The 57,671-nt window shown below is 31.0% G+C and carries 44 protein-coding genes, 1 other RNA gene, 2 pseudogenes and 1 other annotated feature (1 of these 48 running past the window's edge); of the genes and pseudogenes, 38 read left to right on the top strand and 9 right to left on the bottom strand.

What is annotated here, in order from left to right:
• The 7 genes from N4A55_RS01535 to N4A55_RS01505 form a co-directional block, all read left to right on the top strand.
• Nucleotides 1-1,132: the 3' portion of an ABC transporter permease gene (locus N4A55_RS01535; RefSeq protein ID WP_293753644.1), read on the top strand. 797 nt of this gene lie to the left of the window's left edge; 1,132 of the gene's 1,929 nt are visible here — the last part of the coding sequence; its start codon lies off the left edge, out of view; its stop codon occupies nt 1,130-1,132.
• A 234-nt stretch (nt 1,133-1,366) separates the two neighbouring features.
• Nucleotides 1,367-2,917, top strand: a complete 1,551-nt coding sequence (locus tag N4A55_RS01530) for an ABC-F family ATP-binding cassette domain-containing protein (protein ID WP_293753642.1) — start codon at nt 1,367-1,369, stop codon at nt 2,915-2,917.
• A gap of 333 nt (nt 2,918-3,250) precedes the next feature.
• Nucleotides 3,251-3,943, top strand: coding sequence for an iron-sulfur cluster assembly scaffold protein (locus N4A55_RS01525; protein WP_113676141.1), 693 nt, complete (start codon nt 3,251-3,253; stop codon nt 3,941-3,943).
• Between the two features lie 12 nt (nt 3,944-3,955).
• The gene (locus tag N4A55_RS01520; protein ID WP_293753641.1) at nt 3,956-4,957 is read left to right on the top strand and encodes a GGGtGRT protein; all 1,002 of its coding nucleotides are present in this window, start codon (nt 3,956-3,958) and stop codon (nt 4,955-4,957) included.
• 654 nt (nt 4,958-5,611) lie between these two features.
• Nucleotides 5,612-6,733: a KamA family radical SAM protein gene (locus N4A55_RS01515; protein WP_293753640.1), complete on the top strand. Its 1,122-nt coding sequence runs from the start codon at nt 5,612-5,614 to the stop codon at nt 6,731-6,733.
• A 177-nt stretch (nt 6,734-6,910) separates the two neighbouring features.
• Nucleotides 6,911-7,585 (top strand): response regulator transcription factor, encoded by a 675-nt coding sequence (locus N4A55_RS01510; RefSeq protein ID WP_293753639.1) that lies wholly within the window; start codon nt 6,911-6,913, stop codon nt 7,583-7,585.
• A complete protein-coding gene (locus N4A55_RS01505; RefSeq protein ID WP_293753638.1) occupies nt 7,582-8,607 on the top strand; it encodes a sensor histidine kinase in 1,026 nt (341 codons plus the stop codon). The genes N4A55_RS01510 and N4A55_RS01505 overlap by 4 nt, the downstream gene beginning before the upstream one ends.
• 166 nt (nt 8,608-8,773) lie before the next feature.
• Here N4A55_RS01505 and N4A55_RS01500 read toward each other — a convergent pair whose 3' ends face one another.
• On the bottom strand, nt 8,774-9,199 hold the full coding sequence (locus N4A55_RS01500; protein ID WP_293753637.1) for a hypothetical protein: 426 nt from the start codon (nt 9,197-9,199) through the stop codon (nt 8,774-8,776).
• Between the two features lie 221 nt (nt 9,200-9,420).
• Nucleotides 9,421-9,837, bottom strand: coding sequence for an NUDIX hydrolase (locus tag N4A55_RS01495; RefSeq protein ID WP_293753636.1), 417 nt, complete (start codon nt 9,835-9,837; stop codon nt 9,421-9,423).
• A 557-nt stretch (nt 9,838-10,394) separates the two neighbouring features.
• On the opposite strand from N4A55_RS01495, the pseudogene N4A55_RS01490 reads away from it, so the two are divergent.
• From N4A55_RS01490 to queA, 8 genes and pseudogenes are all read left to right on the top strand, one after another.
• A pseudogene (locus tag N4A55_RS01490) lies at nt 10,395-10,739 on the top strand (ISAs1 family transposase); the annotation flags it as partial.
• Nucleotides 10,740-11,040: 301 nt separating this feature from the next.
• Nucleotides 11,041-11,297 (top strand) — a binding site (T-box leader).
• A 72-nt stretch (nt 11,298-11,369) separates the two neighbouring features.
• A complete protein-coding gene (pheS, locus tag N4A55_RS01485) occupies nt 11,370-12,389 on the top strand; it encodes a phenylalanine--tRNA ligase subunit alpha (protein WP_293753634.1) in 1,020 nt (339 codons plus the stop codon).
• 127 nt (nt 12,390-12,516) lie between these two features.
• Complete coding sequence (gene pheT, locus N4A55_RS01480; RefSeq protein WP_293753633.1) at nt 12,517-14,910, top strand: phenylalanine--tRNA ligase subunit beta; 2,394 nt, start codon at nt 12,517-12,519, stop codon at nt 14,908-14,910.
• 239 nt (nt 14,911-15,149) lie between these two features.
• Nucleotides 15,150-16,001 carry a basic amino acid ABC transporter substrate-binding protein gene (locus tag N4A55_RS01475; RefSeq protein WP_293753632.1) on the top strand — a complete coding sequence of 284 codons (852 nt, stop codon included), beginning with the start codon at nt 15,150-15,152 and terminating at the stop codon, nt 15,999-16,001.
• Nucleotides 16,002-16,328: 327 nt separating this feature from the next.
• Nucleotides 16,329-17,057 carry an amino acid ABC transporter permease gene (locus N4A55_RS01470; RefSeq protein WP_242986565.1) on the top strand — a complete coding sequence of 243 codons (729 nt, stop codon included), beginning with the start codon at nt 16,329-16,331 and terminating at the stop codon, nt 17,055-17,057.
• Nucleotides 17,044-17,766 carry an amino acid ABC transporter ATP-binding protein gene (locus tag N4A55_RS01465; RefSeq protein WP_113676132.1) on the top strand — a complete coding sequence of 241 codons (723 nt, stop codon included), beginning with the start codon at nt 17,044-17,046 and terminating at the stop codon, nt 17,764-17,766. The genes N4A55_RS01470 and N4A55_RS01465 overlap by 14 nt, the downstream gene beginning before the upstream one ends.
• Before the next feature lie 300 nt (nt 17,767-18,066).
• Entirely contained in the window at nt 18,067-19,659 is a 1,593-nt protein-coding gene (locus tag N4A55_RS01460; protein WP_293753631.1) for a SpoIID/LytB domain-containing protein, read from the top strand.
• An 81-nt stretch (nt 19,660-19,740) separates the two neighbouring features.
• Nucleotides 19,741-20,766 (top strand): tRNA preQ1(34) S-adenosylmethionine ribosyltransferase-isomerase QueA, encoded by a 1,026-nt coding sequence (gene queA, locus N4A55_RS01455; RefSeq protein ID WP_293753629.1) that lies wholly within the window; start codon nt 19,741-19,743, stop codon nt 20,764-20,766.
• A 97-nt stretch (nt 20,767-20,863) separates the two neighbouring features.
• Here queA and N4A55_RS01450 read toward each other — a convergent pair whose 3' ends face one another.
• Nucleotides 20,864-22,591 carry a sensor histidine kinase gene (locus N4A55_RS01450; RefSeq protein WP_293753628.1) on the bottom strand — a complete coding sequence of 576 codons (1,728 nt, stop codon included), beginning with the start codon at nt 22,589-22,591 and terminating at the stop codon, nt 20,864-20,866.
• A gap of 243 nt (nt 22,592-22,834) precedes the next feature.
• On the opposite strand from N4A55_RS01450, the gene N4A55_RS01445 reads away from it, so the two are divergent.
• The 9 genes from N4A55_RS01445 to mnmA all read left to right on the top strand — a co-directional run bounded on the left by N4A55_RS01445 (nt 22,835) and on the right by mnmA (nt 37,866).
• Nucleotides 22,835-24,160 (top strand): ABC transporter substrate-binding protein, encoded by a 1,326-nt coding sequence (locus tag N4A55_RS01445; protein ID WP_293753627.1) that lies wholly within the window; start codon nt 22,835-22,837, stop codon nt 24,158-24,160.
• A gap of 121 nt (nt 24,161-24,281) precedes the next feature.
• Complete coding sequence (locus N4A55_RS01440) at nt 24,282-25,187, top strand: carbohydrate ABC transporter permease (RefSeq protein WP_293753626.1); 906 nt, start codon at nt 24,282-24,284, stop codon at nt 25,185-25,187.
• A gap of 27 nt (nt 25,188-25,214) precedes the next feature.
• Entirely contained in the window at nt 25,215-26,033 is an 819-nt protein-coding gene (locus tag N4A55_RS01435) for a carbohydrate ABC transporter permease (protein WP_443083803.1), read from the top strand.
• Between the two features lie 203 nt (nt 26,034-26,236).
• The gene (locus N4A55_RS01430; RefSeq protein ID WP_293753624.1) at nt 26,237-31,645 is read left to right on the top strand and encodes a heparinase II/III domain-containing protein; all 5,409 of its coding nucleotides are present in this window, start codon (nt 26,237-26,239) and stop codon (nt 31,643-31,645) included.
• 402 nt (nt 31,646-32,047) lie between these two features.
• The gene (locus N4A55_RS01425) at nt 32,048-34,411 is read left to right on the top strand and encodes an ATP-dependent Clp protease ATP-binding subunit (RefSeq protein WP_330666276.1); all 2,364 of its coding nucleotides are present in this window, start codon (nt 32,048-32,050) and stop codon (nt 34,409-34,411) included.
• A gap of 143 nt (nt 34,412-34,554) precedes the next feature.
• Nucleotides 34,555-34,974 carry an RrF2 family transcriptional regulator gene (locus tag N4A55_RS01420; protein WP_293753623.1) on the top strand — a complete coding sequence of 140 codons (420 nt, stop codon included), beginning with the start codon at nt 34,555-34,557 and terminating at the stop codon, nt 34,972-34,974.
• A gap of 52 nt (nt 34,975-35,026) precedes the next feature.
• Nucleotides 35,027-36,208, top strand: coding sequence for a cysteine desulfurase NifS (gene nifS / locus N4A55_RS01415; RefSeq protein ID WP_293753621.1), 1,182 nt, complete (start codon nt 35,027-35,029; stop codon nt 36,206-36,208).
• Between the two features lie 49 nt (nt 36,209-36,257).
• Nucleotides 36,258-36,698, top strand: a complete 441-nt coding sequence (nifU, locus tag N4A55_RS01410; RefSeq protein ID WP_293753620.1) for a Fe-S cluster assembly scaffold protein NifU — start codon at nt 36,258-36,260, stop codon at nt 36,696-36,698.
• Between the two features lie 85 nt (nt 36,699-36,783).
• Nucleotides 36,784-37,866: a tRNA 2-thiouridine(34) synthase MnmA gene (gene mnmA, locus N4A55_RS01405; RefSeq protein ID WP_293753619.1), complete on the top strand. Its 1,083-nt coding sequence runs from the start codon at nt 36,784-36,786 to the stop codon at nt 37,864-37,866.
• Nucleotides 37,867-38,136: 270 nt separating this feature from the next.
• Here the strand turns inward: mnmA and N4A55_RS01400 are convergent, their stop codons facing one another.
• Together N4A55_RS01400 and N4A55_RS01395 are read right to left on the bottom strand one after the other, a co-directional pair.
• The gene (locus tag N4A55_RS01400; RefSeq protein ID WP_293753618.1) at nt 38,137-39,138 is read right to left on the bottom strand and encodes a patatin-like phospholipase family protein; all 1,002 of its coding nucleotides are present in this window, start codon (nt 39,136-39,138) and stop codon (nt 38,137-38,139) included.
• A gap of 145 nt (nt 39,139-39,283) precedes the next feature.
• Nucleotides 39,284-40,096, bottom strand: coding sequence for a histidinol-phosphatase HisJ family protein (locus tag N4A55_RS01395; RefSeq protein ID WP_293753617.1), 813 nt, complete (start codon nt 40,094-40,096; stop codon nt 39,284-39,286).
• Nucleotides 40,097-40,529: 433 nt separating this feature from the next.
• Here N4A55_RS01395 and N4A55_RS01390 point away from each other — a divergent pair, with 433 nt between their 5' ends.
• The 11 genes from N4A55_RS01390 to ssrA all read left to right on the top strand — a co-directional run bounded on the left by N4A55_RS01390 (nt 40,530) and on the right by ssrA (nt 53,616).
• Entirely contained in the window at nt 40,530-42,200 is a 1,671-nt protein-coding gene (locus N4A55_RS01390; protein ID WP_293753615.1) for a Na/Pi cotransporter family protein, read from the top strand.
• Nucleotides 42,201-42,386: 186 nt separating this feature from the next.
• Nucleotides 42,387-43,418: a sugar-binding transcriptional regulator gene (locus tag N4A55_RS01385; RefSeq protein WP_293753614.1), complete on the top strand. Its 1,032-nt coding sequence runs from the start codon at nt 42,387-42,389 to the stop codon at nt 43,416-43,418.
• A gap of 67 nt (nt 43,419-43,485) precedes the next feature.
• Nucleotides 43,486-44,475, top strand: a complete 990-nt coding sequence (gene gap / locus N4A55_RS01380) for a type I glyceraldehyde-3-phosphate dehydrogenase (protein WP_293753613.1) — start codon at nt 43,486-43,488, stop codon at nt 44,473-44,475.
• Between the two features lie 189 nt (nt 44,476-44,664).
• On the top strand, nt 44,665-45,858 hold the full coding sequence (locus tag N4A55_RS01375; RefSeq protein ID WP_293753612.1) for a phosphoglycerate kinase: 1,194 nt from the start codon (nt 44,665-44,667) through the stop codon (nt 45,856-45,858).
• Nucleotides 45,859-45,885: 27 nt separating this feature from the next.
• Nucleotides 45,886-46,635, top strand: coding sequence for a triose-phosphate isomerase (gene tpiA, locus N4A55_RS01370; RefSeq protein WP_293753654.1), 750 nt, complete (start codon nt 45,886-45,888; stop codon nt 46,633-46,635).
• Between the two features lie 78 nt (nt 46,636-46,713).
• The gene (gene gpmI / locus N4A55_RS01365; protein WP_293753611.1) at nt 46,714-48,255 is read left to right on the top strand and encodes a 2,3-bisphosphoglycerate-independent phosphoglycerate mutase; all 1,542 of its coding nucleotides are present in this window, start codon (nt 46,714-46,716) and stop codon (nt 48,253-48,255) included.
• Between the two features lie 288 nt (nt 48,256-48,543).
• On the top strand, nt 48,544-49,863 hold the full coding sequence (eno, locus tag N4A55_RS01360) for a phosphopyruvate hydratase (RefSeq protein ID WP_293753610.1): 1,320 nt from the start codon (nt 48,544-48,546) through the stop codon (nt 49,861-49,863).
• Nucleotides 49,864-50,048: 185 nt separating this feature from the next.
• Complete coding sequence (secG, locus tag N4A55_RS01355) at nt 50,049-50,297, top strand: preprotein translocase subunit SecG (RefSeq protein WP_293753609.1); 249 nt, start codon at nt 50,049-50,051, stop codon at nt 50,295-50,297.
• Nucleotides 50,298-50,506: 209 nt separating this feature from the next.
• Complete coding sequence (rnr, locus tag N4A55_RS01350; protein WP_293753608.1) at nt 50,507-52,633, top strand: ribonuclease R; 2,127 nt, start codon at nt 50,507-50,509, stop codon at nt 52,631-52,633.
• Between the two features lie 77 nt (nt 52,634-52,710).
• Nucleotides 52,711-53,172 carry an SsrA-binding protein SmpB gene (gene smpB / locus N4A55_RS01345; RefSeq protein ID WP_113676113.1) on the top strand — a complete coding sequence of 154 codons (462 nt, stop codon included), beginning with the start codon at nt 52,711-52,713 and terminating at the stop codon, nt 53,170-53,172.
• A gap of 84 nt (nt 53,173-53,256) precedes the next feature.
• Nucleotides 53,257-53,616: a transfer-messenger RNA gene (gene ssrA / locus N4A55_RS01340) on the top strand.
• A gap of 431 nt (nt 53,617-54,047) precedes the next feature.
• Here ssrA and N4A55_RS01335 read toward each other — a convergent pair.
• From N4A55_RS01335 to N4A55_RS01325, 3 genes and pseudogenes are all read right to left on the bottom strand, one after another.
• Nucleotides 54,048-55,073: pseudogene (locus tag N4A55_RS01335) on the bottom strand (recombinase family protein); the annotation flags it as partial.
• 11 nt (nt 55,074-55,084) lie between these two features.
• Nucleotides 55,085-55,405 carry a helix-turn-helix domain-containing protein gene (locus N4A55_RS01330; RefSeq protein ID WP_293753607.1) on the bottom strand — a complete coding sequence of 107 codons (321 nt, stop codon included), beginning with the start codon at nt 55,403-55,405 and terminating at the stop codon, nt 55,085-55,087.
• A gap of 9 nt (nt 55,406-55,414) precedes the next feature.
• Complete coding sequence (locus N4A55_RS01325) at nt 55,415-55,738, bottom strand: helix-turn-helix domain-containing protein (protein ID WP_293753606.1); 324 nt, start codon at nt 55,736-55,738, stop codon at nt 55,415-55,417.
• A gap of 243 nt (nt 55,739-55,981) precedes the next feature.
• Between N4A55_RS01325 and N4A55_RS01320 the strand changes: the two genes are divergently transcribed.
• Nucleotides 55,982-56,179 (top strand): helix-turn-helix domain-containing protein, encoded by a 198-nt coding sequence (locus N4A55_RS01320; RefSeq protein WP_293753604.1) that lies wholly within the window; start codon nt 55,982-55,984, stop codon nt 56,177-56,179.
• A gap of 158 nt (nt 56,180-56,337) precedes the next feature.
• On the top strand, nt 56,338-56,550 hold the full coding sequence (locus N4A55_RS01315; protein ID WP_293753603.1) for a hypothetical protein: 213 nt from the start codon (nt 56,338-56,340) through the stop codon (nt 56,548-56,550).
• 23 nt (nt 56,551-56,573) lie between these two features.
• Here the strand turns inward: N4A55_RS01315 and N4A55_RS01310 are convergent, their stop codons facing one another.
• Nucleotides 56,574-56,711 (bottom strand): hypothetical protein, encoded by a 138-nt coding sequence (locus N4A55_RS01310; RefSeq protein WP_293753602.1) that lies wholly within the window; start codon nt 56,709-56,711, stop codon nt 56,574-56,576.
• 81 nt (nt 56,712-56,792) lie between these two features.
• Here N4A55_RS01310 and N4A55_RS01305 point away from each other — a divergent pair, with 81 nt between their 5' ends.
• Nucleotides 56,793-57,512, top strand: a complete 720-nt coding sequence (locus N4A55_RS01305) for a Rha family transcriptional regulator (RefSeq protein WP_293753601.1) — start codon at nt 56,793-56,795, stop codon at nt 57,510-57,512.
• The last annotated feature ends 159 nt before the right edge of the window (nt 57,513-57,671 follow it).

Genomic DNA, 57,671 nt, shown 5'->3' with positions numbered 1-57,671 from the left:
TATATTAGCAATATCTAATATAGCCTATAGGATCAAGAGTCATACAGTGACTTTTGCTACCATTGCAGTTCTAAGTGCTTCAACAATTGCATCATTAGGTATGGTAGATAGTGTTTATTATGATTTTAAAACTAATGAAGCAGAGAATTATCCATATTCTTTTACTTATAATTATATTGATGAAGAGCTGAATAATAAAGTACTTGATATAGTTAATAGTAATAAAACTAATGATTTGATAGGGAGTATTAAAATAGATAGAGCTAAAGTTAGTGTAAAGCTCAATTATGATTTTGAGACACAGCTAGGTGAATGGAATCTAGGTGAAGTAAATACTTATTATATCATCTCTAATTCTACTTTTAATAAGATGATGGAAGTAAGAGGTATGGATAAAGGTGTAGAATTAAAAGATGAAGAGTGTGTAATTAATTATTCAAATATTATGCTGTTTGACATGACTAAGTTGAAAGATTATACAATGAATGTATTCACTGATAAGATACCTAAAAAAGTGTTGACTATAAAAGAAGTTTATAAACAAGCTATGGTCAGAAACGGTTATAACCCAGAATATTTAGTTGTAAGTGATAAAGTCTATAATGAATATATTAGTGGTGGAGCAGAAACTAACAGCTACTATGGTATAAATGTAACTAACCCTCTTCAAAGTAAGGAATTAGCAGATGAGATTGAAAAGGTAATTCCAGATAAAACAAAATTTGAGACATATTATAATCATTTTAGAGATGCTAATGAAACATATGTAGTTCTACTATTTGCAGCATTCTTCATTGGTATTGTATTCTTAATATCTACAGGAAGTATAATATATTTTAAATTAATTACCGAAGCTAATGATGAAAAAGATAGATATACTATTCTTAAGAAGATAGGTGTAAGTAAAAAGGATATTACAAGGTCTATAAAGAAACAAATATTAATGATGTTCTTGTTACCTCTAATAGTTGGACTTTTCCATTCAGGATTTGCTCTAAGCGCTTTTAATAAAGTATTGAACGCACATATTTTAACACCTGTAATAATTACTATGGTAGGTTATACAGTGATTTACTTCATATATTATTATCTTACAATTAATTATTATAAAAAGATGATATTAAAAAAATAATTATATAGTACAATTAAATATTACTATAGATTATTTCAGTATTAAAACCTGGTTGACAGTATTGTTACAGTGGTTTTAATACTGAACAAATTAACTTGAATTAGTTTTTAATTTGATTTTGTATCTATATCATGATATTCTATAAAATATTACAAGAGTCCATATATATAAGGTGAATTTAGCTTATTAGGATAATTGAGATGACATATGAAATTGAATGAGGTGTTTTTATAGATGTTAAGTGTAGAAAAAGTCAATCATGATTTTGGTGGAAGAATTATACTAAGTGATGTTTCTTTTAGATTGAAAAAAGGTGAACATGTGGCTCTAGTTGGACCAAATGGAGAAGGTAAAAGTACATTTCTCAAGATAATAACCAACAAACTTATGCCAGATGAAGGCGTGATTAAATGGTCTCCCAAAGCAAAAGTAGGTTACTTAGATCAACATGCAGAATTGCAAAAAGGATGTAGTATTAGAGAAGTTTTAAAAGATGCTTTTAAGGAAGTTTTCCAGTTAGAAGCTAAGATGATACAGATTTATGAAGAAATGGCTAATTTTACTGAAGAAGAAATGACTGCTAAATTAGAAGAGGCTGCAGATATACAGACAATACTTGATCATAGTGGATTCTATGTAATTGATTCAAAGATAGAAGAAGTAGCTAATGGTCTGGGACTTGGTGATATTGGTCTGGATAAAGATGTTAGCGAGCTAAGTGGTGGTCAACGTACGAAAGTACTATTAGTTAAGTTACTATTACAAAGACCAACTATCTTATTGTTGGACGAGCCAACTAACTTTCTTGATGAAAATCATATTGAATGGTTAAAAAGATATCTTGGGGAGTACGAAAACAGTTTTATTCTTATCTCACATGATATTCCTTTTGTAAATAGTGTAGCAACGGTAATATATCATATAGAGAATGGTGAATTCACAAGGTATACAGGGAATTATGATGATTTTATAAGGATGTATGAGATAAAGAAACGACAAGCGGAGCAAGCATTTGAAAAGCAACAAAAAGAAATTGATAAATTAGAAGATTTTATCGCAAGAAATAAGGCTAGAGTTGCTACAAGAGGTATGGCTAATAGTAGGCAGAAAAAGCTAGATAAAATGGAAAAAGTCGAAAGAATTAGAGAAAAACCTATACCCAAATTTAATTTTAGGTATGGGAGAGCAGCGGGTAAGACTATTTTTGAAACTAAGGATATGGTATTAGGTTATAATGAGCCATTAACAAGTCCTCTGAATATGATATTGGAAAGAGATCAACGAGTTGCAATAAAAGGGGTCAATGGACTTGGAAAATCAACGTTACTAAAAACGTTATTAGGGATTATTAAACCTTATTCAGGCAAAGTCATATTGGGTGACTATCTTGAAGTGGGTTATTTCGAACAAGAGTCTAATCCAGATAATGTAAATACTGCTATTGATGAAATATGGGAAGAATATCCTGTACTCACTAATTATGAAGTTAGACAAGCACTTGCAAAATGCGGACTTACTAATGAACATATAACCAGCCAAATGAAAGTATTAAGTGGAGGAGAGGCGGCCAAAGTTAGAATTTGTAAACTAATGTTACGTGATATTAATGTGCTTGTTTTAGATGAGCCAACTAATCACTTGGATGTTATAGCGAAAAAAGAATTGAAGAAAGCTATAAAAGAGTTTAAGGGTACTTTGATAATGGTATCCCATGAACCAGAGTTTTATAGTGACGTTATCAATGAAGTTTGGAACTTGGAAGACTGGACAACCAAAATTATATAAGGAAATATGATAAATAAACGTTACATTACCAGTTAAATTTAATACCTTTAGTGATAATAAAAATGAAGGTTATTTACAAAAATATGCTGAAACTAATTGTAAAAAGTATAGAAATTCGATATAATAGGTGGGGAAATTTCCTAAAATGGCTTCATTTGTCATTTTTAACAGCATATAGTTATTGACTCCTATTGTTAGTAATCTTCGTTAGTCAAATCTCCAGTACTAACTTGAAGAGTTGACAGTATGAGTTTGACATTCTATATAACATAATAATACGATGTGATAGGTATTATCATTATCGTTCATTCATTAAGGGAGGAAAAAGAGAATATGATGTACACTCATGAAGTGAAAAACATGTGTTGTGTTGCAAAAGGTCCTAATCATGGTCCAGCGCCTATCCCTCAAGAAGGAAAATGGGTTCAAGCAAAAGAAGTAAAAGACATTTCTGGTCTTACTCACGGTGTTGGTTGGTGTGCACCTCAACAAGGAGCATGTAAGCTTACATTAAACGTAAAAGATGGTATTATTCAGGAGGCTTTAGTAGAAACACTTGGATGTTCAGGAATGACTCATTCAGCAGCTATGGCTTCAGAAATTTTACCAGGAAAAACTATTTTAGAAGCATTAAATACAGATTTAGTATGTGATGCTATCAATACTGCAATGAGAGAACTATTTTTACAAATAGTTTATGGAAGAACTCAAACTGCTTTTTCAGAAGATGGACTTCCAGTTGGTGCAGGTCTTGAAGATTTAGGTAAAGGTCTTCGCTCACAAGTAGGTACTATGTATGGTACTCTTGATAAAGGTCCTCGTTACCTTGAAATGGCTGAAGGTTATGTTACTAAAATAGGTTTAGATGAAGATGATGAAATAATTGGTTATGAATTCATTCATTTCGGTAAAATGATGGATATGATTAAAACTGGTATGGATGCAGTAGAAGCAATGAAAAATGCAACAGGTACATATGGTAGATTTGCAGACGCTGTTAAAACAGTCGATCCAAGACACGAATAGGAGGTTAGTAATATGGCATTATTTGAAGGATACGATAGAAGAATTAAAGGCATAGAGAAAACTTTACAAGAAAATGGCATTAGTTCTATTGAAGAAGCTAAACAAATATGTGATGAAAAAGGTATTGACGTATATGAAATTACTAAATCTATTCAACCTATTTGTTTTGAAAATGCATGTTGGGCTTATATTCTAGGTGCAGCAATTGCTATAAAAAGAGGAATAAAAGTTGCAGCAGATGCAGCAGAAGTTCTCGGTGAAGGTTTACAAGCTTTCTGTATTCCAGGTTCTGTTGCAGATCAAAGAAAAGTTGGTATCGGTCATGGTGGTTTAGGAGCTATGCTTCTTAGAGAAGAAACAAAATGTTTTGCTTTCTTAGCAGGACACGAATCCTTTGCAGCTGCTGAAGGTGCTATTGGTATTGCACGTTCTGCAAACAAAGTTAGAAAACAACCTTTACAAGTAATCCTTAATGGACTTGGTAAAGATGCAGCTCATATTATTTCTAGAATTAATGGATTTACTTATGTTAAGACTGAATTTGACTATGCTACTAGTGAGTTAAAAGTAGTTAGTGAAAAAGCATATTCAAAAGGAGAAAGAGGAAAAGTTAGATGTTACGGTGCTGATGATGTACGTGAAGGTGTTGCAATCATGCACAAAGAAGGTGTAGACGTTTCTATTACTGGTAACTCAACTAACCCAACCCGTTTCCAACATCCAGTTGCTGGTACTTTCAAAAAAGAATGTGTTTTATCAGGTAAAAAATACTTCTCAGTAGCATCTGGTGGTGGAACAGGTAGAACTCTTCATCCAGATAATATGGCTGCTGGTCCAGCTTCATATGGTATGACAGATACTATGGGTAGAATGCACTCTGACGCTCAATTTGCTGGTTCTTCATCTGTACCAGCCCATGTAGAAATGATGGGTCTTATCGGTATGGGTAATAATCCAATGGTTGGTGCTACAGTTGCTGTTGCTGTTGCAATACAAGAAGCTATGAATAAATAATTAAATAATTAAATATATAAATCTCTAACTATTGTTAGGGATTTTTTTTGTTTATATACAATATTTACAAAGTAATATGCTATGATAATTCCTAAGAACTATTTAATAGAATAGTAAATAAGAGGAAAACTACAGTTGAATATAAATTTCCATAATAAAATATGGATTATTTTGTCGCTAAAAAAATTTTGATTTTCATTTGTTTTATGTTATACTATATATGAGTAGATTACCTACGTTTAGATAGTATAATGAAAATGATTTCTTAGTTTAAATCACTTTTTTCTATTATACATAGTTAATATATCTAATTCATATCTGAATAGAATAAGTTTATTTCTTATTTTCGTATTGGACTATTTTTTATAATTATAATGATGAACATTAATTAATTGATATTGAATATCAATTATAATTTAATTCAAAAATATGACTCGATTTCTAACATAATTAGTAAACTTTGGTTTATAGATTTATTTTTTAAACCTATAAATAAAAGTTTTATAAAATCAATGACTATATATCTGAATATTCTAAAAAATAATTTTAATTCTATATCTTTAATTTAACAATAATTTTACTTTGTGTTTATTTGCCTTTATTAATAGGCTTATACCATATATCCAATATTATATTTTTTAAGGAGGAAAGTGAATGGATTGGAAAAAAAGTTTAATTACAACTGGAGAGGAATTAAAAGAATATATTCCTATGACTAGAGAAGAACAGATGCTATTTGAAGATATCACAAGAAAACACCCTTTTTGTACTACTAAGTATTATTTGTCTTTGATTGATAGAGATGATTCTAATGATCCAATAAAGAAAATGCAGATACCTTCATTTGGCGAAAAAAGCGAAGAAGGAGTATTTGATACTAGTGGTGAATCTGAAAATACAAAAATGCAAGGACTGCAACATAAGTATAAGACAACAGCATTATTGTTAGCTACTAATTCATGTGCTATGTATTGTAGACATTGTTTTAGAAAAAGGTTAGTTGGACTTAGTAATCAAGAAGTTTTAAGTAATTTTGAGCATGCAGTATCATACATTAAACAACATAAAGAAATTAACAATATATTAATTACTGGTGGAGATGCTTTTTTCTTACCAACCAATATATTAAAAGTTTTTATGGAAACACTGTCAGAAGTTGAGCACATTGACTTTATAAGATTTGGTACACGTATTCCTGTAGTATTGCCTCATAGAATTATTCAGGATGAAGAACTTATAAATGCACTGGAGCATTACTCAAAAATAAAACAAATATATGTAGTTACTCAATTTAATCATCCAAGAGAGTTGACTGAAAAAGCAGTTGAAGGAATTAATAGATTAAAAAAAGCTGGAATTATTATTAATAATCAAACTGTATTATTAAAAGGGGTTAATGATAATCCTACGGTATTAGCCAAATTAATGAATGATTTAGTAAAATACGGTATTAACCCATATTATTTATTCCAGTGTAGACCTGTCAAAGGTGTAAAACACAGCTTCCAAGTTCCTCTTGCAAAAGGAATTAAGATTGTTGAAGATGCTAAAAAGAGACTAAGCGGTCATTCAAAGAGATTTAAATTTATTATGTCCCACAAAACTGGTAAGATAGAGATATTAGGTGAATTCAATAAGCAGATATTATTTAAATATCATCAATCTCCAATAGATTCAAGAATGGGAACAGTATTCAGTGTTAAAGTAGGAGAAAAGCAGGGTTGGTTAGATGATGATATATGTCTAGATGAAGGAAATTTGAAGAAAATAGGTTAAATGTGACTTGTTTGATTAGAAAAACATTAATTTGTTTCGTATGTATTGAAATAGACCTATAGTAAATGATATATTTAAAAAGATAATCTGTTATATTGGATTATCTTTTCTTGTGTAATAGAAAAGATATATAATATGGTTTTATCGACTTTTATATTAAAGAAGGGATATGTAATTATGTTTAAAGTTTTTATAGTTGAAGATGATATAACAATTGCAAATATCATATCTGACAATCTTAAGAAATGGGGATATGAGACACAAGTTGCAAAAGAATTCACAAATGTGTTTAAAGAATATGTTAGTTTTAAACCTGACCTAGTTTTATTAGATATTGTATTACCGTTATATGACGGTTATTATTGGTGTTCAAAGATAAGACAAGAATCAAAAGTACCTATTCTTTTCATTTCATCGAAAGATTCTAATATGGATGTATTGATGGCTATCAATATGGGTGCAGATGATTATGTTACGAAACCTTTTTCAATAGAGATCCTTCTTGCTAAGATAAGTGCACTTATTAGAAGAACATATTCTTATACTAATAAGGCGACTAATCTTATTGAACATAAGGGAGCAATATTTAATATTGATGATGGATCTTTAGTGTATAATGATGAGAAAATTGATTTGACAAAAAATGAATATAGGATATTGCATGTGTTAATGAGTAATAAGGACAGGATTGTTTCAAGAGACAAGATCATGAGAAATCTATGGGAGCATGAAAGTTTTGTAGATGATAATACTTTAACTGTCAACATTAATAGATTAAGAAAAAAATTGGATAATAAAGGTTTAGATAATTTTATTGCTACGAAAAAAGGACAGGGGTATATTATAGAATGAATATATTAAAATATTTGAGAGATAGAATTAGTCTTATATTATTTTACATGGTAAATTTATTTGTTATTAATTTGGTACTTAGATTGGATGAAAGTAAGGCTGTAAATATTAACAATATCATATATATGGATATTTTATCGTTATTTATTATGGGAGTTTATTTGGCTAGAGAATATAGAAAATATAATAGTCTATATATAGATGTAGAGTATAAAATTAATCATCATCATTTTGAAGAGTTTGAGATAAGTGGTAATATGCATTATATTAAAAGGATTTATTTTAAGTTATTTAATGAATTTTTTAGGACGGTTAATACTTCTAAGGAAATGTTGGATAAGGATAATGATGAGTATTATGACTTTATAACGTCTTGGGTTCATGCAGTTAAAATACCTATTGCTGCTAGTAGATTGCTTATTGAGAGTCATGAAGAGAACACTAAGGATACATTGGTTAGTATTGAGAATGAGATAGATAGGATAGAGAGATATGTTGAACAGACTTTGTATTATTCCAGAAGTATGAGTTTTTCTAAGGATTATCTGATTAGGGAATATAATCTGAATAAGTTGGTAAAACAGTCCATCAAAAAATTTGCTAAGACATTTATTGGTAAGAAGATTGCTTTGACAGTGGATATTGATGAGGATATTAGTATATATACTGATAAAAAATGGTTTGGGTTTATATTGGAGCAATTACTTTCTAATGCGTTGAAGTATACGGATAAGAGTGATGGTAGGATTGATATTAGTACTTATGAAGATGATAGGGAATATAGATTGCTTATAAGAGATAATGGAATAGGTATTAAGATGGAAGACATTAGGAGAGTTTTTGAGAGAGGTTTTACTGGGTTTAATGGGAGGTGTTTTGAGAAGTCTACGGGGATGGGGTTGTATTTGGCTAGGAAATTAGCTAGAAAGTTGGGACATAAGATTACTATTGAGTCTAAGTCTGATGTATATACTTTGGTTAGGATTCATGTTAGTAAGATAGGGGAATATTTTTTGAAGTAGCAGGATATAATTTAGTTAGTGAGTAAATCGTGTGAGATGATATGGCTAGGGCAAGGTGTATATAGGTGGTTTAACTTGCCTTACTCTGGGAAACGAACGGTCTGCGTTAAACCACCTATATACACCTTTGGTTAGTAGTAGTGCTTACCACATAGATAATGACATATTATATAAAATATGGATAGTATTTTATCAGACCGATTCCTAGTATTATAATACCATAGAGAATTAACTCTATATCACTTCTTTTAAGTAAATGTTTAAAGATAGTACTGGCAGAAATATCATTATCTATGAGAACAGTGTCTAGATCTTTTTCTGATTTCTCTATTTCAATATTTGCTCTCATATGAGATTCAAGATTCAACGAACTTTCTCTTTCACTTGTTGGTGATTTCATAATGGGTAAAGTACGTGCACCTGCTGAAAATTTATATATACCGCTAATGATAAAAATCAGTCCACAAATACATATACCATCATAGTAATCTAGGTTTAGAACTTTATTTAGTATTAAGGAAATGATTAATACTAGTAATGTGTTAATAAGACATTTTAGTATTACTTTAATATTTAATCCACATATTTTCATATGACCCTCGTCTCTTCCAAAATTCAGGGCTTATACCTCCACTTGACATACCACCATAAGCATACTTTTCTATATATATATTTTTTATTATCTATAGATTGATGATGTAACACTTATTCTCAAATTATCATCACCCCTATCAAATTCATACTAAAAACTAGTGAATAATGTCAATTCACTGTTAGCTGACGTCTTAACCAAGCCCCCATAGCCTTTTACCTTTAATTTTCCATTAAATATTCTATTACCTTTTGATATAAATCTGGTTGGATTTTTTCGTATGTAAGTTGTCTAGGTAAATCATTACATAAAGTAATTTCTACAATCTCATACTCTAAATTTCCTAACTCATTAACTTCACCAAAATATAATCTACCAAAGCTCTCCACACCTTTCTCTTCAACTGAATAATTACAAATAGGTATTAACTGAAAATCTAATGCTCCTGTCTCTTCTCTTAATTCTCTTATAGCTGCATTATCTACAGTTTCATTTTTTTCTATATGTCCACCTGCTATCTCCCAAGTGGTTCTATCTTTATGTCTAACAAATATCCATTGTCCTTGATATCTGGCTTGAATTACTACATATTTTAATTTATTAACATGACTATTTAAATCATAAAAATCAACTTTCATATTACACTCCTAACTTCATTATTAATTACATCAAATTATATATCGTATTACATCAGTTACCATTGCCCTATGCAAATGATCCTTTCCAACACTGCAACAAGAAAGGTTGTAATCATCTCCACAAAAGATGTATTATATTTTTCATATATACATTATTATAAGCTTTCCACTTCTATTTAAAATAATTCAAACACTATAAATAATCATAAAATGTTTTTTCTATATGAAATACCCAGATATGAATGAGCCAATGTCTTCATAACTATTTATTTCCGACTGTTGCTAATACCTCCAAATTAGATGTATTCCCGAATATCATAATACTTAGTATTTTTGTTATTATATTATTAATAAAATTCACTTATTTATAATTTGAATAAATTACAAAAAATAATACTAACTAAAGTATAAATATTAACCAATATTTTGTCAAGTTTGTAGCTATACGACAAAACCTCCGTAGATATATAGGTATCAATAATCTGTTCAAGTTAAAGCATCCTAAGAAAAACTAAGATCATTCCAGAATGGTTACTTAAAATATAAGAACTTCCTTCGGTCAAATCAAGACAGAAAGTAAAAGTAATGAAATAACAGCAATACCTAAGTTATTGGACATGTTATTTATAGAAGGCTGTATCATAACAATAGATGCAATTGGGACACAAAAAGAAATAGCAGACCAGATAATAGAACAAAAAGGAGACTATATATTATCACTAAAAGGTAATCAAAGTAACCTTCATGAAGAAGTCAGAACGTTATTTGAGGAGCAAAAAGAAGAAAACTATAGAGACATAGACCCAGATAAAATCCAACAGAAAACAACGATAGAAAAAGGACATGGAAGAATAGAAAAAAGAACTTATTGTAAGATACTTTATCACAAGTCTAAAAAGTGATGTAGAGCTATTTGCAAAAGGGGTAAGGAATCACTGGGGAGTAGAAAGTATGCATTGGATCTCTATGCATGCATGGATGAAAAGTTCTTAGAAGGTGTGATATTCAGTAAAAAAGGATAAAAGCAGAAAAAGTGACACATAAAATATCCAAGAACCAAGTAAATGTTATCTCTTTAATATTCTACGAGATTATCAAGGTAGAAAAATTTTCATGCGTATGCCGTGGGTTTTTTGTGGAAAGCTCTTGACACATATTACAAATATGATAAAATAGGAAGTAAATTATTAATATGAATATTAAATAAAGGCAATGATAGTGATAAGTAGGTAGGTATTTTACTTTTTAGAGAGAAAGTGTCGTTGGCTGAAAGCACTTTTGAGTTCTGATATCTGGTGAATTTCCCACTTGAGCTGTATTTCTGAACATGGATGATCTTTGATGGATATAAGTAGGAGATAACGTTGAGCGCGTTACGTTAGTTGAGTGTCTAATTAGGCTTAGTGTAGTTTGCCTATTGAAATTAGGGTGGTACCACCGAAGTTTGCTCGGTCCCTTGCAGGGATGGAGTTTTTTTATTATGTATTATAGTTTTACCTATTTTAATAAAAGGTTTGAAAGGAGTATATAGCATGAAAGAAAAGTTACAGGCTATAAAAGAAGAAGCTTTAAAAAGTATTAATGAAGCAGTAGACTTAAAAGTCCTTAATGACATTAGAGTTAACTTCTTAGGGAAAAAAGGAGAGTTAACAAGTGTTTTAAGAGGTATGAAAGATTTGACTAAGGAAGAAAGACCAGTTATTGGACAGTTGGCTAATGAGGTTAGAAATCTAATAGAGGAAAAATTAGAGGATGCTAAAGGTAGTCTAGCTAAGAAACAAAGAGAGAAACAATTAAAAGAAGAAGTTATTGATGTTACCATGCCAGCTAAGAAGATTGTTATGGGTCACAGACATCCAATGAATATAGTTCTTGATGATATAAAAGACATTTTTATGGGAATGGGTTATGAGATTGCTGAAGGTCCTGAGGTTGAGAAGGATTATTATAATTTTGAAGCTCTTAACATTCCTGAAAATCATCCAGCGAAAGATGAGCAGGATACTTTCTATATTAATAAAGAAGTAGTTCTTAGAACACAGACTTCACCAGTGCAGATTAGAGTTATGGAAAATAGTAAACCACCAATTCGTATAATAGCTCCTGGTAGAGTTTATCGATCAGATGAAGTTGATGCATCTCACTCACCAGTTTTCAATCAAATTGAAGGATTGGTAATTGATAAAAACATTACTATGGCAGACTTAAAAGGTGCTCTAGAAGTTTTTGTGAAAGAACTGTATGGAGAAAAGGTTAGAGTAAAATTCAGACCTCATCATTTCCCATTCACAGAGCCTAGTGCAGAGGTTGATGTATCTTGTGTAATGTGTGGAGGAGAAGGATGTCGTGTATGTAAAGGTTCAGGTTGGATAGAAATACTTGGTTGTGGTATGGTTCATCCAAAAGTACTTGAAATGGTTGGAATTGATCCAAAAGAATATAGTGGATTTGCTTTTGGTATGGGACTTGAACGTATTACCATGTTAAGATATGGTATAAAAGATATTCGATTATTCTATGAAAATGATATAAGATTTTTATCACAGTTCTAATTAAGGTGTAAAGAATCTTAGTACTGATAAATATTAACTAATAAAAATATGCGAGAAATGATTCAAAAATTAATTGAAAAAGATGTGACGGTAATATCCGTTTAGAATTTATAAGGAAGGTGTAAAAATGAACGTACCTATGCAGTGGTTGAATGACTACGTAGAAATTGATTGTGATATAGATACTTTTATGGACGGCATGACTATGTCAGGTTCCAAGGTAGAAGGTTATGAAGAATTAGGAAAAGAAATTAGTAAGGTAGTAGTTGGAAAAATATTAAAGATTGAAAAGCACCCAGATGCTGATAAGTTAGTTGTAACACAAGTTAATGTAGGTGAAGAAGAGCCTATACAGATTGTTACTGGAGCTAATAATATCAGTGAAGGAGACTATGTGCCAATAGCTCTTGTTGGTTCTACATTACCAGATGATATTAAGATTAAAAAAGGGAAACTAAGAGGAGTCCCATCAAATGGTATGATGTGTTCTGTTGAGGAACTTGGTTTAATGAGAGAGGATTTTCCTGAAGCACCAGAGCACGGTATCTATATATTTGATAAAGAATATGAATTAGGCATGGATGTTAAGGGTATATTTGGATTAGATGATATTGTAGTAGAGTATGAAATTACATCTAACCGTCCTGATTGCTTCAGCATTGTAGGTATTGGACGTGAAGCAGCAGCAACTTTCGGTAAAGATTTCAAGTATCCTGAAATTAAAGTTGATGAAGTTGAAGGTAATGCCAATGATTATATTAAAATAGAAATAGAAGATGAAGACCTATGTGCTAGATTTGCAGGTAGAGTAGTTAAGAACCTTAAGATAGAGCCATCACCATGGTGGTTAAAAAAGAGACTATTATCATGTGGTGTTAGACCAATAAACAATATCGTAGATATAACTAACTTTGTTATGATGGAATTTGGTCAGCCTATGCATGCATACGATTTAGATAAACTAGAAGGAAAGAAAGTTATTGCAAGAAGAGCTAAAGACAATGAGAAGATAATGACGTTAGATGGTGAAGAAAGAGAATTGGATTCATCAATGCTTGTAATAGCGGATGAAAACAAACCAGTATCATTAGCTGGTATCATGGGTGGAGAAGATACTAAAGTAACAGAAGAAACTAATACATTACTTTTTGAAGCTGCTAACTTTGAAGGAACTAATGTACGTTTTGCTTCTAAAAAGGTAGGACTTCGTTCTGATTCATCTGCTAAGTTTGAAAAATACTTAGACCCTAATAACATTGATGAAGCTATTAACAGAGCTTGTCAATTAATTAATATGTTAGGTGCTGGTGAAGTAGTTTCTGGAATGGTTGATGTATATAAAGCTAAAAGAGTAGAAAAAGAAGTAGCTTTTACAGCAGAAGGTATTAATAAGTTATTAGGAACTGATTTATCTGAAGATGAAATGATTAAGATATTTGAAAAAGTTGATTTGAAGGTAGATAAAGAAAAAGGTATAGTTATAGTACCTACATTCAGACCAGATGTTGAAAGAGAAGCTGACTTAGCTGAAGAAGTTGCACGTTTCTATGGATATGATAATATTCCTGTAACACTAGCAACAGGAACTCCGACAGTTGGTAAGAAAAGTTATAAACAAAAAATAGAAGATATAACTAGAGTTGTAATGGAGAACTGTGGTATAAGTGAAGCTATGACCTATTCATTTGAAAGTCCAAAAGTGTTTGATAAAATTAGACTTGACGAAGATGATTCATTAAGAAAAACTGTAACTATATCCAATCCTCTTGGCGAAGATTTCAGTGTTATGCGTACAACAACAGTAAATGGAATGCTTACTGCATTATCTACAAATTATAATAGAAGAAATGAAAGTACAAGCTTATATGAATTATCTTATATTTATCTTCCAAAAGATGAAGAAATAAAAGAACTTCCAGATGAAAGAATGCAGTTAACTATTGGAATGTACGGAGATATTGATTTCTACAACGTTAAAGGTGTAGTAGAAACATTACTAAATAGATTAGGAATCTACGAAGGTTATGAATACGACCCTAATGTATCCATTAATTACCTTCATCCGGGAAGACAGGCTAAAATAACAATCAATAAAAAAGAATTAGGAATCATTGGAGAAGTACATCCAGAGGTTGCTGACAATTATAATATTGATACAAGAGCATATTTAGCTGTTATCGATATGCCAGTATTAGTTAAAAAATCTAATCTAGAACGTGAATACGAACCATTAGCCAAATACCCAGCTGTAAACAGAGACTTAGGTCTATTAGCTAAGAACGAAGTTTTAGTAGGTCAGATAGAAGCTATAATAAAACAACGAGGCGGCAAAATATTAAAAGACATCAAGTTATTTGACGTATACACAGGTTCCCAAATAGAAGAAGGATATAAATCCCTAGCATTCGCTCTTACTTTTAGAGCTAATGACCATACCTTAAAAGAAAAAGAAATAAGCAAGACAATGAGTAAGATACTTAACGGTCTTGAAAATACATTAGATGTCAAACTAAGACAGTAATTATATAAAGTTGTCTCATCACATTTTAGATGTGAGAGGCAGCTTTTTCTATGTTATTCAATCCACCTATTTGTACAATATGCCTAGAATACTTATGAATTTATTTGTATATATATTTAATTTTACTCTTGTAATATTACGTAGAATCATGTATAATTATGCTAAGTTTTTAATAAATATACATTATTGCGTGTATATATTGAATATTAAATAAATTAAAGTGAAAGGGTGGACATAAAATGAAAAAGAAAATTATAAGCATTAGTTTATTATTAATATTAGCATTATCAATGACATTATTTGCAGGATGTGGTAAGAAAGATACAAAAACTACTTCAGATGATACATATAATAATGTTGATGCTGACAAAGGTGATAAAGAAGAGGGTAATACAGAGGATAAAGACACAAGTAAAGAAGATGACAAAAAAGTTATAGTTATGGGTACAAATGCAGAATTCCCTCCATTTGAATATATTGAAGCAAATGAAGTTGTTGGTTTTGATGTAGACATATCTAAAAAGATTGCTGAAAAATTAGGATTAGAACTTAAAGTTGAAAATATGCAATTTGCTTCATTAACAGCAGCATTGCAAACAGGAAAAGTTGATTTTGTTGCAGCTGGTATGACAAATACACCAGAAAGAGCTGAAGAAGTTAATTTCTCAGAAGATTATTTTACTGCTTCACAAGTAATAATCGTTAAAAAAGATAGTGACACAGTTAAATCAAAAGAAGATCTAGTTGGTAAAAAAATAGGTGTTCAATTAGGTACAACTGGTGAAATTGAATCTAAAGAAATCGAGGGTGCAACTGTTGAATCTTATGACGCAGGTTATTCAGCTGTTATGAGTCTAGTTAATGGTAAATTAGATGCCGTAGTTATTGACCAAAAACCTGCTGAAAAATTTGTTGAGCAAAATGATAAGATCGTCATACTTGATGAAGAATTAACTAAAGAAAATTATGCAATTGCTGTAAATAAAGAAAACGAAGAATTATTGAAAACAATTAATGAAGTAATCAAAGAGATACAGGAAAATGGCGAATATGACGCCTTATATGAAAAATATTTTGGTAAAGAAGAGTAAAAAATTATTTTGCAAGTTAGATAAAGAGAGTTAACCTTTCTTTATTATAACAATTATATCCTTTCAACTATACTTTCAAATATATTTGAGAGTATCAGTTTAGTAGTTATTACTACTTACCCAAATAGGAAAGTGGACTTCCCATCTGCTTTCCTAACTCCTTATATATGGCTTGAAGATGATAGGATGTTTTTCTTTTTTAGATAAGAATAAGTTAAGGGATTGCAAAATTATAACTAAATATACAATGAATTCTATAGATATACATTGACGTGGATAGTTTGATTTTGCAATTTCTTAAGAAAAAATTGGAATGTAGGTGATCAGGTGAATTTTTCATTAATTTATATGTCAGAGATAACCAACTACTTTGAACACTTTTTTAAAATAGTTTTCGGACCTGAAAAGGGAGCAGGAAGTTATCCAAGATATTTGTATTGGTTAAATGGTATAAAATTTTCATTAGAGGTTACTCTTTTAGCTGCACTTATTGGTATAGCCATAGGTATATGTATTGCTATGTGTAAGTTATCAAAATATAAGATTGTTAGAGCTCTTGCTTCTATTTATACAGATTTGATTAGAGGAACTCCTGTACTTATACAAATTTTATTTATTTACCTAGTTGTTTTTTCAGCTAGTGATTTGCCGAAGCTTGTTATAGGTGCAATAGCTTTTGGTATTAATAGTGGAGCCTATGTAGCAGAAATCATTAGAGCTGGTATACAAGGACTGGATAGAGGACAGATGGAAGCCGCTCGTTCATTAGGTATGCCATATGGAATGGCTATGAGACATATAATTATTCCCCAGGCAATAAGAAATATTTTGCCTACATTAGTAAATGAGTTTATTGTTCTTTTAAAAGAGACATCAGTTATAGGATACATTGCAGGAAATGATATATTAAAAGCTACGAATACTATTATAAGTCAAACTTACTCGCCTGTTGAACCGTTAATTACTTCAGCAGTCATTTATCTAATATTAACATCAATATTTACATTTATTATGAGAAAAATCGAAAGGAGGTTAAGAGCTGGTGATATACGTTAATGATTTACATAAAAAATTTGGTGAATTACATGTATTAAAAGGGATTAATACCCATATTAAAAAAGGTGAAGTGGTAGTAGTTATTGGACCTAGTGGTTCAGGTAAAAGTACTTTTTTAAGATGTCTTAACCTACTGGAAGTTCCTACTGAAGGTAGTATCATATTTGAGGATGTAGATATTACAAGCAAAAGAAATAATATAAATGTTCAAAGGCAGAAAATGGGAATGGTTTTTCAACAGTTCAATCTTTTCCCTCATATGACCGTTCTTGATAATATAACTCTTTCACCTATAAAGGTTAAAAAGATACCTAAAGGGGATGCAGAGAAAAAAGCTATGGCTTTATTGGCTCGTGTAGGATTAGAAGATAAAGCGGATGCTTATCCAAAACAATTATCTGGAGGTCAAAAGCAAAGGATTGCCATTGTTAGGGCATTGGCAATGGAACCTGATGTTATGCTGTTTGATGAACCTACATCAGCTCTTGATCCAGAGATGGTAGGAGAAGTATTGGATGTTATGAAGCAATTGGCTTCTGAAGGCATGACGATGGTTGTAGTTACTCATGAAATGGGATTTGCTAGAGAAGTGGGTACAAGATTGTTCTTTATGGACGAAGGGATTATTGCAGAAGAAGGTAATCCAAGAGAAATTTTTGATAATCCTAAAAATGAAAGGACTAAGGAATTTTTTAGTAAAGTTCTGTAGAGTGGTATTTCGTTATTAGTTATGAATCTGTGTTTGCTGTTATTAATATATAATAATAGAAATATAATAGATAATGGATAATTTTTACTAGATAAGTAATTTTATGTAGATTTTTGCTTGTTGGCACCTTATAATATAATAGGGTGCTTTTTTGTTATGTATTTTGCTTTTACGTTACCTTCAATTATAATTACAAACAACTTTTTCTTCTAATTTGGGATAACTATTGGCATGGATTAAAAATATGGAAAATAATTATAAAGTACTGGAAGTAACAATTCTAACTCAAAGGAGGATTATATGAAAAAAGCATTTGTGTGGTGTAATATCATAATTATAACAATAACGCTGCTATGTAGTTCAAGTAATATATATGCAGATGATAATAGTATACAAGAATTGAGAGTTGGATTAAGACAATTATATGAGAAGAAAGAGTTAATAACAGTTAATAATAAAGTTCTAAATATGGGGTATGTTGTACAGGATGAATATATATCGGAACAGGTATTCATGTCAAATAATGGTTTTGTATTCAGAGCTACTACTTCTGACTATTTGATATCTATAAATAATTTTGATACGTATGAGAAGGCTAATGAGAGGGTTAGGGCTTTAAAAGGTCAGGGTTATAAAGCTTATGTTGGAAATACTTCAAAAGGTATATGGAAGATATATATCCAGGCGAAAAATAATAATGAAGCTAGAATTTTATTATCCAAGTTGAATGGAAAAGACGGATTAACTTATGAAAAAGTGGCTGATAATGGATGTAGGACAATTATGGAGTTATCAGCAGGGGAATGTCTTGTTATAGAAAACACGAATCAATATCCTCAATTTTCGTCTATGAGCAATGATGAAGATACTAATTTTATTGATTTGGGAGAAAGACAGTACAGAGGAAGATTAGAGTTTGGTAGATATGATGAATCTGGTATTACAGCAATTAATATAGTTCCTATGAATTGCTATCTATATAGTGTGTTAGCATCAGAAATGTTACCATATTGGCCTATAGAAGCTTTAAAAGCCCAAGCTCTTGCAGCAAGGAATTATGCTGTTTACTATACGCAAAAAAATAGTAAGTATCCTAATAAGCCATATACATTATGTGATACAACTAGTTCTCAAGCATATAAAGGATGTTCTGTAGAACATGCTAATACGGTAACAGCTGTCAATAAGACTGCAAATAAATTGATATATTATCAAGGTGAAGTTATTCAAGCTACTTTTTTTTCCACAAGTGGTGGGCATACTGAGAATAGTGAAAATGTATGGAATGGTACAGTGCCATTTTTAAAAGGGGTACCGGATATCTATGAAGTACAACCAGCTAGGAAGCCGTGGATAACACAATTGACTTCTGACGAAATAAAGAAAAGATTAGCGAAGTATAATATTGACGTAGGAGATGTTACAGATGTTATTCCTATGGGATATACAGAAGGGAAACGTGTAATTAACCTTAAGATAGTTGGAACAAAAGGAGAATATATAATAAAGAAAGAGACTATCAGAAGTTGGTTAGGACTATACAGTAGAAAATTCACTATAGTAAAAGAAGGTTATTCCAATAAAAAAATGTTCAATGTTATGTCAGCTGGTTCATTTGTAAAAGTTAAAAATATCAACAACATGTATGTATCAACTGGTTCCAACAGTAGCAAAAAGCTATCAGTTAATGATGAACAGTTGATTATACTGAGTGGTTATAATATAGATAGCATTCCAACTATATCAGGTAAAAAGGACACATATATATTTGTAGGACAAGGTTGGGGGCATGGAGTTGGAATGAGTCAATCAGGAGCTAAAGGTATGGCATTAGAAGGATTTACATATGATGAAATCCTAAAATATTATTATAAAGGTGTAGATATTAAGTAATAATTAGTAGTATAATAGGAAAGTATTTTATTATCATTGATAATGTTAGATAAATATATTTAAAAGGAATAGGAGACATTAATGAAACGTAAAGATTTTGATTTTAATTTACCAGAAGAATTAATTGCACAGGACCCACTAAAAGACAGGTCAAGCTCAAGGATGTTAGTACTTAATAAAAAAACAGGTGAAACTAAGCACAAAATATTCAAGGATATAATAGATTATTTAGATAAAGGTGATTGCTTAGTATTGAATAATACAAAGGTAATTCCAGCAAGACTTATAGGAAGCAGAGAGGAAACTCATGGGAAAGTTGAATTCTTATTATTAAAAAGACTAGAAAATGATAATTGGGAAGTAATGGTAAAACCAGGTAGGAAGGCAAAGCCTGGAGATAGAATAGAATTTGGAAATGGTTTATTGAAGGCAGAGGTCTTAGAAGTTGTAGAGGGCGGAAATAGAATAGCTAGGTTCGAGTATGAAGGAATATTTGAACAAGTATTAGATGAACTTGGACAAATGCCTTTACCACCTTATATAACACATCAATTAGAAGATAAAGAAAGATATCAAACTGTTTATGCAAAACACAGAGGATCTGCGGCAGCCCCAACAGCAGGATTGCATTTTACACCGGATTTATTAGAGGCAGTTGAAGATAAAGGAATAAAGATCGCCTATGTAACACTCCATGTAGGGCTTGGAACTTTTAGACCGGTAAAAGTTGATGATATACTAGAGCATACAATGCATTCTGAATATTATTGGATTGAAGAGAAAGAAGCAGATAAGATTAATGAAACCAAGAAAAATGGTGGAAGAGTCATCGCAGTGGGGACAACCAGTAGTCGTACTTTGGAATCTGTTGCTGACGATAACGGTTATGTAAAAGAATCAAAAGGATGGACAGACATATTCATTTATCCAGGTTACAAATTCAAAGTAGTAGATGCTTTAATAACTAATTTTCATTTGCCAGAATCAACATTAATTATGTTAGTTTCAGCTCTAGCAGGAAGAGAAAACGTATTAAATGCATATAAAACTGCAGTAGATGAAAAATATCGATTTTTTAGTTTTGGGGATGCAATGTTAATAAAATAAAATATGATAATTACTACTTATCAAGTGTATTCACCCCTTAAAGGGTTATGGACTAGAAACTAAAATATATCATTTAGTTTGCTGTACTCTTTAGGGGTTACTCTTCAATTGGTATTTTAATTGTTATAGTTGTATATTTAGAAAGTTCACTTTGGATACTTAATCCATAGTTATCACCATAAATTAATTTAAGTCTTAGATTTACATTGTAATAACCAATTCCATTAATAGAACCTTTATTGTTCTCATTAATACCACTGGAAAGTCTAAGGATCTCTTCATCAGTCATACCAATACCATCATCAGTTACAGTAATGAACATAGAATTAGCTCTAATCTCACTACCCAGTGTAATTGTGCCAAACTTACCTTTGGGCTCAATTCCATGGAAAATAGCATTTTCAACTAAGGGTTGTAATGTCATTTTAACTATTTTTTTATTATAAAGGGATGGATCTATATTATTTACAAACTCAAAACTTTCCATATACCTTATAGATTGAATAGTTAAATAATCGTCTAATAGACGCAATTCTTCTTCTAAAATAACTTTATCAGAAAAAGATTTAGCCATATTTTTCAATAAATTTGTAAGTGCATCTACAAGTTTACAGATACCTGTATTCTTCTGTAGGGTTGCCATCCAATGAATGGAGTTTAGGGTATTATACAAAAAATGTGGATTAACCTGTGATTGTAACATAGCAATTTCAAAGTTTTTCTTTTCGTTTGTTATCTTAATAGAATTTTCTAATAATTCTTCTATATCTCTAGCCATTTCATTTATAACATGACCTATTTCTCCAATCTCACCAGGAAGATTTTCTGTTTCATTATCATAAGAAAAATCTTTTGAAGAAATCTTCTTAATGCGTTTTTTAAGCATTATTATAGGTCGAGTTATGACATTTGATGCACCTATAAAAATAAGTAAACCCGCAACTAGAGATACTACTACTGTTAAATAAAAAACGGATAACATATTTTTTGTTTCCATATTAATATTGGTAAGCTGTTCAACTGTATACATTTCCCAGTTATAAGTGTTAATATTATATTTTTTGACACTCAACTCATTAAAATTGCCACTTTCACTATGTAAAATTTCATTGAAGTCTATATTTAAAGGATTGTCTGGATGAATAATATTATTATTTTTAGTGACTATAAATAAACTTGTATAAGATTTATAAGTGTCTAATATATCAATAATTATTCCTAAGTCAATTTCCATATAAAGCCATCCATGAGTAGGTTTATTCCTCAATCTATAAATAGGCTTTAAGACAGGTATACATAAATTACCGATAGTAACAACAGGCTTTGAAATTATCTGATAGAGATGTTGGGGATTATCCCTTAGTAAATTGAAGCTTTTACTGGTTATTATATTGTTATAATCATTTAATAGACCATGTTCTTTACCAACTGATTCTATTATCATTCCATATTCATTGAAAATGATAGCTTTTTTAATATACTTATTAACGATAGATGAATCAATATAATTCGTCAATATATTTTGGACTTCGATGCTTTTAGATTTTATAAATGAATTATCTAAAGATTTATAATCAATAATTTTTTGAACATACATATTATTAGTGATAAGTAGCGTCAAATCATTGAGATTAGAAAGTCTAATATCTATTTGTGAGGATATATTACTAATGTTTATATTATTAATAGCATCAACTTTGTGTGAGAGTATCTTGTTAAAATGTTGATATATAAAAATATTTGATAAAGTACCTATTATAAGAAGACTTACAGTTGAATATAATACTATTTTAGATTTTATATTATTGGTAGTTATGCATAACATAATTTTACAAAAATCCTTTCTGTTAGTTAATATGTGTATATTATACTATTTAGACAAAGGTTTTTCAACTTTCTTGTATAATTTATTCAAAAAAAGTATTATAATCAAAAAATATTATTAGTATTATCTCACAGTATAATAAAATTTTGCTGTATTATCATTATATTATACGTTCACGTAGAATGTAAAATTTAGTATAATTACATTATGAAAAACAAATATATTAAATGGGAGGATTTAAAAATGCAAAAAAAACTAAATGTAATATTATTATGTATGATACTAGTTGTATCTCTATTTGCAGGATGTACAACAAAAGAAAAAGCTAAAGATAATGAAAAAACAACAGAAAATAGTCAAACAAAAGAGGATAAAAAAGAAGTAAAAGAAAAGGAAATAACTCTAAAAGTTGCAGTTTGGGACAATAGCGCTACAACAGTAGGTAATGATCTTGCTGCAAAATTTACAGAGCAATATCCAAATATTAAAGTTGAATATATAGATGTAGCTTCATCAGAATATACAAATAAACTTTCAATTATGCTAAATGGTGGTGCCGATCTAGATGTATTCTATATCAAAGATTCAGATACATCACTTTCATTGTACAAAAAAGGTCAACTTCAAGACATGACATCATATGCTAAAGAAAGTAATATAGATATTTCAAAATATAATGGTCTTGCTGAAAACTTCCAATTTGATGGTGGTCTTTATGGAATGCCTTTTAGAACAGATTATTATGTTCTTTACTACAACAAAGACATTTTTGATGCAGCTAATGAGCCATATCCAACAAACGATATGACTTGGGATGAATATGCAGAAATTGCTACTAGAATTACAGCAGGTGAAGGTGCTAATAAGAAATATGGTGCTTTAACGCATACTTGGAGTGATTGTGTACAAAACTGGGCAATTCAAGATGGTAAAAACACTAAGATTGCTAGTGACTATACATTTATGAAACCATATTATGATAGAGTATTAAAAATGCAAAATGAAGATAAATCAGCTTTAGACTATGCAACACTTAGAACATCAAATATCCACTATTCAGGTCCATTTCTTAACGGACAAGTTGGTATGATGCCAATGGGTTCATGGTTTATGAGTATGATTATTAATAAGAAATCAGCTGGAGAAACAGATGTTAACTGGGGTGTTGCTACACTTCCACATGATGCTAGCATAGAAGCTGGATATACAGTAGGTGCTACTACTCCAGTTGCTATGAATGCAAATAGTAAGAATAAAGATGCGGCTTGGAAGTTTATAGAATTTGTTACAAATGAGGGAGCTGCTAATTATCTTGCATCACAGGGTATGTTACCTTCTATCTTAACAGATGAAGCTTTATCAACTATAGCTAGTGCAGAAGGAATGCCAGAGGGTGTTGCAAAAGCGTTAGCAGTTAAAAATATAGTGCTTGATAGACCAATTACTGAGAATGTATTGGAAGTTAATAAAATTATGGGCGAAGAACATGGGCTTATAATGTTTGGAGAAATATCTGTTGATGAAGGACTTGAAAATATGAAAAAACGAGTTGCTGAAATTAAGAAGTAATTAAAAATAATATTAAGCTAATATAGTTGTAGAAGTCAATATAGTCATAATAGTTGTTTTGAAAAAGGTATTTTATAAACTAAAGTACCTTTTTTATAAATGACTTATAGGAGGCAAACTTATGAAAGGTATCAAAGGAAAGAAGCGTTTAAGTTTAAACACTAAAAATACGCTTATCGGCTTATCGTTTATATTACCTAATTTTATCGGGTTTTGTGTATTCATAATGGTTCCAGTAATTTTTTCGTTTGGATTAAGTTTTATGGAATGGGATGGTTTCACACCAATGACATATGTAGGACTTAAAAACTTTACAGATCTTTTTAGTGATTCAACTTTTAAGATATCATTTATAAATACCGTTTATTTTGCTTTATTTACTGTTCCAACTACTGTAGTCATATCACTAGGACTTGCTGTTTTATTAAATAAAAAAATAAAAGGATTAAACTTTTACCGTTCAGCACTCTTTTTTCCATATGTAGCATCTATTGTTGCTGTTGCTGTAGTATGGAATATGTTATTCCAAAAAGATTTTGGTCCAATTAACTCTTTTCTAAGATTTGTTGGTATGGAAAATCCACCAAAATGGGTAGCATCGTCAGATTGGGCAATGCCGGCAGTTATTATTGTAAGCATATGGAAGGGCATGGGATATTACATGGTTATTTATTTAGCTGCGTTACAAGGTATACCAAAATCATTATACGAAGCAGCTAAAATTGACGGTGCATCCAATTGGCAAAAATTTAGATATGTAACACGCCCAATGTTAACACCAGCTACATTCTTTGTTGTAATGATGTTAACAATAAGCTGTTTTAAAGTGTTTGATTTAGTATATATTATGACAGAAGGTGGTCCGGGTAGAAGTACAACTATGCTTGTAAATTATATTTATGACAAAGCATTTTTATCTTGGGATTATGGTTCTGCAAGTGCAATTTCAATCGTTTTATTTATTGTGGTAGCTACGATTTCAATCATACAATTTAGGGTTGAAAAGAAATGGGTAAGTTATATGTAGAGGGAAAGGTGTCTGATTATGAACAAAATGAATAAAGCAACTAAAGCAATAATATATATTTCAATTACTATTATATGTCTATTAACATTACTTCCTCTAATTTGGATGTTATCAGCCTCACTTAAGCTAGATAAGGACGTATTTAGTATACCGATTCAATGGATTCCCCATAATCCACAATGGAAGAATTACATAATAATTTGGGATAAGATCCCATTTGCGTTATTTGTCTTTAATACTACAAAGCTAACTATAATCATCACATTAATACAGCTATTTACTAGTTCTTTTGCGGCTTATGGGTTTGCTAAATGCAAATTTAAAGGAAGAGATATACTGTTTCTATGTTATATAGCAACTATTGCAATTCCTTGGCAAGTATATATGCTGCCTCAATATTCAATGATGAATAAATTCGGACTAATTGATACCCATCTAAGTATTATTTTACTACAATCCTTCACTGCTTTTGGTGTATTCTTAATTCGTCAATTTTATTTAAGTATCCCAAACGAGCTTTTGGAAGCTGGAAGAATCGATGGAATGACCGAATATGGAATTTATTTTAAAATTATACTTCCTCTTTCAAAACCTGCATTATCTACATTAACAATATTTAGTTTTGTAGGAGTTTGGAATGATTTTATGGGTCCTATGATTTACTTCAATTCAGAGCATAATAAAACAATTCAATTAGGTATTAGAATGTTTATTTCACAATACTCTGCTGATTATAGTCTTATTATGGCAGCTTCTGTTATATCACTTATACCTGTATTTATTATTTTTATTGCATTCCAAAGATTTTTTGTAGAAGGCGTTGCAACTTCAGGATTAAAAGCGTAAATGGAAATACATATAACTATGAGATTGATAAAGACTAGAGATTAAGGAACTCTGTTAAAATAGACAGTTACAGATTTTAGATGTATTATTATAATTATTGATAGGGTAATTAATTGATTAATAGACATTAATAGAAAAATAATATTATATTTCGACTATTAATCAATATAATCTACAAAAAATAGAAGGAGGTATTATGTAAGATGAGTACAAAGAAGGTTTTAGCAATAATAGTAATTTTTTCAATACTATTTAGTGGAGCTTTTCCACTAAACCATGTACGAGCAGAAATATCAAAAAATTATAAGGTAGAGACGCCTATTCATAACTATAATTATGATAACTACGTTGGATCAACATCTACAGCTGTTAATCCAGACGGTTATACATTATATTGTTTTGAAGCCGATAAAAATACATTAACTGGTGAACAGGTTAATGGTAAAAATGGAAAGTCTCTTAAATTTACAACTACTGATAAGCTAGTTCTTTATAAAAGTGGATTAAATATTGATGGACTTGTTCATCTCGAAGCTAATATAAAGCTCGAAGATCAAAACAGTAAAAGAGGGTTATTTGAGTTAAAAAGTACTACAGGTGGAACTGTTTTCGCTCAAGTTGTATCTTTTGAAGTTGATGGATCTATAAAAGTTAACGGTAAGGCTATAGGGGAGACATATACAACTAACAAATGGTATAACATCAAAGGTATTGTGGATAATAAAAATAAAACAATGGATGTATATATTAATGGTGAAAAAAAAGCAGAAGATATTCAATTAGGTGCAAACTGGGTAAGTATATATGCAATTAAACATTACCAATTAGATACTAAGGATTCCAAAAGTGAAATGTATCTTGATGATATAAAAGTATCTAATATACAGTTGGATGCTGTGCTTTATGGAGAAGAAAACACAATTTTTGATTATAATTATGATAATTATGAAGGATCAACTAGTACATCTATCAATCCAGAAGGATATACATTATATGGTTTTGAAGCCGATAAGGATACATTAACAGGTGAACAGATTGCAGGAAAAGAAGGAAAATCTCTTAAGTTAGAGACTGCTGATAAGCTAGCTCTTTATCGAAGTGGATTAGCTATTGATGGATTTGTTCAACTTGAAGCTAATGTAAAACTTGAAGATCAAAACAGTAGAAGAGGTATATTTGAGTTAAAGAGTATTGCAGATGGAACTGTTTTTGCACAAGTTATATCTTTTGAGGTTGGAGGGGCTATAAAAGTTAACGGTAAGCCTATAGGGGAGACATATACAACTGACAAGTGGTATAACATCAAAGGTATTGTGGATAATAAAAATAAAACAATGGATGTGTATATTAACGGAGTTCAGAAAGTTAAAGATATATCATTAGGTAGTAAATGGAAAAGCATATTTGCATGCAAACATTACCAAGTAGATACTAAAGGAACAAGTAAAATGTATCTTGATGATATTAAATTTATTAACTTTTCTCAGGTATATACTACATATCCAACTATGGCTAGTAATTATGATAATTATGAAGGATCAACTACTAAAGCAATAAACCCTGAAAACTATACATTATATGGATTTAAAGCTATGACGAACACTTTGACTGGTGTAGAAGTTCCAGGGAAAGCAGGGAAATCTCTAAAATTCTCATCTAATGCTGATATAGCACTTTATAGAAGTGGATTAAAAATTAATGGACTTGTTCAACTTGAAGCTAATGTAAAATTTGAAGATTTAAACACTACCAGAAATATATTTGGGCTAAAAAGTATAGCTTCAGGAACACGCTTTGCAACTGTAATTACTTTCGCAGCTGGAGGAGCTATAAGAGTTAATGGTAAGGATATAGGTGAGAAATATGTATCTGATAAATGGTATAATATCAAAGCTTATTTAGATAATGAAAATAAAACAATGGATGTTTTTATTAATGGTGTAACAAAAGCTAAAAATATACAATTAGGTGATAATTGGAAACAGATATATGCCATAACACATAATCAGGTAGGTAAGCAATCTAGCAAAATGTACCTTGATGATATTAGTATTTCTGATTTGTGCCCAGTTACATTAACTTCAAAGGCTTGGGGATTAACAACAAATGGTGGATTTGAATTTAATGATTCAAATCTAAATTGGGTGAATCAATTAGGAGCAACTGGATGGATACCTAAAAAAGTTCAGGGTAATCCACAGTTTGAAGTAGATAGTAATGAAAGTGTTGATTTTGACAAGTCACTTAAGATATCTACTAAAGATAATGAAATTGGAGTCGTATATAAAGACGTAGATGTTACAGCAGGTGATAAATATAAAGTAAATTCATATGTAAAGACAGGAACAGATGCAACTTCTGCGAAAGTAGTAATAACAGCATATGATAGTAATGATACAACTGTAGATACATTTTCTTCAGATGAATTAGATAGTTCAGATTCATTTACTCCAGTTGAATTTTATTTAGAAGTACCTACTAATGTGGTTAAGTTAAGAGTAGAACATTATGTGAAAAATGGAACCGCATGGTTTGATAATACTTCAGTAAAAACAACACGATATGCTTTTATGAAACCAGATGGTATTCTTGGTAAGTATAGTAGTGCAGATGTAACACATCCATATCCTCATGATAAAATTAAAGAAATACACGGATATGGAATTAAGCTTAAAATAAACGGTGAAACACAACAAACATTAAAAGATGCTACAGATTCCTATATGTCTCTTACAGAAGCAGAATATATTAAGAATGTAAAAGATGCTGCAGCAAAACAAAGTTCTCTAGATAGGCGATCAAATTATGAGTATACTGCATTACAAATGGCAATGTTATATGAAATGACACAAGATGAAGCATATGCTAGACGTTCAGCAATCACAATGTTAGAGTTAGCTAATATGTATCCAAATATACCAAAAAAAGTAGTAACAGATCCATTCCATGCATTTGACAAGTATATTCCTACTTATTGTGTATTAGCTTATGACAAGACTTACAATTCAACAGAATGGAATAAACTCTCTAACGAAAGAGGTATTAATTCAAAAGATAATGTTGAATATTGGTTTAATTCAGCAGTAATGAATATGTACAGTATACATAATAATACATGGATGACTAATATTACACCATATGCAATAAGACAAACTTTTGGTACAGCTGTTATTCTAAATGACCCAGATATGATTAGATTAATTGTTCCATGGGTAAATCAGTTAGCATCAAACAAACACTTTTTTCCAGATGGAATATATGAGGATTTTTCTATAGATTATCATACTATGCCAGTAAACAATATGCTAGATGCTATTAAAATACTTGAATTATATAAAGATCCTGCAGGATATAGCGATTCAGAACATGGGATAGTCTTAAATAAAACGAATATTACAAGTGAATGGCCGTATTTAACAGCTTCTAAAACATTAAATCAAAGCGACTTGCATAAGTTCCCTAATGGAAGGGTAGTAACTATAAATGATACACATTATAGAACGAAAAAAACACTTCAACAAAATAATTTTGAAAAATTCGTAGGTTCAACTACTATTGCAAAAGATCCATTACCTTTTACACAAAATAATTTTGTAGCAGATAAAGATTATGTTACGGATTACCAGATACAACCTTCCAAAAAAAGAAAAAGCCTAAAATTCTATTCAAGCACAGCTGGTAATGAGTTGAGTATTGAACAAACAGGCTTGAATTATAATGGAGATATAGTACTTAAAGCAAGTGCTATGGTAGAAGATATTAATAGTGACAGAACAATATGCGATATAATATCAAATGATAGAAATATAATTGAAAAACTAGTTGAGTTTAAAGCTGGTGGTCCAATCCACGTTCTTGGTGAAAATACTGGAAGTTCATATGTTCCAGGAATATGGTATGATGTATTAGCTATTTTAGATAATGAGGGTAAAAAAGTAACGGTATTTATTAATGGAAACAAAAAAGGTACCAAGTCATTAGATGAACAGTGGCAAAATTTAGATACAGTTAAATTTTCTCAAACAGGTACAGGGCAATCAGCTGGGGTAATGTATCTTGATAATGTAAATATCTATCAGACATTTGACCCAAATGATGTATCACTACCAATAGCTAATGAAAATCTTAATAACATTGAAAGATGGAGTCTAGGACTTTTTGGTCTTAAACAAGGAGATACAAATGATGCAATGCAGGCTTCTTTAGTATTTGACTCTATTGCGGCAGGTACTCCATATGGTGGAGGGCATATGCATGCTAACTCTTTAGGACTAATATTATGGGGATCAGGTATGGAAGTATTACCAGATTCAGGATATCCAAAAATAACAGCTGCTAATCGTTATTTACATATGGATGCAGTTATGCATAATAGTTCATGGGTTTGGCACAAAGATGCAGAACCTTACAGTAGTAGGTTTACAGAAGGTCATCGTTCATCGTTATTAGCATATGATCCTGGAACAGTTTCTAGTAAACAAGTACAATTGGTTGAGGCATCACAGCCTGGTCCAGTTGGCGACTTGGTAGATATGAAACGAAGACTATTATTAATGGTTAATATAGAGGGTAACCAAAACTATGTTGTAGATTTGCAGCGTCTTAAAGGCGGTCAGGCACATGAAATGTTCTTACGTCCAACTGATGAAGAAGATACTACTTTTAGTACTTCATTATCATTAATAAATCAAAGTGGTAATGTGAAGGACTACTTAGCGTCAATAAATAAAGAAGAAGGTTTGAAAGATTATAGAAAAGAACGTATAGAACCTAAAACATCTAGTGGTGAAAGTGATTTTGAATTTACTTGGACGGGTGTGAAAACAGGAACTTCTCTTAAAGCATATATGAATGGAGTACAAAATAGCGATATAATTTTTTCAAAAGTTCCTACACTAAGAAGAACACTTAATATTCCAGATATAAAAGATGAATTCTATGGGGATCATTTTAATCGTAGACGTATTGTAACTCCTACAGATATTACACAATTTGCATCAGTTTATGAAACTTGGAGAAAAGATGAAAATGCAAAGATCCAATCAGTTGAATGGAAAACTGATGAAATTACTAATCCTGATCCTATGGCATGTGCAGTAGTCGTTACTACAGATATGTATGAAGATACTATTTATATAAGTGATGATACTGTAGCTAGAACAGTTAATGGAATTACATTCTCTGGTAAAGTTGCCATTCTAAGAAAAGATAAAACAGGTGGTATTGTGTGGAGATATATTTACGGACCAGGAAGTGTTGAAGTAGATGGTCAAGTAGTTAATGGACAGAATGCATTAACTAAAACTGTAACATCTACAACAACTTCTTATGATGGTTCAAGCCCAAATACTATAACAGTAGACAGTACATTAGCATTTGATAATTCGTTAATGGATACGTGGCTAACAGTTAAATTTGGAGATGGAAGCGGATATGGATTAAAAATTGAAAATGTAAATAATAATGTGATTAAAGTACATGATACAGTTCCATTTAGTATTACAGAAAATGGTGCGAAAATGTTGTATTTCCCATATACACATCATCTAGAACCAGATATTAATGGTGATGTAACAATTGAAATTAATATACCTACATTTTCATTTGATTAATTATTAAAAAATAAATAAGTAAAGGTTTTATTCTCTTTAACGAGAAGCTAAGAAGTGAGACTTATAGATTAATGTACTACGATGGTACGTTAATCTGAGTCTTGCTTTTTTTTAAGCCAATTGATAAATACGTTAATAACTAAATGAGTGGAATATATTTACTTATAAGAATTAATATTAAGGATGATTGTTTATGGTTTTACATAGCAAGACATTTTAAATGGATAATTTATTAATAAACTGTTAATTATTATAAATAATTAAATAATAATATAGACTAATAATGCTAAATATGTTAAGTTAGTAACATAGTAGAATATTAAATAAAACAAATTGTATCTATAGTAATAATTAGATTAAATTATTATTAATTAAAGGGTTATATATATAGGAGATGATATAATGAAATGTTCAATTTGTCATAAAAATACAGCTGTCGTTTTTGTTTCTAAAATAGTAGATGGAAAACAAGAACGATTAGGTATGTGTCTTCCATGTGCACAGAAAAGTGGAATGGCACCTCTAGACCAACTAATTGGTCAAAGTGGTATGAGTCCAGAAGAATTTGAGAATGTTAATCAGCAGATGATGACTATGTTTGAAAATGTAGATATGGATGAATTAACATCTTCAATGAGCGATCCTGATGGAGTAGAAGGAGGTAACTCCTTTATGAATCTATTAAATAGTGCTTTTTCTGGATTGAAAAATAGTAATAAATCAGAATTTCAACCTGAAGAAGAGATAGAACAGGAACAAGTACCTAATTCTAATAATACTTCTGGATCTGGTGTCAGAACTAAAAAGAAAAAGGTTGCTAAGAAAAATAAACGTAAGTACCTTGATACTTATGGTATAAATTTAACAGAAAATGCCATTAATGGAAAAGTAGATAGAATTATTGGTAGAAATAGAGAAATAGATAGAGTTATACAGATATTAAACCGCCGATCTAAAAACAATCCTATCCTCATAGGAGAACCAGGGGTAGGCAAAACTGCAATTGCCGAGGGCCTTGCAGTGAGAATAGTTGAAAATCAAATACCTGCAAAACTAATTGGTACCGAAATCTACTTATTGGATTTGACGGCTGTTGTTGCTGGTACACAATTTAGAGGACAGTTTGAATCTCGAATGAAAGCTATAATCAACGAAGCAAAAGAGTGTGGTAACGTAATACTTGTTATAGATGAAGTCCATAATATTGTTGGAGCCGGTGAAGCAGAAGGTGGTTCAATGAATGCTGCTAATATTTTGAAACCTGCTTTAGCTAGAGGTGAAATCCAAGTAATAGGTGCTACAACACTTGATGAATACAGAAAACACATAGAAAAGGATACAGCATTAGAAAGAAGATTCCAACCTGTTAAGGTTGATGAACCCAATGTTGAAGATAGTATAGAGATACTAAAAGGGATCAAGAATTATTATGAGGATTTTCATAAGGTTAAGATATCAGATGAGATTATTGAATATGCAGTAAATCTATCAGAAAGATATATTAACGATAGATTTTTACCAGATAAGGCAATTGACGTCATTGATGAAGCAGGTTCTCGTACTAACTTATTAAATCTAGGATTAGTTGAATTAGAAGCATTGAGAAGAGAATTAAGCAAGGTCATTGATGAGAAGGAAGAAGCGGCAGCAAACGATGATTATGAAAAAGCTGCTAGGTGTAAAGTTAGTGAGTTTGACTTGCTTTCTAAGATTGAAAAGATAGAGAAACAATGTAATAATGTAGCAATTAATAAGGAAGATATCGCATATGTTATAGAAGCTTGGACTAAGATACCTGTTCAAAACATATCTGAATCAGAAGCTAAGAAACTTCTTAACTTAGAAGATAGATTGCATGAGAGAGTTATAGGACAAGAAAATGCAGTAGTTAGATTATCTAAATCAATTAGAAGAAATCGTTCTGGATTTAGAAAGAGGAAAAAACCTTCATCATTTATTTTTGTAGGTACTACTGGTGTAGGTAAGACTGAGTTGACTAAGGCTTTGGCTCATGAATTATATGGCACAGAAGATGCTATGATTAGATTTGATATGTCAGAGTTCATGGAGAAACATACGGTATCCAAATTGATTGGAGCACCTCCAGGATATGTAGGATATGATAGGGCTGGGCAACTTACTGAAAAAGTAAGACGCAAACCGTATTCAGTAATATTGTTAGATGAAATTGAAAAGGCTCATGCTGATGTATTTAATATTTTACTTCAGATATTAGAAGATGGAAGATTAACTGATAATACTGGGCGTGTAGTAAGTTTCGAAGATACTGTAATTATAATGACATCAAATGCAGGTACAGCTCAAAAAACTAACGGTATAGGGTTTGGTAAAAATGATTTTGACAGTCTTGAGCGTAAATGTAAGGAAGCTTTAGAACAGGTGTTTAGACCGGAGTTTCTTAATAGAGTAGATGAGACGGTAGTATTTACAGAGTTAAATAAGGATGAACTTAGAGATATTATTGATTTGATGTTAAATGAAGTAATTACAGAAGCAAGACTTAAGAATATTACTATTAAGATTAATGAGGATATCAAAGAATTCATCTTGGAAAAAGGTTATGATGCAAAATATGGTGCTAGACCATTAAGAAGGACAATACAAAGATATATTGAAGATGAGATTGCTGAAAGTTACATTAAGGGTAATATAAAAGATGGTTGTACGGCAATTCTTAATTTAAAAGATGATAAGATTGTGATTAAAGTAAAGGATAATGATATAGATACAATTGAACATGAATAATATATGTGGGCTGCCTGGTGGGTGGCCTATAAAATTGTTTGAAATATTTTGTATACACATATTGACATATGTAAAAAAAAATGATAATCTTATAATAAATTTAAATCCTAGTGTTCTACTAGGAATTTAATTGAGGTGTTAGTATGAAATTATCGACGAGAGGTAGATATGGTTTAAGAGCTATGGTAGATCTAGTTGTGAATAGCAAGGAAACCAATATTTCGTTAAAAAGCATATCCCAGCGGCAAGGTATTTCTATGAACTATCTTGAGCAAATTATTTCTGTTCTTAAGAAATCAGGGTATGTAAAAAGTGTAAGAGGTGCAAAAGGTGGATATTCATTGGCAAAATCACCAAAGGATATTTCTGTTGGGGATATATTAAGAGCATTGGAAGGTGATCTTAATCCAGTAGATTGTGCTCTAGTTAATGAAGAAAAACAATGTGATGAAGCTGATTGCTGTATTACAAAAGTTGTTTGGAAAAAAATAAGTGATAGTATTAATGACGTTGTTAATAATATATCATTACAAGATCTAATAGATGGTCATAATGAATTATAATAAAGCTAGGAGATTATAATTAATAAGATATACAGTAAAAGAGGAGATAAAGATGGATAGAAAAGTATATTTTGATAATGCTGCTACAACTAGTGTACACCCAGAAGTGTTGGAAACAATGTTACCATATTTTACACAGAATTTTGGTAATCCTTCAAGCATATATGAAATTGGACAGAATAATAAAAATGCTATAGATGATGCAAGAGAACAAGTTGCAAAATTAATAGGTGCCAAGCCAGTAGAAATATTTTTTACTAGTGGAGCGACAGAAGCTGATAACTGGGCTATAAAAGGTATAGCAGAGAGTTATAAGAATAAAGGAAATCATATTATAACTTCAACTGTTGAGCATCACGCTGTTTTACACACATGTGAATATCTTGAGAAAAATGGATTTGAAGTTACTTATTTACCTGTTGATGAAAATGGATTGATAAGTATAGATGCTCTTAAGAAAGCAATTAAAGATACAACCATTTTAATAACAATTATGTTTGCTAATAATGAAATAGGAAGTATTCAGCCAATAAAACAGATTGGTGAAGTAGCTAGAGAAAATAAAATAATTTTTCATACTGATGCTGTACAAGCTATCGGACAGGTTCCAGTTGATGTAGAAGATATGAATATTGATTTGTTATCTTTGACTGGTCATAAGCTTAATGGACCAAAAGGTACAGGTGCTTTGTATGTTAAGAAAGGTATTAAGCTTAAGGCTTTCATTCACGGTGGAGCTCAAGAAAGAAGACGTCGTGGGGGAACAGAGAATGTTCCAGGTATTGTTGGATTGGGTAAAGCATCAGAGATTGCTGAATCTAACATGAAAGAAAAGACTAAGCAATTAATTAAATTAAGAGATAAATTGATAAAAGGTATTAAGGAAGAGATACCATATTGTAAGTTAAATGGTGATCCAGTAAAAAGATTACCTAACAATGTTAATTATAGTTTTGAATTTATTGAAGGAGAATCATTACTTATTATGTTAGATATGAAAGGTATAAGTGCATCTAGTGGTTCTGCTTGTACATCAGGTTCACTTGATCCGTCTCATGTTTTATTGGGTATTGGTCTTCCTCATGAAATAGCACATGGTTCATTAAGATTAACTTTGGGAATTAATAGTACAGAGGAAGATGTAGATTACATTATTGAAGTTTTACCAAGTATAGTTAAGAGATTAAGAGATATGTCACCTTTATATGAGGATTTTGTAAAAAACAATAAATAGAGTAAATAAATTAGGTGCTTATTAATAAAAAAAAATTGAGGTGTTAGTTATGTATACTAAAAAAGTAATGGATCATTTTGTTAATCCTAGAAATATGGGAGAACTTGAAAATGCAGACGGTGTTGGTACTGTTGGAAACGCTAAATGTGGGGACATTATGCGTATCTACCTAAAAGTGGAAGATGAAATCATCAAAGATGTAACTTTTAAAACTTTCGGATGTGGTGCTGCAGTAGCAACAAGTAGTATTGCAACAGAATTAGTTAAGGGGAAATCAATAAAAGATGCTTTGAAAATTACTAATGATGCAGTTGTAGAAGCGCTAGATGGATTACCAAAAGCTAAAATACACTGTTCATTATTAGCTGAGGAAGCTTTACATGCAGCTTTATGGGATTATTCTAAGAAACATGGAATTGATATAGAAGGTCTAGAACCACCAAAGGCAGATATACATGACGACCATCCCATTGATACAGAAGATGAATAGAAAATTTTAATAGGGCGATTTAATGGCATAACGGATTTATGAATAATACTTAAAAAGTTGTGTAATATATAGAACAGGTGATTAAATGGACAGAGAAAAAGTAGTAGTTGGTATGTCAGGTGGAGTTGATAGTTCCGTTGCAGCTTATCTACTAAAAGAACAAGGTTACGATGTTATCGGAGTAACAATGCAGATATGGCAGGATGAAGAAATAGATATTCAAGAAGAAAATGCTGGATGTTGTGGCCTTAGTGCAGTAGATGATGCACGTCGTGTTGCAGATGCTCTTGAAATTCCCTATTATGTTATGAATTTCAAAGGAGAGTTCAAGGATAGTGTTATAGATTATTTCGTTGATGAATATCAAAAAGGTAATACGCCTAATCCTTGTATTGCATGTAATAGATATGTAAAATGGGAATCAATGCTTAAAAGGAGTCTTGCTATAGGTGCTAAGTATATAGCAACAGGGCATTATGCTAGGGTTATAGAATTACCTAATGGAAGATATACATTAAAGAAAGCTGTTGGTATAAGAAAAGATCAGACTTATGCATTATATAACCTTACTCAAGATCAATTAAAACATACACTCATGCCAGTTGGTGAGTATTCCAAAGAAGAAATTAGGAAAATCGCCGAAAACATAAATGTAAGAATTGCCAATAAACCAGATAGTCAAGAAATATGTTTTGTACCTGATAATGATTATTCAGCTTTTATAGAAGAGTATACTAATAAAAAAGTCCCTGAAGGTAATTTTGTAGATGTGAATGGAAAAGTCTTAGGTAGACATAAGGGGATAATTAATTATACGGTAGGGCAACGCAAGGGGCTTGGATTATCTTTAGGGAAACCCGCTTTTGTTGTAGAGATAAGACCTGATACTAATGAAGTTGTTATTGGTGATAATAGTGATGTATTTAGTGATATTTTATACGCTGATAATGTTAATCTGATGGCAATAGAAGAGATAGAAGGAAAATTGAAGGTAGAAGCGAAGATTCGTTATAGTCATAAACCTGCTTCGTGTACTATAGAGATGGTTGGTGAAGATACATTGAAATGTGTATTTGATGAGCCGCAGAGAGCTATAACACCGGGGCAAGCAGTAGTGTTTTATGATGGAGATATTCTTATTGGTGGAGGAAATATAATAAGAAGATAGGGAATTTTAAAAAAAATTAAGTGGACAACGGTAGTATAATTAAAACCATATATAGTGATAATCCTTTTCATTACGTTTTTGTTGTTTTATCTGTTTTAATAAGGATACTACAAGCCGTAAAAGGCGTTCTTATCACTATATATGGTTATTTATTTGTCTCATGTCACATTTGAATAAAATATGTTTTGAGGAATCAACTTTTAGCAAGGAATATATTGAACTTATTGAAATGGGAATAGATGATTAGGTTCAATATATATAATTAGACTGTTAGATGTTCAGTAGTTTGACTAGTTGATTTATTTTGTGTCTATTTAGTAGGATAAGTTCGGCGGCTTTTCCTTTTAGGAAATCTATATTTCTTTCTGATGAATCGTCTAATTCGGAGGATATTCCATTGAGGGATATTTCAAATCTATATTCTTTGACGTCATCCATGCTGTTGATGATGTAGTTGTCGCTTTCCATTTGGGAATCCATGTATGCAGTTAGTAGAGGGATTCCACTTATAGGGTTCATCCATCCTAGGACTCCCCATTTTTTTACTTTTTTACATTCGTAGGTTCTTACATATTCGCCGGTACCCAGGGATACAATTATATATTGTTTTGCATGGGGGTATAATTTTTTGGCGTATGTATAGGCGCATAGTGAAGGGTTATTGCAGAATATTCCTCCATCTACAAAGCAGTAGGATTCACCTGTTGTTATAGTTTTGACATTAGCTGGAGGTAAGTATGTAGGTGCAGCTGATGATGATAGACCAACGTCCTTTAGGAAAAAATTATGGTAGTAATCTCTAACGTCTGTGCGATATTTAAATAAATATGGTCTCATAGATATCATATCATAGGTAGGTATAATTAAATTGGATAGAGAATCTTCTAGTGTAAGGTTCTTGAAGTTTTGTCGTAGTAATCTACGTAGTGTTTTGCCATTGTATTTGGGTCGAAAAAAGTGTTTTATTGTTTGACATATTTCACATTTTGCTTCAGGAAAGATTTTTTTTGTTTTATTTTCGTATAAGTCTAATAATAGGTCTAGCCTTTCACGGTCCGTATAGTCTTCTGGTGGTTTTATTAACATTAAGGATATTAATGAACCAGTAGAAGTGCCTGATATAACATCAAATAAATCATAAAAAGGTGTTTTATTACCAAAACTATCTAATTCATTTCTAAGATGGTTTAGAAATATACATGGAATTAGACCTCGTACGCCTCCGCCGTCAATAGATAGAATCTTAACAATATCTTTTTTATTATTAGCCATGTTAACACCCAAAGAGTTTCTTATTTAAATTATATATGAAACTTCTTGTCTTTTATAACTAAATAAGAAAAAGCATATTGCTTTCTAGTAATCTTATAATCTTAGATATAATCACATAGTTTTTCTATTTAGCTTATTACTGGCTTTAATCAGGTATTTTAATGAATTCAGGTTTTCTTTGTTCAAAAACTGTAAAATATTTGAAACCGCATTCTTTTAAAACATTATATGCCATATCAAAGTTATATGCAAGATGTTTCGGGAAATGAGCATCGGAACCAATGGTTATTATTTCGCCTCCTAATTGTCTATATCGCTGTATGATTTCTGTATTAGGATGTGGTTCGTTTAAGTCTTTACGATAACCAGAGGTATTAAGTTCTATTCCATGACCTGTTTCAATAATTTGCATTAATATTTTATCAATAAGTTCACTATAATTATAGTAGTATAATTTTTTATCTTCATAATGTCCATAACGTATTATATAGTCAAGGTGACCGTATACATTATAATTGTCATAGTTGGTTACATTATATAGAATGTCTTCTAAGTATCTGGAATAAGCTTCTTTTTTAGTCTTGTTAAGATAATACGAGCCAAAATATGGGTCAACTTTATCTACAACATGTGTTGAAGCGATAACAAAATCAAAGGGGTAATCATTGATGACTTTATTGACAGTATCATAAATATGTGGTTGCAGACCTAATTCTATACCGAACAATAATTGGATTTTATCTTTATATTTTTCTTTTAGTTCAAGAAATGTTTTGAAATAATTAGGTAAGTCAATATCAAATGTTAAATCTGGAGTGCTTGGATAATCATAGTCATAATGATCTGTAAAGCATAATTTAATAAAATTGTGTTGGATAGCATGTAAAATCTGTGTTTCCATTGGATATGTACAATCATCTGAAAAAGATGTATGTGTATGGTAATCATAGTAACTCATAATTTGTCACCTTTCTTTCTATATAAAAATAACTTAATAAAATCAATAATTTTTATTAATAATATATAATAAGTGAATTATTAAATAATTGAAAATGGTTAAAGTTAGTAATAAAATCGTGTAGTAAAAAATGTATAAATCTTTATCTGAATATTATACTAAAAAACTATAAAAACAACAAGAGGTGTAAGTATATTGCTTAGTTATCACAGGTGTATTTGGCATAATTACTAAAAAACGAGAGAAAAAAAATGATTATTGATAAATATTTTTGCTTGTTTTTATTGAAATGATTATGATACTATTAATGTATTGTTAATAATATATTAACATTTTATTTACATAATCATTTATTCTATTTTTTATTTTTAAGTTTCTCTCTATTTATTCATCTAAGACAAAATATATATCACAATTAGGAGGAAATATCTAAATGAATTGGCTAACAAAGGAATACATATTTATATTTTTTGCATTTATTGGCGGTTTTGGTATGTTCCTATACGGTATGCACATTATGGCTGAAGGTCTTCAAAAATCAGCAGGTAATAAGATGAAAAGTCTGCTTGGTGCATTAACCAACAATAGATTTTTAGCAGTTACAGTTGGTGCACTGGTAACAGCCATTATTCAAAGTAGTTCTGCTTGTACTGTAATGGTAGTTGGATTTGTTAATGCAGGTTTATTCAATTTATCACAAGCTGTAGGAGTTATAATGGGAGCAAACATTGGTACAACTATTACTTCTTGGATAGTATCAAGTCAAGAATGGTTAGTGTTTTTTAAACCATCAAAATTAGCACCATTAGCTATTGGAATTGGTGCCTTGTTATTATTTTTTGCAAAAAATCAACGTAAAAAACAAATTGGTGAGATTATCATTGGGTTTGGTCTATTATTTATAGGTCTTGAATATATGAAAGATGCAATAGAACCTTTCCAAGATTCACCGGCATTTACAGAAGCATTTAGAATGTTTGGAAGAAATCCAGTCTTAGGTATTTTAACAGGTGCAATTGTAACAGCAATCATTCAGAGTAGTTCTGCATCAGTTGGTATTTTGCAAACAGTAGCAACAGTAACATTTGTTCCGTGGAGTGCTGCTGTATATATTATTCTTGGGCAAAACATTGGTACTTGTGTAACAGCAATGTTATCAAGTATTGGAGCTAATAAAACAGCTAAAAGAGCAGCGTATATTCATTTATTATTTAACGTCATTGGTACAGTGATTTTCGCAATATTATGTGTAGTATATTTTACATTCATTAATCCTAACTTTGGTAATAATATAGCTGTTAATATGGTAGGTATCAGTATATTCCATACGGTTTTCAATATCAGTAATACGGTTCTTCTCTTCCCATTTGCAGATAAACTTGTATCATTATCCAAGAGAATCGTAAGAGGTAAAGATGCAGAAGATCAAACTGAAGAACAGGTTGCCTTAAGACACCTTGATGATAGAATACTTGAAACCCCAAGTTTTGCTGTGGAAAATGCAATCAAAGAAGTTATACACATGGGTTATTTAGCTGTAGAAAATGCTAAACTTGCCACATCAGCTATAATAGAAAAAGATGTGGAAAAAGTTAATAAAGTATATGAAGAAGAAAAGAATATTAATGCTTTAGAAAGACTTATTACAGAATATCTAATAAAGATTAGCAATTCAGTTATCAATGAAAGACAAAATGAGATTATAACTAATCTATTCCATACAGTTAATGATATTGAACGTGTTGGAGATCATGCGGAAAATATAGCAGAACTTGCAGAATATTTCATTGAAAATGATCTAACTTTCTCTGAAAGTGCAAATCAGGAACTGTTGGATATATCAGATAGAGCTACTGAAACAATAGAACTTGCAATAAAGTCAAGAGAAAATGATGATGTAGACCTTGTTAGAAAGGTTGAGCAAAACGAAGATCTAGTAGATGGATTAGAAGATGAGTTGAGAGAGAAACATATAAGGAGATTAGCTCAAAACATATGCGATTCAACTACAGGTGTGGTATTTTTAGATCTAATAAGCAATTATGAAAGAATATCAGACCATGCACTAAATATTGCTTATTATGTTAGAGATGAATTATTATAGACTAGAAGGGGCAGATAGCTGCCCCTTGTTAATATTTTGTTAAAAACATAAAAAAAACTTGAAATTATATATTACATTGTTTATAATATAAATTGGGATGAATTGGTGGTTTAATTCCTTTTTTTTGAAGCAATAGGGACTATAATTGTTCATAGGGCCCCAGAAGGTACCGAAAGGTGATTTGTAATGGAGAATACCTTATTAACACTTAAGAAAATTATTCCAAAAGAGATTGATATATTGCAACGAAGATATGAAATATTAAAGGGAATACATATTTATCAACCAATAGGAAGACGAAGCTTATCCCAAAAATTATTAATATCAGAAAAAATCATTAGGAATGAAACTGAATATTTGAAATCACAAGGTTTTATACTAGTATCAAGTGTTGGTATGAGTACTACTGGTACAGGAGATACTATACTGGATGATTTAAAAGAGATTATGCATCACGTAAAAGGTCTTAATTATATGGAAGAAGAAGTTAAGAGACTTATAGGGTGCAAAGAGGTAGTTGTTGTACATGGCAATTCATCAAAATATGATGATATAAAAGAAAATATTGGAAAAGCTGCCGTCGATGTTTTATTAAAAAATATTAAAGATAATTCTATCATTGCTCTTACTGGTGGAAGTACAGTTTACAATGTAGTTAAATCTTTGAATAATAAACCAAATACATCCTATGAAAACGTACTAGTTGTTCCAGCTAGAGGTAGTTTAAGGAATAATGTTGAATATCAAGCTAACACTATAGTATCTAAGCTTGCTAAGAAACTAAATGGAGATTATGAACTCCTCAATATACCAGATAACCTAAGCAAAAAGGCACTTGACAGTGTAAGAAAAGAACCTGAAATTGAGCAAACCTTATCTAATATCCTAAAAGCTAATATAATACTTTTTGGTATAGGTAATGCTTATGAGATGGCTGGAAGAAGGAACTTACCTGAACCAGTTATAGATTTTCTTCATAGAAGGCAGGCTGTTGCTGAAGCACTGGGTTATTATTTTAATAAAAATGGTAAAATAGTGTATACATCAAGGTCAATTGGTATAAAATTAGAACATATGACTAAGACTCCTTATCCTATAGCTGTAGCAGGAGGAGCTAAAAAGGCAGAAGCTATAATAGCTGTAAAGAATATTATTAAAAACGGTTCGTTAATAATTGATGAAGATGCAGCCAATAGAATTACCAAGATTATGAAGTAAGACTAGAGTGTTTATTAACTGTTATACAGTTTAATATAAAAATTATAATTTTAGGAGGAACAAGAATATGGCAAAAATTGCAATTAATGGATTTGGACGTATCGGACGTAACGCATTTAAAGTAGCTATGGAACAAGGAGTTGATATCGTAGCTATTAATGATTTAACAGATGCTAATACATTAGCTCACTTATTAAAATATGATTCATGCTTTGGTAGATTTGAAGGAACTGTAGAAGTTGGAAATGGAACTTTAGTAGTTAATGGAAAAGAAATCAAAGTATTAGCTGAAAGAAATCCTGCAGATCTTCCTTGGAAAGAATTAGGTGTAGATATTGTTATTGAGTCAACTGGTTTATTCAGACAAAAAGAAAAAGCTCAATTACATATTGATGCTGGTGCTAAGAAAGTAATCATTTCAGCTCCTGGTAAAGGAACAAAATCAATTGTAATGGGTGTTAACGAAGAAGATTATAACCCAGCAGAAGATAACATCATTGATAACGCTTCATGTACAACTAACTGTTTAGCACCATTTGCTAAAGTGTTAAATGATACTTTCGGTATCAAAAGAGGTATCATGACTACAGTTCACTCATATACTAATGACCAAAGAATCTTAGACTTACCTCACGAAGATTTAAGAAGAGCTCGTGCAGCAGCTGAGTCTATTATTCCAACAACTACTGGAGCAGCTGAAGCAGTAGCAAAAGTTATCCCTTCATTAAAAGGTAAATTAACTGGTATGGCTATGCGTGTACCTAGTCCTACAGTATCTGTTGTTGACTTAACAGTAGAATTAGGAAAAGAAGTAACAGTTGAAGAAGTTAATGGTGCTTTAAAAGCTGCATCAGAAGGAAGTAATGTACTTGGATATTCTGATGAACCATTAGTATCAATCGATTACAGAAAAGATTCACGTTCATCAATCGTTGATGGATTAGCAACACTTGTTATGGAAGGAAGCTTAGTTAAAGTAGTTTCTTGGTATGATAATGAGTGGGGTTATTCAAACAGAATTATTGACTTAGCAAAATATGTAGCTGAAAGACTTTAATTATATAGGTTTGAATAGATTTAAATAAGGTCCATATGGTCCTCTCTTGTAGGTCAGACTATAGGGAGGACTTTTTTAATACTCATATAGTATTAAAGTTGATTAGAAAAGTTAGAAAATTTCAAAAATAGATAGGTATATTGAGATTAACTAACATAAATAAAGTATTAGAAGGGAGACGACTACCAAATGCTTAATAAAAAGACAGTCGACGATATAAACGTACAAGGTAATAAAGTCTTAGTAAGATGTGACTTCAACGTACCTTTAAAAGATGGTGTTATTACAGATGAGAACCGTTTAACAGCAGCATTACCTACAATTAATAAATTAATCAAAGATGGTGCACAAGTTATACTTTGTTCACATCTTGGAAAACCAAAAGGAGAGCCTAAGCCAGAGCTTTCACTTGCTCCAGTAGCAACCAGACTTTCTGAATTATTGAATAAAGAAGTTGTTTTTGCAGCGGATGATAATGTAGTTGGAGATAATGCTAAAAAAGCAGTTGCTGACATGAAAGATGGAGATGTAGTACTTCTACAAAATACTCGTTACAGAAAAGAAGAAACAAAAAATGGTGAAGACTTCAGTAAAGAATTAGGAAGTCTAGCTGAGATATTTGTTAATGATGCATTTGGAACTGCTCATAGAGCACATTGTTCTAATGTTGGAGTAACTAATTATGTTGATACTTGTGTAGTAGGTTATTTAATGCAAAAAGAAATTGATTTCTTAGGAAACGCTGTAAATAATCCAAAGAGACCTTTTGTAGCTATTCTTGGTGGAGCAAAAGTATCAGATAAAATAAATGTTATCAATAATCTTCTTGATAAAGTAGATACTCTAATCATAGGTGGAGGAATGGCTTATACATTCTTAAAAGCTATGGGTAATGAAGTAGGTTTATCATTACTTGAAGAAGATAAAATTGATTATGCAAGAGAAATGATTGAAAAAGCAAAGGAAAAAGGTGTTAATTTCTTATTACCAGTTGATAATGTAGTAGCACAAGAATTCAAGAATGACACACCATTTAAGACAGTAAAAAGAGGAATGATTGAACCTGATTGGGAAGGTCTTGATATTGGAGAAGAAACTAGAGAAATATTCGCTAGTGCTGTAAAAGACGCTAAGACAGTTGTTTGGAACGGACCAATGGGTGTATTTGAACTTGAAAACTTTGCAGGTGGAACAATTGCTGTAGCAAAAGCATTAGCTAAAACTGATGCAACAACTATCATCGGTGGTGGTGATTCAGCAGCAGCTGTTAACCAACTTGGATTCGGAGAAAAAATGACTCATATTTCTACAGGTGGTGGTGCTTCACTTGAATTCTTAGAAGGAAAAGAATTACCAGGTGTTGCAGCAGCAAATGATAAATAGTTATAATAATTATAAATGGAGGTTTTGATAATGCGTAAAATGATTATTGCAGGAAATTGGAAAATGAATAAAACTCCAAGAGAAGCATTAGCTTTAATTGAAGAGTTAAAACCATTAGTTAAAAATGATGATGTAGATGTTGTATTTTGTACACCTTATGTTTCATTAGTATTAGCTGTTGAAGCAACAAAAGATTGTAATATCGAGATAGGTGCACAAAACATGTACTATGAAGAAAGTGGAGCTTACACTGGAGAGATTGCTCCAAATATGTTAACTGAAATCGGAGTTAAATACGTTGTATTAGGTCACTCCGAAAGAAGAGAATATTTTGGAGAAACTAATGAAATAGTTAATAAAAAAGTACTTAAAGCTATAGAACATGGCTTAGTACCAATTATTTGCTGTGGTGAAACATTAGAACAAAGAGAACAAGGAATAACAGTTGATCTTATAAGAGCACAAATCAAAGTTGCACTTAAAGACGTTACAAAAGAAGATGCAAAAAATGTTGTTCTTGCTTACGAACCAATATGGGCTATAGGAACTGGTAAAACTGCTACATCCAAGCAAGCTGAAGAAGTTTGTGCAGCTATACGTCAAGTAGTTAAAGAAGTTTACGATGAAGAAGTAGCTGATGCAGTTCGAATTCAATATGGTGGAAGTGTTAATGCGGGTAATGCAAAAGAACTCTTTGCAATGGAAAATATTGATGGTGGATTAGTTGGTGGAGCTAGTCTGAAAGCTGATTTTGGTAAGGTAGTAAATTATAAATAATAATGATTATTAGGTAAGGTTATGAATTTATTCATAACCTTCTAATCTATTATAGATTTGATAAGAAGGAGTTATGAAATGTCAAATAAACCAACAGTATTAATGATATTAGATGGATTTGGACTTAATGAAAAGACTGAAGGTAATGGAGTAAAACTTGCAAACACACCAAATATAGATAAAATTATGGAAAAATATCCTTGTGTTGAAGGATTTGCTAGTGGATTAGATGTTGGCTTACCTCATGGACAAATGGGTAACTCAGAAGTAGGGCATCTCAATATTGGTGCAGGAAGAATTGTATACCAAGAACTTACTAGAATAACTAAAGAAATAGAAGATGGTGATTTCTTTAAAAATACAGCATTTCTTGCGGCAATAGACAATTGTAAGGCAAATGATTCAGCATTGCATTTGTATGGTCTATTATCAGATGGGGGAGTACACTCACATAATACACATTTATATGCTTTATTAAAATTAGCAAAAGAACATAATATTGAAAAAGTTTATATACATGCGTTTTTAGATGGTAGAGATACACCACCAGCTTCAGGTAAAGATTATATTGAAGAGTTAGAAGAAAAAATGAGAGAAATTGGCGTTGGTAAAATAGCTACTATAATTGGACGCTATTACGCAATGGATAGAGATAATCGTTGGGAAAGAGAAGAACTTGCTTATGATGCAATGGTAAAAGGTGAAGGGAAATTTGCTAAGAGTGCTTTAGCCGCTATACAAGGATCATATCAAGAAGAAGTATATGATGAATTCGTACTTCCAACTGTTGTTTTAGCAGAAGGAGAACCAACTGGTAAGATTAATGAAAATGATTCAATAATATGCTTTAACTTTAGACCGGACAGAGCTAGACAAATCACAAGAGCTTTTTGTGATGAAGAATTTGATAAATTTGAAAGAGAATTCTTCAAAGTAACTTATGTTTGTTTTACAGATTATGACGTTACTATACCTAATAAAATAGTAGCATTCCATAAGGTTATGCTAGAAAATACTTTAGGCGAATATTTAGCTGATAAAGGATTAAAACAACTTAGATTGGCAGAAACAGAAAAATATGCTCATGTTACATTTTTCTTTAATGGTGGTATTGAAGAACCTAATGAAGGCGAAGATAGAATATTAGTACCATCGCCAAAAGTTGCTACTTATGATTTACAGCCTGAGATGAGCGCTAATGAAGTATGTGACAATCTAGTGAATGCTATAAAATCACATAAATATGATCTTATCATCGTTAACTTTGCTAATCCTGATATGGTTGGACACACAGGAATAGAAAAAGCAGTAGTTAAAGCAGTTGAGACAGTTGACAGCTGTGTTGGAAGAACACTTGATGCTTTAATTGAAGCAGATGGTCAAATGTTTATTTGTGCTGATCATGGTAATTCAGAACAATTGATTGATTACAAAACAGGAGATCCATTTACAGCACATACAACTAACCCAGTTCCATTTATCTTAGTTAACTATAAAGATAATGTAACACTACGAGAAGGTGGAAAACTAGCAGATATTGCACCTACACTACTTGAATTAATGGAAGTTGAAAAACCAGCTGAAATGACTGGTGAATCATTGATAAAGGTAGTAGATTAATATTATAAGCTGAATTAAATAATTGTTATAGATCTAACATTATTCAATTCAGTAGGCTTATAAAATAAAGTAATATATATTGAACTTATAGAGATGGTATATATGTTAAGTTCAATATATTACTTTTAATTTTTAATAAGATATTAATATAGGTAAAATATAGAGTATAAGATTTATCTTATGAGTAATAATATATGTTGACTGATTCTATTAACTTGATATATTGCATATATAAATATTTACCTTTTTAATTAATATAATTCTTAATAGACCGAAAGGAGAAAAAATATGAAAAGTTTTGTAGAGATTATTGATGTTTATGCAAGAGAAATACTTGACTCAAGAGCGAACCCAACAGTAGAAGTAGAAGTAGTGACAGAAGATGGATATTTAGGACGTGCAGCAGTTCCTTCAGGAGCATCAACAGGAGCATTTGAAGCAGTGGAGCTTAGAGATGGTGGAGACCGTTATATGGGTAAAGGTGTAGAAAATGCAATTGACAATGTTAATAATATTATCGCTGAAGAAATAATTGGAATGAATGCACTAGACCAAGTAAAAATTGACCAAAAATTAATTGAATTAGATGGAACTAACAATAAAGGTAAATTAGGAGCTAATGCTATTCTTGGTGTATCAATGGCAGTTGCAAAAGCAGCAGCAGAAGCTGTTGGTATGTCATTATATCAATACCTAGGTGGTTTTAATGCTAAAGTAATGCCTGTACCTATGATGAACATTCTTAATGGTGGAGAACATGCTGATAATACAGTTGATATCCAAGAATTTATGATTATGCCAGTAGGTGCAACTTCATTTAAAGATGCGCTAAGAATGTGTGCAGAAGTATATCATAATCTTAAAAAAGTTTTAAATGAAAAAGGTTTAGCAACTAGTATTGGTGATGAAGGTGGATTTGCACCTGATATAGCTTCATCTGAAGAAGTTATAGGGATTATTATTGACGCAATTGAAAGAGCTGGATATAAACCAGGTGATGATATGAGAATCGCTATGGACGTAGCAGCTTCAGAATTATATAATGAAGAAACTGGTAAATACCACTTCCCAGGCGAAAGCAAAATGAAAGGTGAAGAAGTAATAAGAACTTCAGAAGAATTAGTTGACTATTACGAAGACCTACTTAACAAATTCCCAATTATATCTATAGAAGATGGATTAGATGAAGAAGACTGGGAAGGATGGAAATTATTAACTGAAAGATTAGGCGACAGAGTACAATTGGTTGGAGACGATTTATTCGTAACTAATACTGAGAGATTAGAAAAAGGTATTGACCTTGGTGTTGCTAACTCTATCCTAATCAAAGTTAATCAAATTGGTACATTAACTGAGACATTTAATGCTATAGAAATGGCTAATAGAGCTGGTTATACAGCGGTTGTATCACATCGTTCTGGTGAAACAGAAGATAATACTATTGCTGATATAGTTGTAGCTGCTAATGCAGGACAAATTAAAACAGGAGCACCTTGTAGATCTGACCGTGTCGCTAAATATAATCAATTATTAAGAATTGAAGAAGAATTAGAAGATGTAGCTGAATATAGAGGGCTTGATGCTTGGTTTAATTTAAAAGATAAATAATTATATTAAAGGACCTCGATTCGTCGGGGTCTTTATTATAATAATAAGTAGATGAAGATTATGTATAAATATGATTATACACTATAGCTACTTTTATTGGTTTATTAGAATTAAGTAGAAAAAATAGTTGAATTAATACATAGTTTGTGCTAAAATACTAGTGTTAAACTTTAGGAGGTGTAACAGTGGAAGCATTAATAATAATTGTTGAAATAGTATATTTCATATTATGTTTAGGACTAATTGCTGTAGTACTTTTACAAAAAGGAAAAGCTGCAGGATTATCAGGTGCAATTGGTGGAGCTGCTGAAACTTATTGGGGTAAAAACAAAGCTCGTTCTATGGAAGGTAAATTAGAAAAATTTACTAGAGTTGGAGCAGTGCTTTTTATTGTTTTATCTGTAGTATTAAGTTTATTAATTAAATACCAATAATAAAAGTAAAGCACTTTGCATCAAAGCAGGGTGTTTTTTTATGCTATAGTAGACTTTTGCATTTAGTTCCTTTACTTGCTAGTTTAATTTTATATAAATAATAACAATAGATTTAACTAATACTATAAGTAAAAAATATATTAATTTAATTATATAAACCTATAATAGGTTATATGAATGCTAAAAAAATAAATTTTTGAAGGTGGAATATGGAAACATTAGAAGAAAAAAAACAAGTATTGTTGGAGATAATTAATCACAAAGATTATAAACCAATGAAGATCAAAGAGCTAGGAATACTATTAAGTATTAATGGTGATGAAGAAAAAAGAGCTATACTAGAAGAAACATTAGAACAATTGATAACTGAAGGAAAGATCATTAAGACAAAAAGAGGTAAATATGCAAGACCAGAAGCTGTAAATATGATTGTTGGAAAGTTTATAGCTCATGCTAAAGGATTTGGTTTTGTTGAAATTGAGGGTGAAGAGAATGATATCTTTATACCTGCCCCATATATTAATGGTGCTTTTAATAATGATACAGTAGCCATAAAACTTATTAGAAGAGATTCTAAGGGGAAACGTAAAGAGGGAGAAGTAATTAAGATTATCAAGCGTAATGACAGAGATATTATAGGAACATACCAAAAAAGTAAAAATTTTGGGTTTGTTGTTGCGGATAACAAAAAGTTTACTAAGGATATTTTTATTTCCAAGAACAAGAGTAAAGGAGCAGTATCAGGTCATAAAGTGGTTGTGAAAATAACTGATTGGGGTAATGAAAGAAGAAATCCAGAAGGGGAGATTATTGAGATAATCGGACATATTAATGATCCTGGGACAGATATATTATCAATTGTAAAGAGTTATGAATTGCCAATGCAATTTCCAGATGTAGTTATGAACCAACTTGACTATATTCCATCTGAAGTTACAGAAGAAGACAAAGCTTTCCGGTTAGATCTTAGAGAAGTTCAAATGGTAACAATAGATGGAGAAGATGCAAAAGATCTAGATGATGCAATAACCATTCAAAAAAATGAAGATGACACTTTTACCTTAGGTGTCCACATAGCTGATGTAACTAACTATGTTACAGAAGGCTCACCCCTTGATGTTGAGGCGTTAAAAAGAGGTACTAGTGTCTATTTAGTTGATAGGGTTATACCTATGTTGCCTCACAAACTATCAAATGGTATTTGCTCTCTTAACATGGGAACAGACCGTTTAGCACTATCATGTCTTATGGACATTGATAAAAAAGGTAATGTAGTTAATCATAAAATAGCTGAAACACTAATAAATGTAGATAGAAGAATGACTTATACCAATGTTAGAAAAATCCTAGTTGACAAGGATCAGGAAGTTATAAGTGAATATAGAGATTTTGTAAAAATGTTTGAAGAAATGGAAGAATTAGCGGCGATTCTTAGAGGTAAAAGAAAAAGAAGAGGTTCTATTGATTTCGATTTTCCTGAAACAAAAGTTATCCTTAATGAGAAAGGTGAACCAATAGACATCATTCCTTATGATAGAAATGTAGCTACAAAAATTATTGAAGAGTTCATGTTATTAGCTAACGAAACTATCGCAGAAGATTTTTTCTGGCAGGAGCTTCCTTTTGTATATAGAACACATGAAGAACCAGACCCAGAAAGACTTGCTACTCTTGGCTCTTTCATTCACAATTTCGGCTATAATATAAAAGGAGAAGGAGAAATACATCCTAAAGAAATTCAAAAACTATTGATTGAAATTGAAGGAAAGCCAGAAGAAGCTATTATTAGTAGACTAGCTCTTCGATCAATGAAAAGAGCTTGTTATACAGTAACAGGTGATGGACATTATGGACTTGCAACCAAATACTATACTCATTTTACTTCGCCTATTAGAAGATATCCAGACTTGCAGATACACAGAATCATTAAAGAAAATCTAAATGGTAAAATGGAAGAAAAAAGAATTAGGCATTATAATGCTATATTGCCTAATGTTGCAAAACAAACATCTGAAACAGAAAGAACTGCTGAAGAGGCAGAAAGAGAGACTATAAAACTTAAAAAAGTTCAATATATGGAAAAACATATAGGTGAAAAATTCGAAGGGGTCATCTCTGGTGTAACCGCTTGGGGATTATATGTAGAATTACCTAACACTGTTGAAGGACTTGTTCATGTCACTACCCTTGACGATGATTATTATATTTTTGATGAAAAGAAACATATTTTTATAGGTGAACAAACAAGTAAGATATATAGAATGGGTGAACCTGTTAAAATAGCAGTTCTAAGTGTAAACAAAGTAGAGAGAACTATTGATTTTGAATTAGTATAAATTTCATCATCACATTACTTGCAATAATTATAATTTATGTTATAATATATCTCACGGCAAGTAATGGTGGTGATATTATGGCAAGTAACTATAAATTAATAGCACAGAATAAAAAAGCAAGGCATGATTATTTTATTGAAGATACTTATGAGGCAGGTATTGTTCTTGTAGGTACTGAAGTAAAATCCCTTAGAATGGGTAAATGCAGTATTAAAGAAAGTTTTATAAAGAATGTTGATGGTGAGTTATTTATTCTGAATATGCATATTAGTCCTTATGAAAAAGGTAACATATTTAATAAAGACCCACTTAGAACAAGAAAACTTTTATTGAATCGTTATGAGATAAATAAGATTCAAGGTGCTGTTACAACCAAGGGTTATACTATTGTTCCAATAAAGGTCTATCTAAAAGGTGGTCTTATGAAAATGGAAATTGGTATAGCAAAAGGTAAGAAAAAATATGACAAACGCCAAGATATTGCTAAGAAAGACCAACGTCGTGAAGCAGAAAAAAGATTCAAAGTAAGTAACCTATAATAACCTAGTTAATAATTAAAGGTTCTAAGCTTACTTAAGCATTTTATATGCATGTTGTAGCTGAAAATCTTGATTATCATATACGGGGGTGTACTGGTTTCGACGGGGACAACAGAAGTACGAGCAGCCATTCGCAGATCACTGGGCCTGCGTCATCAACCTGGTAAATTAAATTAAACGCAGACGAAAATAATAATTTCGCATTTGCTGCCTAATTAGGTAGCTGTCTCACCTTAGTGACCCGTAGCTAGGGCTGAGGCACCAAATTAAACGGGGAACTTCACTTCCAAAGCTTTGAGGAAGAGGAAGACACTATGAAGCTACTGAAGTCTACAGCCTGTCGTTAGGCGTTAGATGGAGGGAATGTCAAAATAGCGACTGTAATGGGAGATACTCGGATGGATGGGTTTTCGGACAGGGGTTCGACTCCCCTCACCTCCATTAGACACAGACACGACCATGTTTATATCTACGTGGTCTTCATGTACAACAACAGATTCAACAAATGAGTTTACAATCCTTTTTTGTTCTTCAAAAGTTTTGGTGCTAATGTTTTGATGTGCAACTAAGAAAGCTTTTACTTTTTGTTTAGTAACTGATGATTTATTACTTTTTGTTTTTTCTATATTATATTCTAGCCTTTGTTTTTCATTTTCTAATTCTGTTAATTTGTTATCTAATGATGCGTGGAAATTCCCTTGCATGATAACATCCAAAATATTACTTATTTGTTTGTTTATATCGTTTAGTTTCTTTTCATATATTTTTAATTCATTATCAGAGGTTTTATTTTTTTGTTGTGAATATTTATATATGCTATTAGTAAGTCTATCAATATTTTGTGTCATTTCTTTTTCTATACATTCGATTACCATTTTATCTAATACGTCTCTATTTATATCTTTATTATTGCAACTTTTTTTATTCTTTTTTGCAGTACACTTATATCTTACATACTTACGTTTATTTCTACCTTCAACTCCACTTGAACCAACCATATTAGAACCACACAAGCCACATTTAACAAGTCCAGTTAAAACGTAATTATTTTTAGCTTTATAACTTCTGAATTTATTTTTATTTTCCTCTCTTTTTTTATTAACTTTATTAAAGACTTCTGTCGAAATTATCTGTGGAATTCCACCTTCAATTCTTATTATATCTTTTTCGTCATTTAATATATTTCTCTTTCTACCATTAACTACAACCCTTTTATACTTATTAAAAATATAAATGCCTGCATATTTTTCGTTGCCTAAAATGCTGTTAATACTAGATTTACTAAACGTATTTCCTGTTTTTGTTTTTAACCCCTTTAATGAGTCTAATATTTTACTATAACCATTTCCGTCAAGATACATTTTGAATATATTTTTTACAATAGATGCTTCAAACTCATTAATAATATACTTTTTATTTTCGTCAATATCATATCCTAGTGGTGGAGTGCCTCCTGTATGTTTGCACTCATAAGCAGTTTCTTTCATACCTTTCATGACTTCTCTTGATAGATTAGCAGAGTAATATTCGTTCATCCCTTCTATTACTGATTCAAGTATTATTGATTCGGGACTATCGTCAAATTTTTCAAGGGCGGATATAACCTTAACACCATATTTTTTAATTTCTTGTTTATAAAATGCGCTGTCGTATCTATTTCTTGCGAAGCGATCTAATTTATGAACAACAATAGCTTCAAATATCTGTAATTTACTATCATTAATCATCTGTAAAAACTGAGGTCTATTGTCGTTAGTAGCAGAAACAGCTTCATCTATATATATTTTTGCTATTGAATATTGGTTTTGTTTACAAAAATCTTTTAGGTATCTTAATTGAGCGTCAATACTTTCTGTTCGTTGATTATCACTTGAATATCTTGCGTATAATGCTACATTCATGAAGTGCCCTCCTATTTCTCAATTACCGCTTTCATCATTTTCATTAGTATTTCCTTACCTTCGGTACTTAAATTCTTATTAGCTTTCCTTATTAGCTGGATAGCTTCTGGAAATTCTTCTTCTAAGTTATCTATGGTATTCTCTTGTCCTAAAAGATAATCGGTTGTAACACCATAGAATTCAGCAAGTTTTATTAATATTTCTTGTTTTGGTTTTCTAGTACCGTTCTCATAACCACTTAAAGTATTTTGAGCTATATCAAGTTTTTCACAGACTTCTTTTTGATAGTATCCGTGTTTAAGTCTTAACTCTTTTAATTTATTTTTAAACATTTAGTTCTCCTATTTATCAATAATAGCTTTCATCATTTTTATTAGCATTTCCTTGCCCTCATCACTCAAATTTTTATTAGCTTTTCGTATCAATTGTATGGCTTCTGGAAACTCTATTTCTAAATCATCTAAGTTATCTTCTTGCCCTAACAAATAATCTGTTGTTACGCCATAAAATTCAGCTAATTTTTGTATTGTATGCGGTTTTGGTGTTTTTTTATTATGCTCATATCCTGATATTGTAGATTTACCTACACCAATAATCTCTGATAAATCAGATAAGTATAACCCTCTATCTTCCCTTAATTTTTTTAACCTTTCTCCTAGTGTCATAATTTACCTCCACATTTTTTTAAGAAAAATTTGCTAAAAAGCATTGACAGTTCTCCGAAAGTAAACTATAATAATAGACATCAACACAAAACACCAAGAAAAAAAACAGGAAAAACCTATTTTACAAGGGGCTATTACTTTCAGAAACAATATATATGCGACACATATATTATAGTTTACTAAAAGTAAAATGTCAAGTGCTAAAAGTGCATTTTGGATGTTTTTTTTAGAAAGGAGTATACTTTGACAGAACTACAACGCATGGGGTATAAAATAAAGGATGCTAGGCTAAAAAAGAAATTAAAGCAAAAGGATTTGGCTATGTTTTTAGGGAAATCTAAATCAACGATATCATGTTATGAGAATGGAAAAAAGAGAATAAGTATCGATAATTTGAAAAAATTATGTAATTTACTAGAATTAGATATTTCTAGTATTTAGTTTGCCCTTAAATTCGCTAAAAGAAAACCAGTATTGACTTTTGGAGTACGGAGGTGTGAATGATGTGACAGAAGAACAAATACAAGTTCTCACAGAAATATTCGGGGACGCAATACTAAAAGAATTAAATCAGGAAAAAGAACAGAAAGGAGCGACAAATGAATAATTTAATGACAAATGATTCTATTACCAAACCAACAACTATTATACTCTTAGCTATGGCTAACGGCGATGTATATGAAAATGTTATATATGAAGGTACAGTTAAAGAATTAAAACACGCTTTAAAAGAAAGAGAATTTATTAACGTGAAAAGTTTTAAAAAGGATATAGTAATAAATAGTGAGTTTGTATTATCTTTTGAACTATAAGGGGAGAGAATCTAATTAATTAGTTATTTTCTTTTACCTGATTTAGTTTGAGATAAAGCACTTCCAGCTACAGACTTGGAAGCTTTGCTATATCTGCCATCACTTAAAATTTTACTAGCTTTTGAAGCAACAGATTTACTTGTTTGTTTTTTGTTAGCCATTTAAATCAACCTTTCTATGTATCTCTCCCCTTAAATGGAATTTTACCAAAAAACAGATAATAAATCAAGAAAGGAGAAAATATGAATAATTTAATAACAAAAGAAATACCACAAGCAATTGACAGCAGAGAAGTAGCAGAAATGGTTAAGAAAGAACATAAAAATCTTTTATCAGATATAAGAAAATATGAAGGATTTTTAACCAGCTCAAATGTTAGCCCGTTAGATTTTTTCCAAGAAAGTACATACAAAGATACCAAAGGAGAAACAAGACCATGCTACAACATAACCAAAAAAGGTTGTGAGTTCATAGCCCACAAACTTACTGGACAAAAAGGAGCAGTATTTACAGCAACATATATTAATCGTTTCCATGAGCTAGAGCAGGGACAAGCATTACAAGTACCACAAGTACCACATAGCGTTGAAGATATGATAATTCTACAAGCGCAATCCATGAAAGAGTTGAAAACAGACGTCCAGGAGAACGCTAGAAGAATAGACAAGCTTAATGATGAAACATACGTAACCCCTGAACAGAAAAATTACTTACAATTAGCTAGGAATAAAAGAGTAGTAGAATTAATTGGTTATCATTCTAAAGCGTACAACGATAAATCTTTCAGGAATAGGGTATACGCAGAATTAGGAAGACAATACGAGAATTATTTCAAAATTAGTAGCTATGGGTACACACTTAAGAACAAATATGAGGAAGCTATAAAGCTTATTGATAGTTACAACCTATCAGCAGGTCTTAGTATGGAATTAGATATTATTAATAGTCAAAAAATAGCATAGAAAGGAGCGACAATTGAATAATTTTGTGACTGTTAGAAAGAAGGTGAATTATGAGCGAATACTATCTAGACTATCCTACTTGTAAAGAATGTGCCAATAGAGATGAAAAAGGAAGATGTTTATTAAGTGGTGGATTAGACCTTGAACCAGATTTTATAG

Source organism: Vallitalea sp. (assembly GCF_025211055.1).
Taxonomy (GTDB): Bacteria; Bacillota; Clostridia; order Lachnospirales; family Vallitaleaceae; genus Vallitalea.
The sequence above is the reverse complement of the archived record's forward strand: the minus strand, read 5'-3'. Positions and strand labels throughout refer to the sequence as shown.

Excerpts from the sequence above, each read along its gene's own strand:
- N4A55_RS01310 (WP_293753602.1), bottom strand. The coding sequence starts at position 56,711 with ATGGCTAACAAAAAACAAACAAGTAAATCTGTTGCTTCAAAAGCTAGT.
- queA (WP_293753629.1), top strand. The coding sequence starts at position 19,741 with ATGAAACGTAAAGATTTTGATTTTAATTTACCAGAAGAATTAATTGCA.
- N4A55_RS01325 (WP_293753606.1), bottom strand. The coding sequence starts at position 55,738 with ATGACACTAGGAGAAAGGTTAAAAAAATTAAGGGAAGATAGAGGGTTA.
- rnr (WP_293753608.1), top strand. The coding sequence starts at position 50,507 with ATGGAAACATTAGAAGAAAAAAAACAAGTATTGTTGGAGATAATTAAT.
- N4A55_RS01435 (WP_443083803.1), top strand. The coding sequence starts at position 25,215 with ATGAATAAAGCAACTAAAGCAATAATATATATTTCAATTACTATTATA.
- N4A55_RS01505 (WP_293753638.1), top strand. The coding sequence starts at position 7,582 with ATGAATATATTAAAATATTTGAGAGATAGAATTAGTCTTATATTATTT.
- N4A55_RS01425 (WP_330666276.1), top strand. The coding sequence starts at position 32,048 with ATGAAATGTTCAATTTGTCATAAAAATACAGCTGTCGTTTTTGTTTCT.
- N4A55_RS01515 (WP_293753640.1), top strand. The coding sequence starts at position 5,612 with ATGGATTGGAAAAAAAGTTTAATTACAACTGGAGAGGAATTAAAAGAA.
- N4A55_RS01305 (WP_293753601.1), top strand. The coding sequence starts at position 56,793 with ATGAATAATTTAATAACAAAAGAAATACCACAAGCAATTGACAGCAGA.
- pheS (WP_293753634.1), top strand. The coding sequence starts at position 11,370 with ATGAAAGAAAAGTTACAGGCTATAAAAGAAGAAGCTTTAAAAAGTATT.
- N4A55_RS01430 (WP_293753624.1), top strand. The coding sequence starts at position 26,237 with ATGAGTACAAAGAAGGTTTTAGCAATAATAGTAATTTTTTCAATACTA.
- N4A55_RS01385 (WP_293753614.1), top strand. The coding sequence starts at position 42,387 with ATGGAGAATACCTTATTAACACTTAAGAAAATTATTCCAAAAGAGATT.
- N4A55_RS01375 (WP_293753612.1), top strand. The coding sequence starts at position 44,665 with ATGCTTAATAAAAAGACAGTCGACGATATAAACGTACAAGGTAATAAA.
- N4A55_RS01315 (WP_293753603.1), top strand. The coding sequence starts at position 56,338 with ATGAATAATTTAATGACAAATGATTCTATTACCAAACCAACAACTATT.
- N4A55_RS01390 (WP_293753615.1), top strand. The coding sequence starts at position 40,530 with ATGAATTGGCTAACAAAGGAATACATATTTATATTTTTTGCATTTATT.
- N4A55_RS01400 (WP_293753618.1), bottom strand. The coding sequence starts at position 39,138 with ATGGCTAATAATAAAAAAGATATTGTTAAGATTCTATCTATTGACGGC.
- N4A55_RS01450 (WP_293753628.1), bottom strand. The coding sequence starts at position 22,591 with ATGTTATGCATAACTACCAATAATATAAAATCTAAAATAGTATTATAT.
- N4A55_RS01475 (WP_293753632.1), top strand. The coding sequence starts at position 15,150 with ATGAAAAAGAAAATTATAAGCATTAGTTTATTATTAATATTAGCATTA.
- N4A55_RS01510 (WP_293753639.1), top strand. The coding sequence starts at position 6,911 with ATGTTTAAAGTTTTTATAGTTGAAGATGATATAACAATTGCAAATATC.
- N4A55_RS01460 (WP_293753631.1), top strand. The coding sequence starts at position 18,067 with ATGAAAAAAGCATTTGTGTGGTGTAATATCATAATTATAACAATAACG.
- nifS (WP_293753621.1), top strand. The coding sequence starts at position 35,027 with ATGGATAGAAAAGTATATTTTGATAATGCTGCTACAACTAGTGTACAC.
- N4A55_RS01495 (WP_293753636.1), bottom strand. The coding sequence starts at position 9,837 with ATGAAAGTTGATTTTTATGATTTAAATAGTCATGTTAATAAATTAAAA.
- N4A55_RS01395 (WP_293753617.1), bottom strand. The coding sequence starts at position 40,096 with ATGAGTTACTATGATTACCATACACATACATCTTTTTCAGATGATTGT.
- mnmA (WP_293753619.1), top strand. The coding sequence starts at position 36,784 with ATGGACAGAGAAAAAGTAGTAGTTGGTATGTCAGGTGGAGTTGATAGT.
- smpB (WP_113676113.1), top strand. The coding sequence starts at position 52,711 with ATGGCAAGTAACTATAAATTAATAGCACAGAATAAAAAAGCAAGGCAT.
- nifU (WP_293753620.1), top strand. The coding sequence starts at position 36,258 with ATGTATACTAAAAAAGTAATGGATCATTTTGTTAATCCTAGAAATATG.
- pheT (WP_293753633.1), top strand. The coding sequence starts at position 12,517 with ATGAACGTACCTATGCAGTGGTTGAATGACTACGTAGAAATTGATTGT.
- N4A55_RS01440 (WP_293753626.1), top strand. The coding sequence starts at position 24,282 with ATGAAAGGTATCAAAGGAAAGAAGCGTTTAAGTTTAAACACTAAAAAT.
- N4A55_RS01525 (WP_113676141.1), top strand. The coding sequence starts at position 3,251 with ATGATGTACACTCATGAAGTGAAAAACATGTGTTGTGTTGCAAAAGGT.
- N4A55_RS01420 (WP_293753623.1), top strand. The coding sequence starts at position 34,555 with ATGAAATTATCGACGAGAGGTAGATATGGTTTAAGAGCTATGGTAGAT.
- N4A55_RS01500 (WP_293753637.1), bottom strand. The coding sequence starts at position 9,199 with ATGAAAATATGTGGATTAAATATTAAAGTAATACTAAAATGTCTTATT.
- gpmI (WP_293753611.1), top strand. The coding sequence starts at position 46,714 with ATGTCAAATAAACCAACAGTATTAATGATATTAGATGGATTTGGACTT.
- N4A55_RS01445 (WP_293753627.1), top strand. The coding sequence starts at position 22,835 with ATGCAAAAAAAACTAAATGTAATATTATTATGTATGATACTAGTTGTA.
- N4A55_RS01330 (WP_293753607.1), bottom strand. The coding sequence starts at position 55,405 with ATGTTTAAAAATAAATTAAAAGAGTTAAGACTTAAACACGGATACTAT.
- gap (WP_293753613.1), top strand. The coding sequence starts at position 43,486 with ATGGCAAAAATTGCAATTAATGGATTTGGACGTATCGGACGTAACGCA.
- N4A55_RS01530 (WP_293753642.1), top strand. The coding sequence starts at position 1,367 with ATGTTAAGTGTAGAAAAAGTCAATCATGATTTTGGTGGAAGAATTATA.
- N4A55_RS01520 (WP_293753641.1), top strand. The coding sequence starts at position 3,956 with ATGGCATTATTTGAAGGATACGATAGAAGAATTAAAGGCATAGAGAAA.
- eno (WP_293753610.1), top strand. The coding sequence starts at position 48,544 with ATGAAAAGTTTTGTAGAGATTATTGATGTTTATGCAAGAGAAATACTT.